The organism is Sphingobacteriaceae bacterium, from assembly GCA_002319075.1.
Taxonomy (GTDB): domain Bacteria; phylum Bacteroidota; class Bacteroidia; order B-17B0; family Aurantibacillaceae; genus Aurantibacillus.
Window position 1 is genome coordinate 2,130,076 of sequence record NVQB01000001.1, and the last position, 57,671, is coordinate 2,187,746.

57 protein-coding genes and 1 pseudogene (2 of these 58 only partly in view) are annotated in these 57,671 nt (G+C 37.9%); 18 read left to right on the forward strand and 40 right to left on the reverse strand.

The genetic code is table 11. The features are described 5' to 3' along the window. The 14 genes from CNR22_09290 to CNR22_09355 form a co-directional block, all read right to left on the reverse strand. Nucleotides 1–619 carry the beginning of an NADH-quinone oxidoreductase subunit M gene (locus CNR22_09290; protein ID PBQ31954.1) on the reverse strand. It extends 842 nt beyond the left edge of the window, so only the first 619 of its 1,461 coding nucleotides appear in the window; the start codon lies at nucleotides 617–619; its stop codon lies beyond the left edge, outside the window. A gap of 15 nt (nucleotides 620–634) precedes the next feature. After that, entirely contained in the window at nucleotides 635–2,521 is a 1,887-nt protein-coding gene (locus tag CNR22_09295; GenBank protein ID PBQ31955.1) for an NADH-quinone oxidoreductase subunit L, read from the reverse strand. 35 nt (nucleotides 2,522–2,556) lie between these two features. Further along, on the reverse strand, nucleotides 2,557–2,868 hold the full coding sequence (locus CNR22_09300; GenBank protein PBQ31956.1) for an NADH-quinone oxidoreductase subunit NuoK: 312 nt from the start codon (nucleotides 2,866–2,868) through the stop codon (nucleotides 2,557–2,559). Between the two features lie 63 nt (nucleotides 2,869–2,931). Beyond that, nucleotides 2,932–3,444, reverse strand: coding sequence for an NADH-quinone oxidoreductase subunit J (locus CNR22_09305; protein ID PBQ31957.1), 513 nt, complete (start codon nucleotides 3,442–3,444; stop codon nucleotides 2,932–2,934). Between the two features lie 80 nt (nucleotides 3,445–3,524). Next, nucleotides 3,525–4,124: an NADH-quinone oxidoreductase subunit I gene (locus CNR22_09310; protein PBQ31958.1), complete on the reverse strand. Its 600-nt coding sequence runs from the start codon at nucleotides 4,122–4,124 to the stop codon at nucleotides 3,525–3,527. A gap of 10 nt (nucleotides 4,125–4,134) precedes the next feature. Further along, nucleotides 4,135–5,190: an NADH-quinone oxidoreductase subunit NuoH gene (locus CNR22_09315; protein ID PBQ31959.1), complete on the reverse strand. Its 1,056-nt coding sequence runs from the start codon at nucleotides 5,188–5,190 to the stop codon at nucleotides 4,135–4,137. A gap of 11 nt (nucleotides 5,191–5,201) precedes the next feature. Beyond that, entirely contained in the window at nucleotides 5,202–6,185 is a 984-nt protein-coding gene (locus CNR22_09320; GenBank protein ID PBQ31960.1) for a Fe-S-binding domain-containing protein, read from the reverse strand. 1 nt (nucleotide 6,186) lies between these two features. Then, nucleotides 6,187–7,164 carry a hypothetical protein gene (locus tag CNR22_09325; protein PBQ31961.1) on the reverse strand — a complete coding sequence of 326 codons (978 nt, stop codon included), beginning with the start codon at nucleotides 7,162–7,164 and terminating at the stop codon, nucleotides 6,187–6,189. After that, nucleotides 7,165–8,502 carry an NADH-quinone oxidoreductase subunit F gene (locus tag CNR22_09330; GenBank protein ID PBQ31962.1) on the reverse strand — a complete coding sequence of 446 codons (1,338 nt, stop codon included), beginning with the start codon at nucleotides 8,500–8,502 and terminating at the stop codon, nucleotides 7,165–7,167. Nucleotides 8,503–8,585: 83 nt separating this feature from the next. Continuing rightward, the gene (locus CNR22_09335; protein ID PBQ34864.1) at nucleotides 8,586–9,092 is read right to left on the reverse strand and encodes an NAD(P)H-dependent oxidoreductase subunit E; all 507 of its coding nucleotides are present in this window, start codon (nucleotides 9,090–9,092) and stop codon (nucleotides 8,586–8,588) included. A gap of 162 nt (nucleotides 9,093–9,254) precedes the next feature. Continuing rightward, entirely contained in the window at nucleotides 9,255–10,466 is a 1,212-nt protein-coding gene (locus CNR22_09340) for an NADH-quinone oxidoreductase subunit NuoD (protein PBQ31963.1), read from the reverse strand. 23 nt (nucleotides 10,467–10,489) lie between these two features. Then, nucleotides 10,490–10,990, reverse strand: coding sequence for an NADH-quinone oxidoreductase subunit C (locus CNR22_09345; GenBank protein ID PBQ31964.1), 501 nt, complete (start codon nucleotides 10,988–10,990; stop codon nucleotides 10,490–10,492). Between the two features lie 21 nt (nucleotides 10,991–11,011). Then, nucleotides 11,012–11,575, reverse strand: coding sequence for an NADH-quinone oxidoreductase subunit B (locus CNR22_09350; GenBank protein ID PBQ31965.1), 564 nt, complete (start codon nucleotides 11,573–11,575; stop codon nucleotides 11,012–11,014). Between the two features lie 78 nt (nucleotides 11,576–11,653). Beyond that, entirely contained in the window at nucleotides 11,654–12,025 is a 372-nt protein-coding gene (locus CNR22_09355) for an NADH-quinone oxidoreductase subunit A (GenBank protein ID PBQ31966.1), read from the reverse strand. A gap of 228 nt (nucleotides 12,026–12,253) precedes the next feature. On the opposite strand from CNR22_09355, the gene CNR22_09360 reads away from it, so the two are divergent. From CNR22_09360 to mdh, 3 genes are all read left to right on the forward strand, one after another. Then, nucleotides 12,254–12,439 (forward strand): twin-arginine translocase TatA/TatE family subunit, encoded by a 186-nt coding sequence (locus tag CNR22_09360; protein ID PBQ31967.1) that lies wholly within the window; start codon nucleotides 12,254–12,256, stop codon nucleotides 12,437–12,439. Nucleotides 12,440–12,534: 95 nt separating this feature from the next. Then, complete coding sequence (locus tag CNR22_09365; GenBank protein ID PBQ31968.1) at nucleotides 12,535–13,953, forward strand: Asp-tRNA(Asn)/Glu-tRNA(Gln) amidotransferase GatCAB subunit A; 1,419 nt, start codon at nucleotides 12,535–12,537, stop codon at nucleotides 13,951–13,953. 112 nt (nucleotides 13,954–14,065) lie between these two features. Beyond that, complete coding sequence (gene mdh, locus CNR22_09370) at nucleotides 14,066–15,001, forward strand: malate dehydrogenase (GenBank protein PBQ31969.1); 936 nt, start codon at nucleotides 14,066–14,068, stop codon at nucleotides 14,999–15,001. Between the two features lie 71 nt (nucleotides 15,002–15,072). Here mdh and CNR22_09375 read toward each other — a convergent pair whose 3' ends face one another. From CNR22_09375 to CNR22_09385, 3 genes are read right to left on the reverse strand one after another with little or no spacing between them, the layout of a single operon-like run. After that, the gene (locus CNR22_09375; protein ID PBQ31970.1) at nucleotides 15,073–15,888 is read right to left on the reverse strand and encodes a hypothetical protein; all 816 of its coding nucleotides are present in this window, start codon (nucleotides 15,886–15,888) and stop codon (nucleotides 15,073–15,075) included. A 14-nt stretch (nucleotides 15,889–15,902) separates the two neighbouring features. Further along, the gene (locus CNR22_09380) at nucleotides 15,903–16,700 is read right to left on the reverse strand and encodes a hypothetical protein (protein PBQ31971.1); all 798 of its coding nucleotides are present in this window, start codon (nucleotides 16,698–16,700) and stop codon (nucleotides 15,903–15,905) included. Between the two features lie 6 nt (nucleotides 16,701–16,706). Beyond that, nucleotides 16,707–18,869, reverse strand: a complete 2,163-nt coding sequence (locus tag CNR22_09385) for a hypothetical protein (protein PBQ31972.1) — start codon at nucleotides 18,867–18,869, stop codon at nucleotides 16,707–16,709. 203 nt (nucleotides 18,870–19,072) lie between these two features. Between CNR22_09385 and CNR22_09390 the strand changes: the two genes are divergently transcribed. From CNR22_09390 to CNR22_09435, 10 genes are all read left to right on the forward strand, one after another. Next, a complete protein-coding gene (locus CNR22_09390) occupies nucleotides 19,073–20,692 on the forward strand; it encodes a hypothetical protein (GenBank protein PBQ31973.1) in 1,620 nt (539 codons plus the stop codon). 135 nt (nucleotides 20,693–20,827) lie between these two features. Continuing rightward, nucleotides 20,828–21,376, forward strand: a complete 549-nt coding sequence (locus CNR22_09395; protein ID PBQ31974.1) for a hypothetical protein — start codon at nucleotides 20,828–20,830, stop codon at nucleotides 21,374–21,376. A gap of 11 nt (nucleotides 21,377–21,387) precedes the next feature. Then, a complete protein-coding gene (rpmF, locus tag CNR22_09400) occupies nucleotides 21,388–21,573 on the forward strand; it encodes a 50S ribosomal protein L32 (protein ID PBQ31975.1) in 186 nt (61 codons plus the stop codon). Between the two features lie 89 nt (nucleotides 21,574–21,662). Further along, nucleotides 21,663–22,910, forward strand: coding sequence for a hypothetical protein (locus CNR22_09405; protein ID PBQ31976.1), 1,248 nt, complete (start codon nucleotides 21,663–21,665; stop codon nucleotides 22,908–22,910). A gap of 86 nt (nucleotides 22,911–22,996) precedes the next feature. Beyond that, nucleotides 22,997–23,935, forward strand: a complete 939-nt coding sequence (gene plsX / locus CNR22_09410) for a phosphate acyltransferase PlsX (GenBank protein ID PBQ31977.1) — start codon at nucleotides 22,997–22,999, stop codon at nucleotides 23,933–23,935. Then, nucleotides 23,932–24,939: a 3-oxoacyl-ACP synthase gene (locus tag CNR22_09415; GenBank protein ID PBQ31978.1), complete on the forward strand. Its 1,008-nt coding sequence runs from the start codon at nucleotides 23,932–23,934 to the stop codon at nucleotides 24,937–24,939. Before plsX ends, CNR22_09415 begins: the two co-directional genes overlap by 4 nt. Nucleotides 24,940–25,115: 176 nt before the next feature. Beyond that, nucleotides 25,116–25,736, forward strand: coding sequence for a thioredoxin family protein (locus CNR22_09420; GenBank protein PBQ31979.1), 621 nt, complete (start codon nucleotides 25,116–25,118; stop codon nucleotides 25,734–25,736). 284 nt (nucleotides 25,737–26,020) lie between these two features. Continuing rightward, on the forward strand, nucleotides 26,021–28,045 hold the full coding sequence (locus CNR22_09425) for a urocanate hydratase (protein ID PBQ31980.1): 2,025 nt from the start codon (nucleotides 26,021–26,023) through the stop codon (nucleotides 28,043–28,045). 18 nt (nucleotides 28,046–28,063) lie between these two features. Next, entirely contained in the window at nucleotides 28,064–29,077 is a 1,014-nt protein-coding gene (locus CNR22_09430) for a hypothetical protein (protein ID PBQ31981.1), read from the forward strand. 83 nt (nucleotides 29,078–29,160) lie between these two features. Further along, nucleotides 29,161–31,302 carry a S9 family peptidase gene (locus CNR22_09435; GenBank protein PBQ31982.1) on the forward strand — a complete coding sequence of 714 codons (2,142 nt, stop codon included), beginning with the start codon at nucleotides 29,161–29,163 and terminating at the stop codon, nucleotides 31,300–31,302. Nucleotides 31,303–31,372: 70 nt separating this feature from the next. Here CNR22_09435 and CNR22_09440 read toward each other — a convergent pair whose 3' ends face one another. The 6 genes from CNR22_09440 to CNR22_09465 all read right to left on the reverse strand — a co-directional run bounded on the left by CNR22_09440 (nucleotide 31,373) and on the right by CNR22_09465 (nucleotide 37,779). Continuing rightward, nucleotides 31,373–32,272 carry a hypothetical protein gene (locus CNR22_09440; protein ID PBQ31983.1) on the reverse strand — a complete coding sequence of 300 codons (900 nt, stop codon included), beginning with the start codon at nucleotides 32,270–32,272 and terminating at the stop codon, nucleotides 31,373–31,375. Further along, nucleotides 32,266–33,186, reverse strand: coding sequence for a hypothetical protein (locus tag CNR22_09445; protein ID PBQ31984.1), 921 nt, complete (start codon nucleotides 33,184–33,186; stop codon nucleotides 32,266–32,268). Before CNR22_09445 ends, CNR22_09440 begins: the two co-directional genes overlap by 7 nt. Further along, nucleotides 33,173–34,096 (reverse strand): hypothetical protein, encoded by a 924-nt coding sequence (locus tag CNR22_09450; protein PBQ31985.1) that lies wholly within the window; start codon nucleotides 34,094–34,096, stop codon nucleotides 33,173–33,175. The genes CNR22_09445 and CNR22_09450 overlap by 14 nt, the downstream gene beginning before the upstream one ends. An 18-nt stretch (nucleotides 34,097–34,114) precedes the next feature. Beyond that, complete coding sequence (locus tag CNR22_09455; protein ID PBQ31986.1) at nucleotides 34,115–35,047, reverse strand: hypothetical protein; 933 nt, start codon at nucleotides 35,045–35,047, stop codon at nucleotides 34,115–34,117. Between the two features lie 81 nt (nucleotides 35,048–35,128). Further along, nucleotides 35,129–36,433 carry an X-Pro aminopeptidase gene (locus CNR22_09460; protein PBQ31987.1) on the reverse strand — a complete coding sequence of 435 codons (1,305 nt, stop codon included), beginning with the start codon at nucleotides 36,431–36,433 and terminating at the stop codon, nucleotides 35,129–35,131. Between the two features lie 167 nt (nucleotides 36,434–36,600). Next, the gene (locus CNR22_09465) at nucleotides 36,601–37,779 is read right to left on the reverse strand and encodes a hypothetical protein (GenBank protein ID PBQ31988.1); all 1,179 of its coding nucleotides are present in this window, start codon (nucleotides 37,777–37,779) and stop codon (nucleotides 36,601–36,603) included. Between the two features lie 85 nt (nucleotides 37,780–37,864). On the opposite strand from CNR22_09465, the pseudogene CNR22_09470 reads away from it, so the two are divergent. After that, a pseudogene (locus CNR22_09470) lies at nucleotides 37,865–38,221 on the forward strand (hypothetical protein). Between the two features lie 285 nt (nucleotides 38,222–38,506). Beyond that, nucleotides 38,507–39,694 (forward strand): hypothetical protein, encoded by a 1,188-nt coding sequence (locus CNR22_09475; GenBank protein ID PBQ31989.1) that lies wholly within the window; start codon nucleotides 38,507–38,509, stop codon nucleotides 39,692–39,694. A 2-nt stretch (nucleotides 39,695–39,696) separates the two neighbouring features. Here the strand turns inward: CNR22_09475 and CNR22_09480 are convergent, their stop codons facing one another. Then, entirely contained in the window at nucleotides 39,697–40,209 is a 513-nt protein-coding gene (locus CNR22_09480) for a hypothetical protein (GenBank protein ID PBQ31990.1), read from the reverse strand. A gap of 182 nt (nucleotides 40,210–40,391) precedes the next feature. Further along, on the reverse strand, nucleotides 40,392–41,936 hold the full coding sequence (lysS, locus tag CNR22_09485; protein PBQ31991.1) for a lysine--tRNA ligase: 1,545 nt from the start codon (nucleotides 41,934–41,936) through the stop codon (nucleotides 40,392–40,394). Between the two features lie 180 nt (nucleotides 41,937–42,116). Here lysS and CNR22_09490 point away from each other — a divergent pair, with 180 nt between their 5' ends. Further along, the gene (locus CNR22_09490) at nucleotides 42,117–42,623 is read left to right on the forward strand and encodes an RNA polymerase subunit sigma (GenBank protein PBQ31992.1); all 507 of its coding nucleotides are present in this window, start codon (nucleotides 42,117–42,119) and stop codon (nucleotides 42,621–42,623) included. Nucleotides 42,624–42,651: 28 nt separating this feature from the next. Here the strand turns inward: CNR22_09490 and CNR22_09495 are convergent, their stop codons facing one another. Beyond that, nucleotides 42,652–44,034, reverse strand: a complete 1,383-nt coding sequence (locus tag CNR22_09495) for a hypothetical protein (protein PBQ31993.1) — start codon at nucleotides 44,032–44,034, stop codon at nucleotides 42,652–42,654. Nucleotides 44,035–44,197: 163 nt separating this feature from the next. Here CNR22_09495 and CNR22_09500 point away from each other — a divergent pair, with 163 nt between their 5' ends. Next, entirely contained in the window at nucleotides 44,198–45,526 is a 1,329-nt protein-coding gene (locus CNR22_09500) for a deoxyribodipyrimidine photolyase (GenBank protein ID PBQ31994.1), read from the forward strand. Here the strand turns inward: CNR22_09500 and CNR22_09505 are convergent. From CNR22_09505 to atpB, 9 genes are all read right to left on the reverse strand, one after another. After that, nucleotides 45,523–47,727, reverse strand: coding sequence for a hypothetical protein (locus tag CNR22_09505; protein ID PBQ31995.1), 2,205 nt, complete (start codon nucleotides 47,725–47,727; stop codon nucleotides 45,523–45,525). The genes CNR22_09500 and CNR22_09505 overlap by 4 nt on opposite strands. A 135-nt stretch (nucleotides 47,728–47,862) precedes the next feature. Then, nucleotides 47,863–48,255, reverse strand: a complete 393-nt coding sequence (locus CNR22_09510; protein PBQ31996.1) for a hypothetical protein — start codon at nucleotides 48,253–48,255, stop codon at nucleotides 47,863–47,865. A gap of 275 nt (nucleotides 48,256–48,530) precedes the next feature. Next, nucleotides 48,531–49,262: an acyl-CoA desaturase gene (locus tag CNR22_09515; GenBank protein PBQ31997.1), complete on the reverse strand. Its 732-nt coding sequence runs from the start codon at nucleotides 49,260–49,262 to the stop codon at nucleotides 48,531–48,533. A gap of 145 nt (nucleotides 49,263–49,407) precedes the next feature. Beyond that, nucleotides 49,408–50,292, reverse strand: a complete 885-nt coding sequence (gene atpG / locus CNR22_09520; protein ID PBQ31998.1) for an ATP synthase F1 subunit gamma — start codon at nucleotides 50,290–50,292, stop codon at nucleotides 49,408–49,410. Between the two features lie 75 nt (nucleotides 50,293–50,367). Next, a complete protein-coding gene (locus CNR22_09525; protein ID PBQ31999.1) occupies nucleotides 50,368–51,945 on the reverse strand; it encodes a F0F1 ATP synthase subunit alpha in 1,578 nt (525 codons plus the stop codon). Nucleotides 51,946–51,965: 20 nt separating this feature from the next. Next, complete coding sequence (gene atpH, locus CNR22_09530) at nucleotides 51,966–52,499, reverse strand: ATP synthase F1 subunit delta (GenBank protein ID PBQ32000.1); 534 nt, start codon at nucleotides 52,497–52,499, stop codon at nucleotides 51,966–51,968. 1 nt (nucleotide 52,500) lies between these two features. Beyond that, entirely contained in the window at nucleotides 52,501–53,013 is a 513-nt protein-coding gene (gene atpF / locus CNR22_09535) for an ATP synthase F0 subunit B (protein ID PBQ32001.1), read from the reverse strand. A 111-nt stretch (nucleotides 53,014–53,124) separates the two neighbouring features. Continuing rightward, nucleotides 53,125–53,331, reverse strand: a complete 207-nt coding sequence (gene atpE, locus CNR22_09540; GenBank protein PBQ32002.1) for an ATP synthase F0 subunit C — start codon at nucleotides 53,329–53,331, stop codon at nucleotides 53,125–53,127. 39 nt (nucleotides 53,332–53,370) lie between these two features. After that, the gene (gene atpB, locus CNR22_09545; GenBank protein ID PBQ34865.1) at nucleotides 53,371–54,588 is read right to left on the reverse strand and encodes an ATP synthase F0 subunit A; all 1,218 of its coding nucleotides are present in this window, start codon (nucleotides 54,586–54,588) and stop codon (nucleotides 53,371–53,373) included. A gap of 145 nt (nucleotides 54,589–54,733) precedes the next feature. On the opposite strand from atpB, the gene CNR22_09550 reads away from it, so the two are divergent. Beyond that, on the forward strand, nucleotides 54,734–55,147 hold the full coding sequence (locus tag CNR22_09550) for a ubiquinol-cytochrome C reductase (protein PBQ32003.1): 414 nt from the start codon (nucleotides 54,734–54,736) through the stop codon (nucleotides 55,145–55,147). 2 nt (nucleotides 55,148–55,149) lie between these two features. Here CNR22_09550 and CNR22_09555 read toward each other — a convergent pair whose 3' ends face one another. The 5 genes in view from CNR22_09555 to CNR22_09575 are tightly spaced (at most 29 nt apart) and all read right to left on the reverse strand, a layout consistent with a single transcriptional unit that may run on beyond the window. Further along, on the reverse strand, nucleotides 55,150–55,674 hold the full coding sequence (locus tag CNR22_09555) for an ATPase (GenBank protein ID PBQ32004.1): 525 nt from the start codon (nucleotides 55,672–55,674) through the stop codon (nucleotides 55,150–55,152). Then, complete coding sequence (locus CNR22_09560) at nucleotides 55,653–56,198, reverse strand: hypothetical protein (protein PBQ32005.1); 546 nt, start codon at nucleotides 56,196–56,198, stop codon at nucleotides 55,653–55,655. Before CNR22_09560 ends, CNR22_09555 begins: the two co-directional genes overlap by 22 nt. Next, nucleotides 56,198–56,830, reverse strand: coding sequence for a hypothetical protein (locus CNR22_09565; GenBank protein ID PBQ32006.1), 633 nt, complete (start codon nucleotides 56,828–56,830; stop codon nucleotides 56,198–56,200). Before CNR22_09565 ends, CNR22_09560 begins: the two co-directional genes overlap by 1 nt. A gap of 29 nt (nucleotides 56,831–56,859) precedes the next feature. Continuing rightward, entirely contained in the window at nucleotides 56,860–57,576 is a 717-nt protein-coding gene (locus CNR22_09570) for a phosphoglycerol geranylgeranyltransferase (protein PBQ32007.1), read from the reverse strand. Continuing rightward, nucleotides 57,566–57,671 carry the 3' end of a hypothetical protein gene (locus tag CNR22_09575; protein PBQ32008.1) on the reverse strand. The gene runs 476 nt beyond the window's last position, so only the last 106 of its 582 coding nucleotides appear in the window; its start codon lies beyond the right edge, outside the window — the gene reads right to left on this strand; its stop codon occupies nucleotides 57,566–57,568. Before CNR22_09575 ends, CNR22_09570 begins: the two co-directional genes overlap by 11 nt.

Here is a 57,671-nt window from a genome sequence, read left to right on the forward strand (position 1 = left end):
GTTGGTGCGCATTTAAACTTTTTCCCGCATTGTATAGATCTTGTATGGCCCACGAATGCGCGCCGTTTATGTTGGTGTGATTATACAAATAAATAAAGCCAACCAGCATAAATAACGACCCGAATAAAGTGTAGACGAAAAATTTAAAAGTTATCGCGCCACGATTTTCTCCACCCCATGTTAAACAGATAAAATAAATTGGTATTAAAGCTAATTCCCAGAACACATAAAACAAGAATCCATCATTAGCTACAAACACCCCAATCAGTGCCATTTGCATAACTAATATCAGTCCATAAAAATTCTGAACGTTTCTGTAGGTATTGCTATAAGAAGTCAAGATAATTAATGGAACCAGAAAAGTGGTTAGAAGTACCATCAAAATACTCAGGCCGTCAATGGCTACAGAAAAATGAATTCCAAGAGACTGAACCCAAACGCAATCAAACTTTAATAAGGCTGAATCAGGATTGTGTTTAAATTGGTACAAAGCTCCGAGTGAAATTATAAATTCAACCACACTCGCGGCCATGGCCAGGTTGCGCGCTCCGTTTCCTTTTGCAAGGAACACCAGGAAGGCTGCTAATAAAGGAAAAACTATTAATAAAGCTGTCAACATAAAATCTATTTCTTATTACATTAAAAAAGTTAGCAGAATAATCAGTACCACGCCCAGAGTCATGCTCATAAGGTAAAAACCAATGTTTCCATTTTGTAAATATCTTACTGAAGAACCTATGCCTCTAACAGTACTGCCTACACCATTAACGATACCGTCAATAAACTGTGTATCCACGTGTTTGTAAAAGAATTTAGAAAGTCCATCTAAAGGTCTGCGAATTACGGCATCATAAAATTCATCTACATAATATTTATTGTAAACCACACGTTGCCAAGGTCTGAGTTGCTCTTCTTTGTCAGCAGGCTTAACATTGTATTTAATGAACATACGGAAAGTAAAATAGATGGTTGCAAGCGCCGCGCTAAGTGCAATACCCATTAAAATCCATTCTGTTTCGTGACTTAAAGTCGAATAAGTCGGACGAAGAATTACAGATTCTAAATTATGATGCATCCAGTTTGGTAAATGCCAGAACTCTGGTAAACCTAATACGCCGCCCGCTACAGAAAGAATAGCCAGGATAATTAAAGGAATAGTCATAGAAGCCGGCGATTCATGCAGGTGGTGTTCCTGGTCGTGCGTTCCTCTGAATTTTCCGAAGAAAGTAAGGAACAACATGCGGAACATATAAAATGCCGTCAGCATAGAAGCAAAAGTCCCTAATAGCCAAAGGATCGGACTGTGCTCGTAAGTGTGGGCGAGAATTTCATCTTTACTGAAGAAACCGCTAAAAGGAAACACCCCGCTAATAGCAATAGTAGCAAGCAGCATAGTGCCGAAAGTAATTTTTATCTTCCCCTTTAATCCTCCCATTTTACGAATGTCTTGCTCACCGCCCATAGCGTGAATAACTGAACCTGCTCCTAAAAACAAAAGTGCTTTAAAGAACGCGTGTGTAGTTACGTGGAATACCGCCGAACTGTATGCTCCTACTCCAAGTGCAAGAAACATCAATCCTAATTGTGATACGGTAGAGTATGCAAGGATTTTTTTAATGTCTGTTTGAAAGACCCCGATAGTAGCTGCAAATAAAGCAGTGATCACCCCAACAATAGCCACTGTTTCGCTGGCTATTGGACTCATAGAGTAAAATACATTCGAACGCACTACCATAAAAATACCGGCAGTAACCATGGTAGCAGCGTGAATTAAGGCAGATACAGGTGTTGGACCGGCCATCGCATCCGGCAACCAGGTATACAAAGGAAGCTGAGCTGATTTACCCATGGCTCCAATAAATAATAATAAAGCTATAGCAGTCACCGTCGAAGAACTTGCTGCACTTGGGTTGTCAAAAACCTCTGTGTAACTCACGCTTCCGTAGCTCACGAAGATTAAAATAATTCCCAATAAAAAACCAAGGTCACCAATACGGTTCATGATGAATGCTTTTTTTGCAGCATTGTTATAAGCCGTGTTTTTATACCAGAACCCTATGAGTAAATAAGAACACAATCCTACTCCCTCCCAACCTACAAAGGTGATCAGGTAATTGTTTCCCATTACTAATAACAACATAAAGAAAACGAAGAGGTTCAAATATGTGAAGAACCTGGCAAAACCGTCATCATCGTGCATATAACCGGTAGAATAAATATGAATTAAAAATCCAATTCCGGTAATGATCAATAAAAACACACTGGATAACGGATCGATTAAAAATTCAAAAGGAATTTTTAATGTGTCAGAATTAATCCATGAAAAAACATTTACTACTTGTTCCTTGTTTTGCGAAGCTTGTAACTCCACGAATACAAGTACTGAAACTACAAAAGACGCGAAGATTGCTAAAGACGCGATAGTACCGCTTAATCCTTTACTTATTTTCTTTCCAAAAAATCCGTTAATAAGAAATCCTATTAATGGAAATAATGGAATGAGAGCTGCTAATTTGATCATATGTTTTTATTTACAATTTTATGCGGACCTAAATCCTAGTTTTTTAAATTTCCTAAAAGATCGGTATCAATACTTTTAATGTTTCTATAAATCATGGTTAAGATGGCGAGGCCCACTGCAACCTCAGCTGCTGCAACTGCCATAATAAAGAATACAAACACTTGTCCGTTTGGATCTTTATGCAGCACACTAAAAGCAACCATCAATAAGTTAACCGCATTAAGCATTAATTCAATGCACATAAATAAAATGATCGTATTTCTGCGAGCCATTACTCCAACTGCTCCAATAATGAAGAGTACAGTGCTTAACAGCAGATAAAAATTTATTGAAATTCCGTTTATCATATTTTCTATTATCTATTATTTTTCGCTAAAGCTGTCTATTGGCTTTCAACTATAACTATTAATTTATTTAATTTCTTTCTTACCAATCATAATTGCACCCACTAAAGCTGATAATAATAGTATTGATACAATTTCAAAAGGGAATAAAAATTCATGAAATAATACGTGACCCAAATTTTTTACCAATCCGATATTTTCATGTCCATAAGAACTAAGTCCCAGCTGAGAGCTTCCTCTTAATGCTCCAACCAAAACGATCAACAACATTCCTCCAAGCACACCAGAAATTATTTTGGAAACCAGTGTCCTTCTTGGTTCCGCGTCTTCATTTAAGTTCATAAGCATGATCACAAACAAAAACAACACCATGATAGCTCCCGCGTAAACTGCAATGTGCACCACAGCAAGAAATTGCGCATTCAATAAAAGATAATGCCCTGCAATGCAGAAAAAAGTCAGCACCAAATAAAGCACCGAGTTAACCGGATTACGGCTAAATACCACCATTAAAGCAAACATGATCGCCATAAAAGAAAGTATTCCGAAAATCCATTGTGTAATTGTGTAACCTAACATATTTTTATTATTTACAATTTTTTGATTTACAAATTGTCTCCCGATAGCTATCGGGATGTAAATTTTTAAATCGGCAATTATTAGTGTTTCCCTTTATTTAATTTTTCTGTGTGAAGTTCATTATGTTTTAATCCCGGGATTTTTTTGAATGCTAAAACTTCCGGAGTCTGACGTTTTGATACATCAATACGTTGATCCATTTTCTCAACCAATTTATCTTTTCCGTAAATAAATCCATCACGTTCAAAATCCGAAGACACAATTCTATCCGTTAAGAAGATCGCTTCTTTCGGACAAGCCTCTTCACAAAGTCCGCAGAAGATGCAACGCAACATGTTTATCTCATAAGTCTTTGCGTATTTTTCTTCGCGGTACAATCCCTCTTCTCCTTTTTTGCGCTCACCACTTTCCATGGTGATTGCTTCGGCAGGACAAGCCACAGCGCACATACCACAAGAAGTACAACGCTCTGCGCCGTTTTCATCACGTTTTAAAACATGTTGTCCACGGTAAATCGGTGCGAATTCACGCTTTTGTTCCGGGTACATAATAGTCGGTCTCTTTTTAAAAAGGTGACTGAATGTAATGATCATGCCATTGATGATAGCCGGAAAATACATCTTCTCTACAAAGCTTTGTTCCTTATTAGAAACGACTACTTTTCTGTTCGTTAACTGCATTTCTAGTATTTTAAAATTTTATATTTCCTCTGAAATATTCTACAACTACGGTTAAAGCCAAGTTTAAAAGCGATAATGGTAATAAACTCTTCCAGCCTAAATTCATTAATTGATCGTAACGAAATCTCGGGATTGTCCAGCGGATCCACATAAACACTGAAATAAATATTAAAGTTTTTGTGAAATAAGCCCCAAAACCGATTAAAGAAATAATCCATGAACCTTCCTGTAATCCCAATGCATTGTATAATTCATGAGCAAAAGGGAAATTATACCCACCGAAATAAAATCCTGCCATTACTGCTGAAGACACAAACATATTGATGTACTCTGCAAATAAAAACAATCCTAGTTTGAATGCAGAATACTCTGTGTGGTAACCACCAACTAATTCGGTTTCACATTCGGCAAGGTCAAAAGGGGCGCGGTTAGTTTCAGCCAAAGCACACACAAAGAAAATTAAAAATCCAAGTGGCTGCCAAACAATGTTTGCTACACCTGCATCCTGTTTTGCAACAATCTCAGCGAAACTTAAAGTACCTCCCGAAGTAATGATTAAAGCAATAAGTGCAATACCCATAGCTAATTCATAACTGATCATCTGTGCCGAAGAACGAATAGCTCCTAACAACGAATACTTATTATTAGATGACCAGCCACCGATCATAATCCCATAAACGCCAATAGAAGTAACTCCTAATAAAAAGATTACACCCACGTTAATGTCGGAGATCTGCATGGCATAGGTCGTACCATTCATAATAGCCGGCGCACCCCATGGAATAAGCACTCCAGCCATAATAGCCGTTACTATGAATAATCCAGGAGCTAATACGAATAAAAATTTATTCGAAACGTTCGGAATGATTTCTTCTTTAAACAACATTTTTCCACCATCGGCTAAAGGTTGCAATAGGCCCCAAACACCGGCGCGGCTAGGACCCCAGCGATCCTGCAGCAAACCTGCAAACTTACGTTCCCACCAGGTAGAGTATGCCGCAATTCCTAATGAGACTGCAAAAACGGCCACACAGATCAATGATTTATATATGATAAATTCTAACATCTTATTTAGTTCTATGGTTTTTTATCTAATGGCATAAAGCCCAGCGCTTCTTGTTGTTTCATGATTTGAACCTTCAACTCGTTCAAATTCTGATAATGATTTTGAGAAATTACCGAGGCACGTGTTATAGGCGATGGTCCTTCAATTACCCAGTCACTTTTTTGCTTGTGATCATAGCGGCAAGTATTACAAATAAATTCTTCTACTTCATCCCACTGATCTTTGCGTGCTGTAACACGAACCACTTCTTCGCCTTTTAACCACACACGTGTTTTACCTGAACAGGTCGGACAGTTACGATGCGCATCTACTGGTTTTGTAAACCATACACGTTGTTTAAAACGGAATGTTTTATCGGTTAAAGCTCCAACCGGACAAACATCAATAACATTTCCAGAGAAATCGTTATCAATTATTTTTTCAATATATGTAGAGATTTCAGAGGCATCGCCACGGGCAATAACACCATGCACACGGTTATCCGTAATTTGATCGGCGGTTTTTACACAACGGTAGCATAGGATGCAACGGTTCATGTGCAATTTAATTTTATCGCCGATGTCGATCATTTCAAACTCGCGACGTTTAAATTCGTAACGCGTTTTTGCGGCCCCATGTCCGTAACCCAAATCCTGTAAGCTACACTCACCCGCCTGGTCACAAACCGGGCAATCTAAAGGATGATTGATCAATAAAAATTCAACAACACCTTTACGTGCTTCTAAGACTTCAGGATTTGTAAAATTCTCAACCACCATACCATCCATTACCTCAGTTCTGCATGAAGCAACTGGTTTAGGCATTGGTGTTGGATTGGCAGTACTTCCCTGTGTAACTTTTACAATACAAGTACGGCAATACCCGCCACTGGTTTTTAATTTGGAATAATAGCACATCGCCGGCGGTGCAACCTCAGCGCCAATCATGCGGGCAGCCTGAAGAATGGTTGTTCCCTTAGGCACATCAATTTCTTTTCCGTCTATAGTTACTTTCATATTAATTACAATTCTTTTTAATGAGCTCTCCCGCTTCTATATCCGAAGGGTTTAGTATCAATAATTTTTTCCACGATTCACAAGCTGCTTTTTTCTGATCAAGCTTAAGGTGCATTTGCGCTTTATTAAACCACGCATCCTTATGATCAGGATTATATTTCAAACATGAATCAAATTTATGAAGTGCCGCTTCATATCTTCCGCTTGACAAAGTTTTCATACCCTCATCGAAAAAACGCGAAGCCTTTTGTTTCCGGTAATAAAGTGCCATCTTTTCAACGCCATCTGAACTACAATAAGTTTGTACAAATTCTTCCGCTTCTTGCTTACGAATATCTGACTGTATCATTTTATTCCAGACCTCACAGGCTTTATCTTTTTCTCCCAATGCCATGTGCATCTTCCCTTTGTCAAACAAAGCGTATTTATTTTGCGGTTCAATACTCAGACTTTTAACAAATTGTTCCTGCGCTTCTTTAAAATTACCTTGCTTTTCAAATTTATGACCTTCATTCCAGAATTGCATTGCCTGCTCATGTTTAGCTTGTTGCTCGGGAGACAATTTGGCTTGACCAGGAATTGCGCTTAACGTTCCAAGATTTTTAAAGGAAAAGGGAACTGTCATATAGACTTTTACCTTTTTATCTTTGTCTACACCCGATGTCCACAGGGGCATAGATTTTACGACACGCAGAGCTTCTTTATCTAAAGAAGATGAACCGGAACTCTTAAGGATCAAAGGATTAACTATATTACCATTTGTATCTACAAGGAATTTTACAAAAGCCTTTCCGCTTTCGCCACGTTCCCTGGCTTCTGCAGGAAATCTGGTGTTTTTATTTATATACTCCATCATAGAATTCACTCCTCCGGGGAACTCCGGCATCTTATCTGCCAACACCAATGCAGAATCGTTCTGTGCTGATGTAAATCCAACAGATAAAATACTGATAAATGCTATAAGGATGCTTTTTCTCAATTAAGCGACAATTTGATTTAATCTGTTATAATGCGAAATATCAACGAATTTTTTATTTCTCGCAATTTCTAAAAACTCATGCTTGAAATGACGAATTGCAGCTGCCACGGGCCATGCAGCAGCTTCGCCTAAAGGACAAATCGTTTTTCCTTCAATTTTACTTTGAATGTCCCACAACAATTCTACATCACTTTCATTCGCAGTTCCATTTAAAAATTTCTTCAGGATCTTTTCCATCCAACCTGTTCCTTCGCGACAAGGAGAACATTGTCCGCAAGATTCGTGATGGTAAAAACGGGCAAACGTAAATAAATTTTTTACGATACTAGTGTCTTCATCCATTACGATAAATCCACCTGAACCTAACATCGTGCCTGTTGCAAAACCACCGTCACCAAGACTTTCATAAGTCATTAAACGCGGTTCGCCTTTTGCTGTTTTTAAAATCAATTCTGTTGGAAGAATAGGTACAGAAGAGCCTCCTGCAACTACGGCCTTCATCTTTTTACCGTTGCGAATCCCGCCACAATATTCTTCGCTGTAAATAAATTCTTCAACGGGTACACCTAATTCAATTTCATAAACACCCGGCTTGTTAATATGTCCTGATGCAGAAATTAATTTAGTTCCTGTAGATTTTCCGATACCAATTTTTGCATATTCTTCGCCACCCATCATCACGATTGGACAAACAGCTGCAATTGTTTCTACGTTATTTACAACCGTAGGGCAGCCCCATAACCCGGCAACAGCAGGAAACGGAGGCTTAATGCGTGGATTTCCACGTTTGCCTTCCAGCGATTCTAATAAAGCTGTTTCTTCTCCACAGATATAAGCACCACCACCTACTTGTACATGGCAATCGTGAGAGAAATCTGTACCTAAAATATTTTTTCCTAATAAGCCAGCAGCATAAGCTTCCGCAATAGCAACTTCTAAAATACGCGCAACATAAAAATATTCTCCGCGGATATAGATATAAGATGTTTTTGCCCCGAGTGCATAAGAAGAAGTAATCATGCCTTCAATTAAAGCATGAGGAATTTTCTCCATCAAATACCGGTCCTTAAAGGTTCCAGGTTCCGATTCATCTGCATTACAAACCAAATAACGAGGCACACCTTCAGGTTTTGCTAAAAAGCTCCATTTAAGTCCCGTCGGGAAACCAGCGCCCCCACGTCCACGCAGACCTGATTTTTTTACCTCATCCGTTACCTGATCAGGGGTCATGTTTTTCAGTGCTTTCTCTACTGAAGCATAACCTCCATTTGAACGATAGACCTCCAGAGTGTGAATTCCCGGCACTTTATCGTTGTGTATTAATAATTTTTTACCCATTACTCTAATTTTTATGTCACTCTGAACGCAGTCGAAATTGTCATTCTGATCTTTCCCGACAGCTATCGGGAGAAGAATGATTTTTATAAAGTGTTTTTATAATCCTTATCTGTGTAACTTTTTAGCTTTCCTTCTGCTTTATAATCAGCCAGAATTTTATCTACCTTTTCGTAAGTTAGATTTTCGTGGAAGCTTGCCCCACACTGCATCATCGGTGCGGTTCCGCAAGACCCTAAACATTCTGCCACTTTTAAAGAGAACATTCCGTCTGCACTTGTTTCGCCCACTTTAATGTTCAGTTTTTTCTCGATGTATTTTACAATATCTTCTGCGCCATTTAACCAGCAAGAACTCGTCTGGCACACTTCAAGAACACATTTACCCATAGGTTTTAAATTGTACATCGTGTAAAAAGATGCCACTTCAAAAACTTCAATGGGTTTTACTCTTAAAATATCTGCAACATAATCCATTACCTCTGGACTTAACCAACCGCCAAATTCGGCTTGTGCAACGTGTAATACAGGCAACATAGCCGACTTGCGTTTTTCAGGAGGATAATGTGAAATAATCGTTTCAACAGTAGCCATCGCTTCTTCACTGAATTTTATTTCAGCGCGCTTTGTCGTGTTAAACTCTTGTGTTCCGTGAACCTGTGAACTCATATTCTAATAATTATAAATTTTGAATTTTAAATGTTGAATTTCGTTCCAATTCATTTAGCATTTAAAATTTATCATTCAACATTTCTTTTAAGCGTCTAATTCTCCCGCAATTACATTCATACTGCTCATAGTAAGAATAGCATCTGACAATAAACCACCTTTTATCATTTCAGGATAAGCCTGGTAATAAATAAAACAAGGTCTGCGGAAATGCAGGCGAAATGGTGTTCTACCGCCATCACTGATCAAATAAAATCCTAACTCTCCATTTCCTCCTTCTACACAGTGATAAACTTCGCCTTTAGGAATTTCTGTTTCACCCATCACAATTTTAAAGTGATAGATCAAAGCTTCCATGTTATTGTATACTTCTTGTTTTGGTGGCAAAAAGAAATCAGGCACATCGGCATGCGAAGGACCAGCCGGCAAATTTTTAATAGCTTGTTTGATGATCTCTAAAGATTGCCACATTTCTTCGTTACGAACCGTGAAACGATCGTAAGTATCACCGCTCGTTCCAACCGGAATTTTAAAATCAAAATCCTGGTATGAGCAATAAGGTGTAGCAACGCGTACGTCATAATCAACGCCAGCAGCACGAAGGTTCGGACCTGTAAAGCTATATTCTAACGCGCGTTCTGCAGTAATCGGACCACAGTTAATTGTTCTGTCCATGAAAATCTTATTGCGCATTAAAAGTTTGTTGAACTCGGTTAAGGCAGCAGGAAAATCTTTTACAAATGCATTAATGCGATCCCAGGTGATTTTACTCCACTCATTATCAAAACCACCAATACGGCAAATGTTGGTTGTTAAACGAGCTCCACAGATACTTTCGAAAATATCGTAAATATGTTCGCGCCATTGAAATAAATAGAGGAAGCCGGTTGTTGCGCCCGTATCTTGGCCAATAATGGTGTTACAGATAATATGATCGGCAATACGTGAAAGCTCCATGATAATTACACGTAAATAATCTACGCGTTTCGGAATTTCTATCTGCAGCAATTTCTCGACAGTAGTATGCCATCCAATATTATTGATGGGAGATGAACAATAGTTCATACGATCAGTAAGGGGTGTTATCTGCGCGTATGGTCTGCGTTCAGCTAACTTCTCAAAAGCTCTGTGAATATAACCGCAGGTAGGAACAGCATCGTGAATAATTTCACCGTCCATTTTTAATACATTCTGAAAAATACCATGCGTTGCAGGATGGGTAGGCCCAAGGTTCAGCGTGGTGTACTCTTTTTCAATTGTATCAGGAGGGGGTGTAATCGTATTTTCTTTTTTACTCATTGTCTTGTGGTTCTTGAGTTAAATTAACGTCCAAACATTTTATCCTCTTTGTCTTCGCGGGTTTGATCTTCCAAAGGATACTCTTTCCGCATTGGGAAAATATCCATTTCATCCACGTTTAAAATGCGAACTAAATTCGGATGGCCTGTAAAACGTACTCCGAAAAAATCATACGTCTCGCGTTCCATCCAGTTAGCACCAGCCCAAAGGTCAGTAGCTGTAAGAATTTCAGGTTTACTAATATCAAAAAATGTTTTGATGCGTATGCGCATATTTTTTGGCATGTTGTGCAGGTGATAAATAACCCCGAGTTGTTTTTCGTCGGCGGTTTGCATGCCTGTAAGGTCTGTTAAGAAGTGAAAATTTAATTCAGGATCTTCTTTTAAAAATTTAAGAATCTCATGTGCCTTTGTATGATCAACTGTAAATACAGGAAAGTTGTATAACAACTCTGCTTCCAGGTGTAAGCCCGGGAACTGTGTCATCAGCTTCTCATTTACTTTGTCCAGTGTTTCTTTACTCATATTTGTTTTTTCTTCTGAGTTTTATTCGATTCCAAAACTGTTCATTAAATCCTTGTATTGCGGGGAGTGGCGTCTGCGACCGGATTCATTCTTCGCTAATTCCTGGATTTTCAAAATACCATCAATGATTTGCTCAGGACGAGGAGGACAGCCAGGAACATAAACATCTACCGGAATAATTCTATCAATACCCTGCAAAACACTGTAAGTGTCAAAAATCCCGCCACTACTGGCGCAAGCACCAACACTCAGTACCCAGCGTGGCTCTGCCATTTGCTCGTAAACCTGTCTTAAAGTAGGCCCCATTTTTTTTGCGATAGTTCCCATTACCATTAAAAGATCGGCCTGGCGAGGCGAAAAACTTAAACGTTCCATCCCAAAACGGGCCAGATCGTAATGAGACCCCATGGTTGCCATAAATTCGATCCCACAACATGAAGTTGCAAAGGGAAGTGGCCATAGAGAATTAGCGCGTGCCATCCCAATAACCTCATCTACTTTAGTAGCGAAAAAACCAGGACCTTCAATGCCTTCCGGCGTTTTAGCAATCTCCAGTTTTGTTTTTTTTATAATTTCCTGTGACATTCTTTTAAGTTTTTAGTTGTTAGTGCTTAGTTTTTAATGATTGAATATTAAAAACTCAAAACTAAACACTTATAATTCTTAATCTTCCCACTGCAAAGCTTTCTTTGAAAGCATGTAATAAAATCCTACCAGCAATAAGGCAATAAAGCTGAAAACTTCTATTACTCCAAGTAATCCTAATTCTTTAAAATTGGCCGCCCATGGATACATAAAAATAACCTCTATATCGAACAATACGAAAAGGATAGCAACCAGGAAATACTTGATGGAGAAAGGCACGCGGGCGTTACCTTGCGTTTCGATTCCACACTCAAACGACTCTAATTTTACTTTTGTTTTGCGCTTTGGGCCTAGTGCGTGCGTTGCAATTAACGACACAACAGCAAATCCCACAGCAATTGTAAACATAATAAAAATGGGTAGGTAGTCTAGTGGTGAATCAGTACTCATAAAATTTGAAATTTTAGATTGTAAGATTAACCATTTTTAAATAAACCATCAAACATTCTACCCAAAAAATTGCTTAATTATATTCATTCTATTTAAGGTTAAAGCCTTGTGATGCCTGTGTTTAAAATGATTTGGGCTACGCTAACGAAGAGCGGAACGCAAAAAACTACAAATTTTGCTATCCACTAATATTTAAGTACTTTTGAAGAAGAATTTAAATCTATCAGAATGTTTATATTAGGGATCTTAGGCGGTTTAGGCGCTACAGAAGTGATTGTAATCTTAGTAATTGTTTTATTAATGTTTGGAGGTAAAAAAATTCCGGAATTAATGAAAGGTTTGGGTCGCGGGATCAAAGATTTTAAAGATGCCAGCAAAGGCGACTCTGAAAGCAGCGAAATAGAAAAAAAGTAATTCCCGATCCGCTGCGGTGGACTGTCGGGATATATGTAAATTTGAGGCGTTATTCTTTTGGATAACGCTTTTATTGTTTTTAAAAACCAATTTTTGTGTATTCATTTTCAAGTATAAGTCAATTACAATCCGACCTAAAAGCAGGTAAGGTTAGCTGCAAAAGCCTTGTAGAACAAGCGATTTCAGAAATAGCTAAAAAAAAACAGTTAAATGCTTTTTTAGAGGTTTTTGAAAAATCAGCTCTTGAACAAGCAACTGTAATTGAAGAAAAAATTAAAGCCGGCACGGCAGGTAAACTCGCAGGTGTTATTGTAGGGTTAAAAGACAACATCTGCTATAAGGGACATAAAGTATCTGCTTCTTCGAAGATTCTTGAAAATTTTGAATCACTTTTTTCAGCCACTGTGGTAGAAAAATTATTAGCGGAAGACGCTATTATAATTGGCCGCTTAAATTGTGATGAGTTTGCCATGGGCAGTAGCAACGAAAACTCTGCGTTTGGAAAAGTGCTTAACCCATTAAACGAAAAATTTGTACCGGGTGGCTCATCCGGTGGCTCCGCTACTGCGGTTGCGGCAAACCTTTGTCATTTTGCTTTGGGATCTGATACAGGTGGATCTATTCGTCAGCCGGCCTCTTTTACAGGTACAGTAGGTTTTAAACCTACTTATGGAAGGGTATCCCGTTATGGTTTAATTGCCTATGCATCTTCTTTTGATCAAATTGGACCTATTACAAAAAATGTGGAAGACGCGGCCCTGATCATGGAATTGATCAGCGGAAAAGATAGTCATGATAATACGACCTCTGCTGAAAAGGTAGGAGCTTATAGTGAAGAATTAAAGTCTGACAAAAAATATAAGATTGCCTATTTAAAAGAATGCATGGATTCTGAAGGTCTTGATACTGAAGTAAAAAAAGCCATCTTTAAACATATTGAAATACTCAGGGCAGCGGGACATACTGTAGAAGCTATCGACTTTCCTTATCTCGATTACCTGGTTCCTACTTATTATGTTTTAACTACAGCTGAAGCCTCTTCTAATCTGTCTCGTTTTTCAGGAATTCATTATGGTCACCGTACCACCAATGCCACCGATCTTGAGAGTACTTATAAAAAATCGCGCAGCGAAGGTTTTGGAAAAGAAGTAAAGAGGCGTATAATGCTTGGTACTTTTGTGCTAAGCGCCGGTTACTACGATGCTTATTACAGCAAGGGCCAGAAGGTGAGAAGAATGATAAAAGATAAAACACAGGAAATTCTGAAAGACTTTGATTTTATTCTCACGCCATCAACGCCTGGAACAGCCTTTGAATTTGGAAAAAACAGTGCAGATCCCATTAAAATGTATCTTGAAGACATTTTTACTGTGCAGGCCAATATTGCCGGAGTTCCCGCCATATCAGTGCCATGCGGCATACATAGCAACGGTTTACCAATGGGCTTACAATTGATGGCCAACTATTTTGAGGAAGCCAAACTCCTGAATTTAGCTTCTAAAATTAAGCCTTAAGAGCCTGCAAATTTTAGCATTTTAGTGTTAAAATTATGAACACAGGACAGAGCGTGTTTTTAATTATTCTAAATTTACCGAATCTAATTTTCAACCATTTAAAAAAAATATAATGAAAGTATCAGTTATTGGAGCAGGAAACGTAGGAGCTACATGTGCAGAATACATTGCCCTGAATCGCATTGCCAGCGAAGTAGTTATTTTAGACATTAAAGAAAATTTCGCAGAAGGTAAAGCATTGGATCTTATGCAAACCGCTACCTTAAACGGATTCAATACCCGTATTACAGGAAGCACAAACGATTACAGCAAAACAGCAAACTCTAAAGTTGTGGTTGTAACCAGCGGTATTCCTCGTAAACCAGGTATGACCCGTGAAGAATTAATTGGCATAAATGCTGGTATCGTTAAAACTGTAACTGAAAATGTTCTGAAACATTCTCCTGATGCTATTATTATCATTGTAAGTAATCCTATGGATACAATGACCTACTTAGCTTTAAAAGAAAGTAAATTACCAAAAAACAGAATTATCGGAATGGGTGGAATTTTAGACAGCGCCCGTTTTAAAACCTATTTATCTTTAGCATTAGACGCTCCTGCAAGCGACATTAACGGAGTGGTTATCGGTGGTCACGGCGATACCACTATGATTCCTTTAACACGTTTAGCTTCATACACTGGAGTTCCTGTTTCTCAATTTTTAGATGCTGAAAGTTTGAAAAAAGTTGCAGCTGACACAATGGTAGGTGGAGCAACTTTAACAGGTATGCTTGGAACCAGCGCCTGGTATGCTCCGGGAGCTGCAGTTGCTGCTTTGGTAAACAGTATTATTAACGATCAGAAAAAATTATTCCCTTGCTGCGTTGCATTAGATGGTGAGTACGGACAAAAAGACATTTGCCTTGGCGTGCCCGTTATCATTGGCAAAAACGGTTGGGAAAAAATCGTTGACTACAAATTAACTGCCGACGAACAAGCGGCATTCAACAAAAGCGCTGACGCTGTAAGAAGCATGAACAGTGTTTTAGCTGAAATGAAAGCTTAATCAAAATAACATTACAAAAACCCGTTCATTTACCGGACGGGTTTTTTTATGCTGTAAACATTCCTTAACTATTAAAAAAGATAAGCAACTTTTACAAAAGCATTGAAGCGGTTTATTCCTCTCACACGCATACCTGAATTTCTTTGAATGTACTCGTCTGGCTCAGGTTTGTATATATCAAAAGCGTCAACAACTCCTGCTGCCATTGCAGCCACATTCATCGTCCATCCGTAGTCAATTATCAAGTGCTTACCCACTATCCGGCAGTTTCCCATACCAAATAACATATCCGGAAACAGATAGCGTTGCTTTATATCTCCAAAATCATTAAAGGTGATGTCTTCATAAGTGTAGGGATATGAACTGGTTTGTATTCTATCCTCTACTCTCATTTCATTAGGATTGTAGCTGGCCGTTCTCACATTTAAAGTGGCCCCCAATAAAATATATTTACCCCAGGGCGCAACATACTTTCTTCGGAAAAGCTTGGTATAGAGCGCGAAATTTCTGGCTTTAATTTTAATCTGTCCTTGAGGATCTGCCAGGTAGGGCGAAGTTCCATAACCCGCTATTTGGTACGTCGAGAAAGAGATATAGCCAGCGTTGTAATATTCCGATTTCATGTCTACCTGTCCGGTATTATTATAAGTAGATTTATATAGTTTAAAGGAAGCGCCAAGTGAAAAACGTTTTCCAAGAACCTGTTCGATGAAAAATTCATGCTGGGTGTTAACAATACTGGTGCCATAGTCTGCCAGAGCTGCAGTGATTGCAGGATTTATATTAAAGCCATAACCTATGGTAGTTTTCTTTCCCATATAGCCCGGAGCCTGTCCATGAGAGACTAAAGAACTTGCTACGATTAAAAAAAATAAAAATCTTCTCATGTTTCAACACTTCGCTAGAAGAGATATCCTATTTTGAGATAAAAATTAAATCTGTTTACAGCTGCCGATCTGTTTTTAGCTGTTCTTTCAATATAGTTGTCAGGAGTTATTTCATTAAGATCCAATGCATCTATAAACATCTGCGTCATAGCCAGGCAACCAATGGTATACCCATAATCGAGCGTTATAGTATTCGCAATAACACGGCTGTTCCCGTTCCCAAAAAAGATATCTACCGATTTATAGGTTTGTCGTGTAGGGCCGAAGTCATTATAAAAATAATCCTGGTAAACATACTCTCCTGTCACAAAAGACTCAACACGCGTTTCACCAGCAACACCCATTTCATCGGGATTGTAAGAAACGATACTTTGATTCAACGAAATTCCTAAGGTAAAATATTTGCCCCAGGGTGCCAGGTAACGGTCTTTAAAAAATTTACCATACAGTTTATAATTCCGCCCTTTCAGCAGATAACTCCCGCTTGGATGAGAATTTATGCTCAGACTGTAAACCGATTGGTAGGCCTGATCTAACATAACACCTGCCTTATTGTTGTATTTATAGCGAAAAAACTGCGCAGACAAGCCTAGCGAGAATTTTTTATCCAGGGCACATTCTATAAATAGTTCGTGCAAAGTGTTGAAAGCATTGTCGCTAAAACCTCTTCCAATACTGTTAAACGCTGGGTTTGCATAAATGCCATAACCGGCAGAAAACCTTTTACCCATGTACCCCGGAGCCTGAGAACTCACCTTTAAAACTGAGCAACAAATTAAAAGCACCCAGCCAGCTTTTTTTATTCCTGACATCATAGCTTATTTTTTAATGGGGTGTTTTAATTCGTATAACATCTGGTAAGTTTTAGCATTTACCAAATCTTTTCGGTCTTTGGTTTTAAAGTATTCGTATTTGCGGTAGATAAGCTCGTTTTTACGAATATCAAAAAGAAATCCGTAAAAATAAGTTCTCTTACTTCCGCTTATTGTAGTAACTGTGGCGATGCCGGTTTTTAAGACATAGGGCGTGCCGTATTTTTTAATGACATCTTCAATATCGTCGGTATTAAGAATTTTCAATTTTTCTTTATCCGTATCAAACTTCTCGTCAAACCAATCGTTTAGAACCGAATAATCGTTTATTTTATCTACTTCATTTGATTGTAATAAGTTCGGATCAATTGTAATTATTTCAAACTCTAGTTTTTGTGCGCATTCACTTAACGTTTTACTATAGCTTTCCTGCTTCTGATCAGAAGATATGTACTGTATCTCTTCCCGCTTTGTTTCATCCACTTTAATAAAAAAGGGCTCCAGTAATACCACTTTTTGAACTTTGATCGTTCCCTGCATGTTTTTTTTCCTGGAATAGGATGAGCTTGAACTATAGGAGTTGTAATTGCTTAAGCCCGAAGCTGATTCATCCAGGCCAGAACCAGGGAATTTTTCTGCGAATTCACGGTCATTCACAAAAAGATCAACAAAAACTTCTTTGTAATAAATCGTATCGTCGCTCCTGCTATTTCTTTCTTTTTGCATGTTAGCAATCAATTCGGTTTTTGAACTGGTTTCTTTTGGAGCTTCTTCTGCAACGGCTGCCGTATCTTTTTTAATTACAGGTTCTTTTTTTGGAAGTTTTGCAAATTCACTTATTCCCCATTTTGTTCTTTTCATCAGGCTAAACAAACTATCTGAAACAGCAGACAAAGATTTATTTTCAGGAAATTTTTTGTGTGCCCTGTAAACATAGTTGAGCGACAAAATAGTCCATTCGTTCTCAGGCATTTTTGAAATGAGATGGTACAACTGCTGCGGGTAACTTTCTACTTCTCCGTATGCGGTGAAGCCATTTTCAAGATTAGATTCGTTGCTGTAAGTGATTTCACCTTTGTCATAAAGCGCTATAGCATACAAACATTTTGATATTACTTCGGCAAGATATTCGTTAGCGGGATATTTTAAAGACATAATATACGCTGCATACAAAGCATTCGGATAGTCTCTGCTTTTTAGATAAAGTCTGCATAACTCCATACGCGAAAGATCACGCATGTATTCAAATTTATCCTGACCCAGAACAGAATTAACACGGTTAGTATTATCGCGGTTGCTCACAATATCACCGATTGCTTGTTTACGCTTTTTGGTATTGGGGTGTGTTTGTTTTGTGTCGTCTTCGTTCGAATTATCCTTGATGGCTGAAACCTGAGGAAGAAAATAACTTTTTGGCAAAACGTAGTTTGGACTTTCGAAATATGATTTTTTAAATTCAACCAACTCAAAAGGCAAGTGCGCGTATTGAAGCATATCAAAAGCCTTTTCTGCCTGCTTAAGATTGTAAATAGAACGTTCGTAAAGTTTAAATCCTTCAATATCTGCCTCACTTTCATTCTCTTTTGAATACTGACATTTTTCTATCAGCCTGTCTTCATTGTGACCGTTATAATTCTTCTGGTCAATCTCAGCATTTTTTACATAACTATTAATGTGATGTTGTTTTGTGTAATGGGAAATTTCGTGACAGATAATAAAAGCAAGTTGCGCTTCTGTTTCCGCCTGTGCGATTAAACCGATATCAATAAAGATATAACCTTTGTCAAAACTATAAGCATTAACAATCGAAGACTTTAATGTAAAAACATTTAACTGTTTCCTAAGCGTTGGGTTATCTTTAAGAATAACGTCCGTTATTTTATTCAGGTAAACAGTTATCTCATCATTAATAAGAGTGTTGCCACTTCTAACAATGCGTTCAATCTGATAATTGGAAGCGGTAAGGAATGTGGACTTCAGACCTTTGTCAGTTTCCTTTTTATTTTTTAATTCGGTAATATCTTGTTTAATGACGTTCCTGATATTCTGTGTAAATACAGCAGGTAATTCGCCTTTAGATTTAAGAGGTTCATAATCTTTTTTAAGGTTTTGTTGCGCTGTGCAAATGACCGAAAAAAGGAGCAACAAGTGTGTGAGATGTTTCATCATTTAAGTGTGGAAGGTAAATATATTAATTTTAATTAATCTCCCGCGTGCACAGCGAATTCGTATAGAACTTTCGTTTTAACAGGAATACAGTCTTTGAAAAGAGAAGATGACAGATCATGGGTTTTGAAAAACTTAAATATAATTAATTCCTTAATCCCAAAAGCGCAGAACCCATATATTATAAGCGTTTTAACGTTTAGATTTTGCTTACTTTTGCCGAAGTGCCTGTAAAAAAAATATTCTTCTTTTTTCTCCTGGCTTGCGCTGCTAAAGCTCAATATCAGCCTATGGCTAAAAATGCCTTTATGAACCAGGGTATGCAGGAAGCATTTGATTACTGGAGCATTTCTAAACCTAACACTACCTTTCACTCTGCTTTTAAGCCCTACCTGAGCAGCACTTTCGCCGATGCCACCGATTCTGTGGTGCCGTTTCAATTTTATTCTTTTAAGAATTTCTTTCTTAGTAAAACGCTTAATGAAAAACCGCAAAATGTAAACTGGCTCAATTTACAGGTCCACCCGATTCTTGATTTTCAGGCAGGTGCCGATTTTCTTACAAAAAAAGCTGTAATATCAAGTCTTGGAGGCATTCACATAAAAACCAACATCAATAATGATTTTACTTTTGCAGGTACTATTTACGGTGGCAAAAGTTCTTTCCCCTTTTTTATCGACACTGGTTTGGCCGCTCAAAAAATTATTCCGGAGTCTGGTCAAGCCTATGGCTCCAATGCTAGTGGCTACTCCTTTTTTGATTACACAGGCTATATTTCATACTCGCCAAAAAACAACAAGGTTTTTAACTTTCAGGCAGGGCGCGACAAACACTTTATAGGCGATGGCTACAGAAGCGTACTCTTAAGCGATTACGCGCCAGCCTATCCCTTTTTTAGAATCAATACGAATATCTGGCGACTACAATACAACGTATGGTACACCATTATGAATGATGTAAGTACCGCTAATGGAAGACAAAAAAGTTTCAACAATAAGTATGGCACCTTTCATTATCTCAGTTATAATGTGGTAAAAGGATTTAATATCGGACTTTTCGAAAACATTGTCTGGCGGGGCACAGACACAAGCCAGGCCAGAACCTTTGAAGTAAACTATTTAAATCCCATTATTTTTTTCCGGCCACAGGAGTATTCGGTAGGCTCGCCGGATAACTCTTTTATTGGTTTAAACTTGAATGTAACTCTTCTTAAGACTATAAAACTCTACGGACAATTAGGTCTGGATGAATTTTTATTAAAAGAAATAAGAGCGCGTAATGGCTGGTGGGCTAACAAACAAGCCTGGCAGCTCGGTGCAAAATACATAAATGCATTTGGTGTGGAAGGATTAAAATTGCAGGTAGAATACAACCAGGTAAGGCCTTACACATACACTCATGGATTAGTAACGCAAAATTATTCGCATTATGGCAAGGCCCTGGCGCACCCTCTGGGTGCCAATTTTAAAGAAGTTTTGGGATTTATAACTTACAGAAAAAAAAGGTCAGAATTTAGCTGGCAGGGAATGTACGCGAGCATAGGTAAGGATAGTGCAGGAACGCATTCAAACGTTGGGCAAAACATCTTTTTATCTTACAATACGCGAACATCGGATTACGGAAACTTTACAACGCAAGGCGTTAAAACTACACTAATGCAAAGCCAGTTAAAATATACCTGGTACATTATCCCCAATCTTAATATGCGTCTGGAATTGGCTTACATTCAACGTTCAGAAAAAAATAACAGAGGTTACCTCCTTCAAAATCCTTTTATTTATATAGGTTTTAAAACCAGTTTCTGGAACGTTTACCGCGACTTTTAAACAAATTTTACATTTGAAAGCCAATTCCGGACTTTTTTCGGGTAAATTCCTTGAAATAGCGGGTACTAAACTGTTAATAAATTTTGTACATCAAACAAAAAACCTATATTTGCAGTCCTTTTTAAAAAAGAGGTTATGGGGAAAAGTCAATACATAATACAATTTGGCGGATTACCTGTTGGTTTACACGATTTTGAATTTGATGTAGACGATTCGTTCTTTAATACAGTTGAAAATAGTGAGGTTCAGAAGGCTGATATCCAGGTAGACGCTACACTGACCAAGCAAAACAATTTATTGCAGATGCACTTTAATATCTACGGAACCGTAGGTTTGGATTGTGACCGTTGTCTGAAGTATTTTGATTTTCCTATAGAAGCCGAAGGAGATCTTGTGATCAAGCACGGTAACCCTTCAGAAAGCACCGATGAAATATTGGTAATTCCCGAAGGACAGGAACAATTTGACGTTTCTCACTATTTATATGAATATATTATTTTAGCCATACCAGCGCGCCGTGTTCCCTGCGAACTTGATGATCCCGATCGTGAAAGTTTTAAATGTGATTACGAAACGCTGGATAAACTAAATAATCTGACAACGGATACTTCGGAAGAAAGTCCCGCGCCGGAAAACAACCCCTTGTGGGAAAAACTAAATAAAATAAAATTTAATAAAAATTAAACTAAGAAATCATGCCAAATCCTAAACGCAAAATGTCGCGCTCTCGTAGAGATTCACGTCGCGCAACATACAAAGCACCATCAATGACTATTTCAAAAGATTCAACTACAGGCGAAGCGCATTTGATGCACCGTGCACACTGGTTCGAAGGAAAACTTTACTACAAAGGAAATGTAGTAATGGAGAAAAAAGCATAAGCAAAGTTTCTTTTATTTTTAATATTATTAAGAAAGCAGGTAGATTATGCCTGCTTTTTTGCTATACTTGAGGCCTTAACCCGGTATTCTTGAAAAAAGCTCTTAATGCATTGATTGTTTTAGGTGTAGAAGACACTCAATCTTCCTATGAAAAGAGGCGTATTAAAACCACCAATCTTATTAACCTTCTTGTTGTTTTCCTGATTCTTGTTGGATACAGCAACTACTTTATCATTCACAGCGACTTCGCATTTGTTCCGGTAACTTGTTTCTTGTGCCTTTCTTTAGTTTCCATTTTTTTAAACAAGGTCCGACACACAACAGCATCCTTCCTGCTATTCACCATCAATATAAATCTTTCTATTTTTTTTATAAACGAATACTATCCCTTCGAAACCGGGTCTTACCTGTTTTATTTTCCCCTTATAGTAAGTATAGTACTCCTTAATAATCCAAGTTTCAAGAACAAATATTCGGTCATTCACTTTTCTATTTGCGCGGGCTTTTTTATTGGCGGGCTTTTGCTAGACTTCCCTGCGCTCCGTTTAACTACCCTCACACCTGCTCAAATAAGACTTTTGTGGTATTTCGACTTAGTAATGGCAACCATGCTTACCGCCGTTCTAACGTTTTTACTCACCCGCATTATCTATAAACAAAACCAGGAAATTATTATTCAGAATGATGATCTTAAAAAAGCAAAAGAGATCGTTAATGTTTCGCTCAAAGAAAAAGAGGTGCTGCTGGCAGAGTTACATCACCGTGTAAAAAATAATCTGGCGATTATTTCCGGACTATTGAATTTGCAGAAAGATGCCATTGAAAACGAAGAGGCCAAACAGGTTTTAAGCGATAGTAAAACCCGTATAATGAGTATGGCCCTGGTGCACAAAATGCTCTACGAAAATGTTGAACTCAAAAATATTAACCTTGGCAAATATGCTTCTGAGCTCCTGAATGAATTATTATACTCGTATAACCTTATAAAAGTAGTGAAAGTGAACGAAGACTTCGATGCCGTAAATATACCGGTCAGTAAATCTATTCCGCTTGGTTTGATACTTAATGAGGTTATAACCAATTGCATTAAATATGTGTATAAACCTTGCGAGGAATTAAACGGTGTATTCAACATTAGTATAAAATTAAAGGAAGGTCAGGTTGTTTTAATCATGAAAGACAACGGTTTAGGTTTTCCTAAAGACTTTAATGTAGATTCTGAAAATCAGTCCCTTGGCATTTATCTTATCAAAACATTAGCCGAACAGATTGATGGGAAAGTACGGTTCTCAAATGAGGCCGGAGCAAAAATTGAGTTAAATTTTTCCCACAATTAAATTTTATAAATGCAAGCCTATTTAAGGTGTTTTTAAGCATATAAAATTGTATTATTGTGCTTTAGTTAAAGTTTTATGTATAAAATATGAAGATTGGCTTTGATATTTTAGGCGGGGACTTCGCTCCAAAAAATTGTCTTGAAGGACTAGTGATGGCTTCGAAAGAGTTACCAGCCGACGTTAAATTGGTTTTGATTGGTGATAGCAATGCCGCTAAAGAGTACTTTACAAAAAATGGAGTAAACCCAGATCAATTTGACTACGTACATACTACCGAAACTATTGAAATGGGAGAACACCCCACAAAAGCTTTTTCTCAAAAACCCAATAGCAGCATCTCTTTGGGATATAAACTATTAAAAGAAAAAAATATCGACGCTTTTGCGAGTTCTGGCAATACAGGCGCAATGCTTGTAGGAGCCATGTTTACAGTTAAAGCGATTCCTGGCGTAATTCGTCCCTGCATTACCTCTATACTTCCTAAAGAAAATGGAGGATTTGGTATTGTGCTTGATGTAGGAACAAACGCAGATTGCAAACCCGATGTATTATATCAATTCGGAATTTTAGGATCTATTTGTGCGCAGGAAGTTTATAAAATAAAAAATCCAAAAGTTGGCTTGCTCAATATTGGCGAAGAACCTGAAAAGGGAAACCTTGTAACCCAGGCTACTCATGCCTTAATGAAGGATTCTAAAGATTTTAATTTTGTAGGAAACATCGAAGGTCGCGAAGTGTTTTCAGATAAAGCAGATGTAGTAGTTTGCGAAGGTTTTGTAGGAAACATCCTTCTTAAAACGGCGGAAGCTTTTTACGACGTAATAAAAACACGTAACCGCAGCGACGAGTATTTCGATAAATTTAATTACGAACTCTACGGAGGAACACCAGTTCTGGGAATCAATGCCAATGTATTAATTGGCCATGGTATCTCCAGCTCCCTGGCTTTTAAAAACATGTTGTTGCTGGCTAAAGATGTAGTGGATGCCAAGCTGAACGACAAAATAGAACAAATTTTTCAATGATGATGAAAGCTGCAATCACAGCCGTGGCAGGGTATTTGCCGGAAAACATTCTTACTAATAAAGATCTCGAAAAAATGATTGATACCACGGATGAGTGGATCACTACCCGCACCGGGATCAAAGAAAGACACATAGAGAACGATCCGAATAAAGCTACCTCCGATATGGGCGTAGAAGCTGTAAAACTTCTCTGCAAAAAAAGCGGGCTTAAAGTAGAAGAGATCGACCTTTTAATTTGTGCAACAGTAACGCCTGACATGACTTTTCCCGCAACCTCCAACCTTATTTGCGCTAAACTCGGGGCTAATAAAGCATGGGGCTTCGATCTTGGCGCCGCCTGTTCAGGATTTATTTATGCTCTTACTACGGGTGCTCAATTTATAGAAACAGGTCGTTACAAAAAAGTTGTGGTTGTTGGTGCCGACATGATGAGCCGCATTATCGATTACACCGATAGAACCACATGCGTTATTTTTGGCGATGGTGCCGGAGCCGTTTTATTAGAGCCTACTACAGAAGATGTTGGGATCAAAGATTTTATTTTACACTCCGATGGAAACGGAGCAACACATTTACATATGAAAGCTGGAGGTTCTTTAAGACCACCAAGCCACGAAACCGTGGATGCACGGATGCACTTTGTTCACCAGGAAGGACAGGCTGTTTTTAAACATGCCGTTTACAACATGGCTGAAGTAAGCGCAAAAATTATGGAGAAAAATAATCTAACTGCAGAGGATGTTACCTGGTTAGCAGCGCACCAGGCTAACAAACGCATTATTGATGCTACATCTTCCCGCATGGGTATTGGATCTGAAAAGGTGATGATGAACATCGAACGCTACGGAAATACCACTGCAGGAACTATTCCCCTATTACTTTGGGATTACGAAAAGCAATTGAAAAAAGGAGATAATATTATACTCTCCGCTTTTGGTGGCGGCTTTACCTGGGGGGCAGTGTTCCTGAAATGGGCATACGACGGAAGTAAAACCGGAAAATAATTTTTCTTACATACTAACCTTTTAAAAGCTCCGCGATACGGAGCTTTTTTATTTTAGATACCCCCAATTTCGCCGAACAAGCTATTTTTGACCCTCAAATTCAGCTATTTAACACTGTTATAGAGGCATTTTAACTTATTTATAGTTTACATTTGTATGTAACTAAATCATAGGCTATGAAGCATAAAAAATCTCTAATTGTTATACTACTGGCTCTGTGTACCGGCCTTTTCTCATTCAGTAATTTTCTTCCTCCACTTGAAGAGCTCGCCTTAAATGCTGCTATTCCACTGCCTGATTATAAAATGAAGGATGTTTCGGGTAAAGACATTAGTTTGAATGAAGCAAAAACTCAAAAGGGCTTGCTTGTTATTTTTTCATGTAACACTTGTCCTTACGTTAAACTTAGCGCCAGCCGCATCAAAGATTATTCTGATTATTGCCAGTCTAACGGAATTGGTTGTGCCATAATCAACAGCAATGAAGCTCAACGTAGCGAAGATGATAGTTATGCTGAAATGGTAAAGTATTATGGCTCACAACACTTAAAGTGTATATACGCGGTTGACGAAAAAAGTCAACTGGCCAACGCTTTCGGAGCTGGGCGCACCCCCCAGTGTTTTTTATTTAATGCAAAAGGACTTATTTACAAAGGTGCTATTGACGATAATGTAAAAGATCCGTCGGCGGTTAAAGATCCGTACCTAAAAAATGCCCTTACTGCTTTGAGCAAAAACGAAATTCCAAAAACGCAGGAAACCAAATCTATCGGTTGCACCATTAAACGTATTGAATAAGTATTTCTCGACTAGGCTCAAAAGGATAATAAAAACTAGCAGGTCCGGCTTTTGCCGGACCTTTTTTATTTAAAGCTGTTGAATTGCTATCTTTACACGCCATGTTTAAGAAAGACCTCGATCCTGAAGATTTTTATTACAGTCCCGAAGGCTACATTGTTTTTACCGAAAAGTACCATTTAAAGCGCGGTCATTGTTGCAAAAGCGGCTGTAGACATTGTCCTTACGGTTATAATAAAAAAACAGGTAATTTTGATAAAGACACTAAAAAGTAAAATTTATATATGTCATCAGCTACGACACAACTCACTTTCAAAGAATTAATACTTCAGGGAATTCCTTCTGAATTGCCTGCTCATAAAACGCCTGAGCAAAACATAAATCATGCTCCCAAGCGTAAAGACATTCTGAATGCCGATGAAAAAAAATTAGCCATCAGAAATGCTCTGCGTTATTTTGATAAAAAACACCACGCGGTTTTAGCAAAAGAATTTGCTGAAGAACTTAAAACTTATGGGCGAATTTACATGTACCGTTTTCGCCCGGATTATAAAATATACGCCCGCCCTATTTTCGATTACCCACATCAATCCAAACAAGCGGCTGCTATTATGCACATGCTTAGCAATAACCTCGACTATGCCGTTGCGCAACATCCTCAGGAACTAATTACTTATGGCGGAAATGGCGCTGTGTTCCAAAACTGGGCACAATACCTTTTAACCATGCAGTATTTAGCAACTATGACCGATGAGCAAACACTCGTGCTCTATAGCGGACATCCAATGGGGCTTTTTCCGGCACCGAAGGATTCTCCACGTGTAGTAGTTACCAATGGGATGATGATTCCGAACTATAGCAAGCCCGATGATTGGGAAAAATTTAACGCACTTGGTGTAACACAATACGGACAAATGACTGCGGGAAGCTTTATGTACATTGGTCCCCAAGGCATCGTACACGGCACTACCATAACCGTTATGAACGCTGCCCGTAAAAAATTTAAAACAGAAGAGGAGCGTCGCGGCAAACTATTTGTCACCTGCGGACTCGGTGGCATGAGTGGCGCGCAACCAAAGGCTGCGAAAATTGCCGGACTTGTTTCTATTACTGCTGAAATAAATCCAAAAGCTGTTAAGACCCGCCATTCACAAGGTTGGGTGGATGAAGTTTTTACCGACCTCGACAAATTAATGGCCCGTACCAAAAAAGCACAACAAAACAAGGAAGCTGTTAGTTTAGCTTATGAAGGTAATGTGGTTGATCTCTGGGAGCGCCTGGAGAAAGACTCCATAAGCGTTGATATTGGAAGCGATCAAACTTCATTGCACAATCCCTGGGCGGGCGGATATTATCCTGCAGGGTTAAGTCTCGAAGAGAGTAATAAACTGATGGCCGAAAAGCCTGAGCACTTTAAAAAAGAAGTTCAGAAAACGCTTGTTCGTCATATAAATGCCGTAAATGCTTTGGCTAAAAAAGGCATGTACTTTTTCGATTATGGAAATGCATTTTTGTTAGAAGTTTCCCGCGCAGGCGGTGATGTATTTGCAAACAAAGAAAATGGTGAGTTCAAATACAAATCGTATGTTCAGGATATCTTAGGGCCCATGTGTTTCGATTATGGCTTTGGTCCTTTCCGTTGGGTGTGCGCATCTGCAAAACCCGAAGATCTTGCTGTAACTGATAAATTAGCAGAAGAAGTTCTCGAGGAGATCTATAAAACTGCGCCTAACGAAATTAAACAACAGTTACATGATAATATTGTGTGGATCAAAGAGGCGCAACAAAATAATTTGGTAGTGGGTTCACAAGCACGTATTCTTTATGCTGACAGTGAAGGACGTATTAAAATTGCGCAGGCGATAAACAAAGCGATCAAAGAAGGGAAAATTTCTGCACCAGTTGTTTTAGGACGCGATCACCATGATGTAAGCGGAACCGACAGCCCTTACCGCGAGACTTCTAACATTTATGATGGAAGTAAATTTACAGCGGACATGGCCGTACAAAACTTTGTTGGAGATTCGTTCAGAGGTGCCACATGGATCAGTCTCCACAATGGTGGTGGTGTTGGTTGGGGTGAAGTTATTAATGGTGGTTTTGGCCTTGTGTTAGATGGAAGTGCAGAAGCAGAGCGTAAATTAGAACAAATGCTTTTCTGGGATGTGAATAATGGGATTGCCCGTAGAAGTTGGGCCCGCAACGATGAAGCGCTATTTGCTATAAAACGCGAAATGGCCCGCCGTCCTGATTTAAAAGTGACGCTTCCCAATTTGGTGGACGATAAAACACTGGAAGGTTTGATTTAATTTGTAGTGATTTGCTCGATGAAAAAAATCTATTTTTGCTTCCTGGTAATTACTTTTTTCACGCGAGCTTTTTCGCAGGGCAGGAACATAAATAAACTTACGCTCGAAACAACCTATTCACAAGTCGAGATTCACAAATCGCTGAGAGACCTTATAACACAAGCTGAGAAATCGTCTTATTTTGATGATGCGTTTTTTAATGGTCTGCTTAAAAAAATAATGCTGGACAAACAATTCAGCGCGAAAGAAAAAGTGCAGCTCTTTTATTTGATGCAGAAACAATTGGGTTTTGCTTTTGTGGGTGTCAATTATCTTCCTCCAAAACAAACCTATTTTAATTTTTTTTCGGGCGAAGTTCTTACCTGGCAAAAAACCCGCTTAAGTTTGCGTGAATTAAAATACGATCCCGCAGAACTTCTTGCTTTGCTAGATTCAAACTGGAAAAGCGATCCAATTGTGGCCTCCAATGCTTTGCTACTTTCTACTCTTTTAAATTCAGAAGCCACTGCCAAAGCTTTGCAACAGTATAGTAATTATGAAGTTATATTACAGGCAAAAAATCCCGATATCCTGAATCACTATTTATGTTTGAGTGCCGCAGTAAAACAAGACACCATCGTTACTGCCAATCTTGCTAAAAATGCTCTGCGTTTTACATCCGAAAATTATATTGAAGATGCACTTTGCGCTCTGTATTCAAAAAACAACTCTGTTATCACTATTAAAACTTACATTTTGCAAGAGGCAAATTCTCAAAATGATCTGAGCATTCAAACCGCTCTGGCGGCTCTCTATAGCAAAGTGCCGCCGGCAACCTTCGGAAAAAGCGTTCAAAGTTTTATAGAAGAAAGCAAAGACAAATGGAAGAAAGAACTTCTAAAAAACATTCTCGCTAATAAAATTCCATTCAATTACAGTCTCGCTAACAAAGAACAAATTGTCACCAAAACCTGGGAGGGTGTTACGCTAAGTCTATACAATGATGGAGCGCTCATTAGCAATGGGACTTTATTGGAGTTTGATGAGAATTGACCCCCCCCATTTCTTTAATATCCCCCCAAAAGAGTTCCTGAAAAGCCAGCTTTTTTTGATATTTTTAAGGCTCATTATTAGTTATGAAAAAATTTATTTATACCTCCGCGCTTGTCGTAGTATCGGCGCTTACTGCTTTTGCACAAGACAAAACTTTAACCATTCAGGAAGCTGTTTTAAAAGGACGCACAAGTCTTGCGCCAAAACGTTTATCTAATCTTGGATTTATTTCCGATTCTAAAAAGATTGCCTACATCGATAAAAACGAACTAATAATTCTAAACGGCCAGGATGGAAAAATAATTTCATCCATGTCGACAGTAGCCTTTAATAAGGCTTTGGCTGCGGGTGGCATGGACACTGTTTCGGGCTACGAAGGTTTAAAATGGAAAAACGAAAACGAATTTTATTTCAAACATAAAAAAGGAGAATCACTTTATACTATCGATAAAAAATCCATTTCAAAATCGGAACGCAAACAGTCAGATGCTGCTTTGGAAAATCTGGATGAGTATAAAGAAGGAGAAATTTTTGCACACGTAGCAAATAATAACGTTTACGTTTACGTCAATGGCGAGTCTACACAAGTTACCAAAGATGGCTCTTACGAAATAGTAAACGGAAAAAGTGTGCACCGCGATGAGTTCGGCATACACAAGGGTACCTACTGGAGTCCGAACGGAAATTTTTTAGCTTATTACAGAATGGATCAAAGCGATGTAACGGATTATCCTGTAATCGACTGGACAAGTTATCCGGCCAAAAACGTAAATATCAAATATCCAATGGCTGGTAACAAAAGTCATTATGTAACATTGTTTGTTTACGATTTAAAGTCTAAAAAAAGCACCTTGATTAAAACAGAAGGTCCAAAAGAACAGTACCTGACGAATGTTTCCTGGAGCCCCGATGAAAAGAAAATTTACATCGCTGTTCTAAACCGCGAACAAAATCACTACAAGCTAAACGAATACGATGCCGCTACGGGAGCTTTCATCAAAACATTATTCGAAGAAAAAGACGAAAAATATACCGAGCCTTCCAATCCAATGCTCTTTGTAAAAAACAATCCAAAACAATTTATCTGGCAAAGCCGCAAAGATGGGTTCAATCATTTTTACTTATATAACGTGGATGGAAGTCTTGTAAAGCAACTCACCAAAGGCAACTGGGAAGTAAAAACTGAAAATGGTTTCGATGAAAAAGGAGAAAATTTATTTTTTCATGCTAACGAACAAAGTCCGGTGAACCAGGATTTTTATTCTGTGAATTTAAAATCCGGAAAAATGACTCGCTTAACCAAAGATAACGGTTTTCACACTGTTGCTTTAAGCAAAAAAGGAGATTTTTTTATCGACAACTTTACGTCCTGCTACACACCACGTGAATACAGGATCATTCAGCCAAACGGAAAATCCTCTACGATCTACAAAGCTGAAAATCCTTTAAAGGATTATAAAACGGGCAAATGGAATTTGTTCACGATTAAAAATAGCGAAGGAACTGACTTGTATTGCCGCATGTTTAAACCGGTAGATTTTGACAGTACTAAAAAATATCCGGTGCTTGTATATCTCTATAACGGTCCGCATTCGCAAATGGTCACTAACACCTGGATGGCCGGCGGAGAAGTATGGTACCAATACATGGCAGAAAAAGGATTTATCGTTTTTACTTTAGATGGCAGAGGAACTTCCTACCGCGGGAAAGCATTTGAGCAGGCTATTCACAGACAAGTAGGAACTAAAGAAATGGAAGACCAGTTAAAAGGTGTGGAATATTTAAAATCATTGCCGTATGTTGACGCTAACCGTTTAGGCGTGCATGGCTGGAGCTACGGAGGTTTTATGACTACTTCCTTAATGACAAGTCACGCAGGAGTGTTTAAAGTAGCTGCTGCTGGCGGTCCGGTAATAGACTGGAGCTACTATGAAATTATGTACGGAGAACGTTATATGGATTCTCCGCAGGAAAATAAAGAAGGGTATGATAAGAATAATCTATTAAATCATGTAGATAAATTAAAAGGAAAACTCTTAATGATTCACGGAGCACAAGATGATGTAGTTGTTTGGCAACATAGCATTATGTACCAAAAGAAAGCCGTAGACAAAGGCGTGCAATTGGATTATTATGTTTATCCCGGACACATGCACAATGTGCTTGGAAAAGACCGCGCGCATTTGATGGAAAAGATCTGTAATTATTTTATAGATAATCTCTAGGCCTTTCAACACACTTCGGAAAATTTTGTCAGGTTAAATCAGGACAACTTTTCCAGGGTTAAAGAGGGAATTACCAGGCTTCGAAATTCGTAACTGCATGGCGCAGGTCTTTATTCCTCATGTTAAAGCTAAGCATCAGTTGCCAATAATCTAAAGTGTTATCCGGCATTAAAGAGCTAATATAACTCTTATAACTTACCTGTGCAGTAAACAAATCTGTTCTCACACCCGCATTGTAGCCTACAACGTCGGAAGCGCGTGTCGCTCCCATAATAAAATGTTTGTAAACCAAAAAATTAGCCGAAATTAAAGCATTGGATCGGGCGGGCTCCGATGACAACTGTCCGGAAAAATTAACATGAAAGTTTTCGGTTAAGTTAAGATTGTACGACGCGTGAAAACTATGTTTAAAATAAAAAAACCTGCTTGAGTTAGCCCCGGTAGCCGGCAGGTAATCAATACTGGAAGAGTTAAACCCAGCATAAAAATTTTTATAGTTCACTAATACACCGTATCCAATCGCATAATTTTGTTCGCTTTGCCAACCTCTTTGAGGACTATACATCCAGGTATAATTTATTTCTCTGCGCAATACTCCACCCTGTAAAGAAGGGACAATTTTTAATTTTTCACCTACTTTAAAATGGCGGGAATAAATTAAAGTTGCATTTTGAATTCTTAATACATCACCCATACTCTGATAATTATACAAGAGCCCTATTCCGCTTTTCAGAGAAGGTAAATAACAATCAAAAGCATTGCTAAAATTATACATTCTATAACCACCTTTCGATGGAAGTTCAGCAAAAGCTTGATTTCTGACCCCGCCATTAGTTCCGGCGAATGAAGGGTTAACGTTTAAGAGGGCCTGATAAGGGATATTTGAAGTGGTTTGCGCTAAGCCATTTTTTACCAAAACGAGGCTGAACATTACTACAATGATCTTTTTCATAATTTTCTGATTTACCATTTTTCAAAATCCGTGATACTCTGGCGCTTTTCCTTATTTCTTAAATTAAAGCTAAGTAACACTTGCCAGGTGCCATTAAATTCATCAGGAGTCAATCTGCTAAGATCCCTTTGATAACTTCCTTGTACTATAAAATAGTCTGACCGAAATCCCACGTTCATACCGGAGTTGGATCTTTCATGTGAAACACCATATATTAAATGTTTGAAGCATAAAATATTTATAGAACCCTTTGCCAAAGTATATCCGGGCGTTTGGATGAGTTGTCCGAAAAAATTCACATGTAAATTATCTCTGAGATTAAGATTGTATGAGAGGTGCCAATTCTTAGCCACTGGTATGCGTTCCGTGCTAAAAAAGCCTGCGTCAGGTGTATTCAGGTTAAAAACACTTAATCCGGCATAGAGATTTTTATAATTCACGAGCAATCCGGCATGCAGTGCAAAATACTCCACACGGATCCACGGTGAACCATTCACTGCAAATACACTGCCCTGGTACCTGCCAAGGAATATTTCTTTCGATGTATATTCAGCCTGAACTGAGGGAATGATCTTCAAGTGCTCTTTGATGTTAAAATATTTCGCATAGGCTAGACTCCCTGATACCGTTCGGTTGGTACTGTTGTAAGTAGAATAGTTAACACCTAGCCCTATACCACTTTTTATCGAAGATAGATAGGTGTCAAAATTATTAGTAACATCCAAATATGTTAAGGCATCAGAAGCTGGAACGCGTATTGAAGACTGATTGCGAATCAACCCGTTACTTCCTGCAAAGGAGGGGTTCAAATCCAATAAAGACTGATAGTGCACGTTGGATGGCGCTTGTGCGTAGCTGAATGCAGCCATCAGACTAAAACATCCTAACACTATAGATTTTAAAAACTTCCTCATAAAATCACCATTTTTCAAAACTTACAGGAACCTCGCCTGCTTGTTTTCTGTTAAGACTTAAACCCAGAGCTACTTGCAAAGCGTTTGACGGATTTGCGGCAAGCTTGCTATAATAAATAATATATCCTGCGCTAACACTAAAATAGTTATTACGGTATCCAAGATTAAAAAATGCTGCATCATCAAAAGCGTAACCGAATCCTGTAGTAACATGTTTAAGAAACACAGCATTTGCGGTAAGTTGTAAACTATTATATCCGAGCTGAGTAGAAGCCAAACCAGAAAATTGGATAAGTGTTTTTTGATTTAAAGGAATTGCGTACGATACATTAAACGTGTAACGACGTGGAAGCTTTTCTGATCCAAGAACTCCCTGGTCTGGTTCATTGATATGGTAAACTGTTCCTCCAATGAATACATTTTTATAATTAACCAACAAAGCAGCACTCCCGTCAATATTATTTTTTTTAGATACAGGTGCGCTTCCATTGGGATTCCACAGAATGTAAGAATTTCCAAGAGTTAATCTCTCAACATCCACTTGTTTTTGAAAAGCTCTTATTTGTATAGACGGAATAATTTTCAGTCCACTTTCCTTACATGCAAAAATGGGTGCGTAAATAAGATTTAGCGCTGATGTACGAAACATTCCATGATAAAGATCGTTTACCATGCCGGAGATCGCAATGCCGCCATGAAGCCTTTTTACGTACCCGTCTAGCCCATTGTAATAGGTTACGTCGTCGGAAGAACTGCCAGGTTGCAGACTCGTGTACAAAGTTTGATTTCTCAGGGAACCATTACTTCCAGCAAAAGAGGGATTTGTGTAAAGTAAGGATTGATTCGGGTTTAAGAATATCTGATCTTGTGACAAACCGATAAATGAGCCACACAAAAAGGCTAACAAGTATATTGATTGTTTTTTCATAGCTGCAATTTTTAAAGATTAATAATTTTCGAAATTGCTGCCGGATTTAAATTGTTCTTTGCTTGGAAAACTAAATGACAGATGACCTTCCCAGGAACCCATACCCATTCCGTCTTTATAGATCGTAGCATCGTAGCCCGCTTGAACTGTAAAAAAACGAGCTCTGAAGCCCAGGTTTACAGCAGCTCCTTTATCACCGAGACAGGCCGCTCCAACAATAAAATGATTTTTAAATATAGCATTCACGCCAGACTGACCATAGAAAAAGTTATTCTGATAATTACCCCTGCAGAAGGCCTGCAAATTAACTTGTTCAGAAAGATGAAAATTATAAGAAATGTAGCTGGCAAAACGGAATGGCAACTTATTTGATCCCATCAAACCGATGTCAGGTTGGTTTAAATTAAAAACAGAAACGCCTGCATACAAATTCTTCTTATAATTAACGAGCATTCCCGCGCTTATATTCAGATAGGATTTGTTTTGAGCCGGGATGATAGCGAAATTTGTCCAGTTCTTCCCATAACGGGGATCAATCATGTCACCGAAATTTAAATTGCCTCTGTCAAGACTCTTATGACCGTAGCCCAGCTGAACAGAGGGAATGACTTTTAAATCTCCGTCCTTAAAATTCAAATACTGCGCATAGCTAATAGAAAATAATGAACTCTTTAAAGTGCCGTGGGCTGCATCGTCCGATAACAAAGAGACTGCCACGCCTGCTTTCAAAGGTTTGATATAAGCGTCGAAAGTGTTCTGATAGGTGACGAAATTAGTGGATAAATTGGGCCATTGATGCCTATAGGATAATTGGTTACGCACACCTCCATTGCATCCAGCAAAAGATGGGTTCAAAGATACGAGAGACTGATTTGTGTTTAAATAATAAGGATCCTGAGCGTTTGCAAAATACATGCAAGCCGTTGCAAGCAATAAAACCAGATTTTTCATGGCAAGGAGTTTTTTGAGTACTTTAAAATTACTCAAAAAACTTAAAGATCCTAATTCTTTAACACTACTGGGGCGGCAGTGCTAAGCCATAGCTTTTGTCTTACTCATTAATTCTTCAATCTCATCTGCTTCAACTGGAATATTTTTCATGAGATCCAGCTGGCCGTTTGTAGTAACAAGGAAATTATTTTCTATACGAATACCTAAACCTTCTTCCTGAATGTAAATGCCCGGCTCCACCGTAAACACCATGCCTGCCTGGATCGGCTCCTGGAAGAATCCAACATCGTGCACATCTAATCCTAAAAAATGACTGGTACCATGCATAAAATATTTTTTGTATGCTGGCCAATTCGCATTTTGTTCTTTTACGTCTTCTGTTTTTAATAAATTCAACTGCAACAATTCTTCCGTCATCAACTCACCTACTTCTTTGTTGTATTTATCAAAGGTTTGTCCAGGCACCAACAATTTGGTTGCTGCTTTGTGAACACGCAAAACTGCATTGTAAACTTCCTTCTGACGTTTTGTGTATTTTCCGTTTACCGGAATAGAACGGGTTAAATCACTTGCGTAATTTGCATACTCAGCAGCTACGTCCAATAATATTACGTCTCCGTCTTTACATTGTTGGTTATTTTCTACATAGTGAAGAACACATGCGTTCTTACCACTAGCTACAATGGGTCCGTACGCAAAACCCTGAGAGCGGTTACGCACAAACTCATGAATTAATTCCGCTTCAATTTCATATTCCCAAACCCCAGGCTTAATAAAACCTAATAATCTGCGAAATCCTTTTTCTGTAATGTCACAAGCTTGTTGAATCAAGTCAATTTCCTGCGTGCTTTTGATAGCACGTATGCGGTGCATGATTGGCGCGCTGCGTTCAATTTTATGCAAGGGATATTTTGCAATGATTGTTTTATTAAAGCGGTCTTGCGCTGTTTCTGCATCGATATACCGGCGTGTGTGCTCATTACTATTCAGATAAATATTTTCGGCCTGTATAAAAAAAGCTTTCATGATTTTTTCAAATTCATGATGCCAATATATATGCTCTATTCCGCTTACTTCTGTTGCCTGCGTTTTATTTAGTTTAGCACCTTCCCAGATGGCAATAAGTTCACTGGTTTCTTTTACAAATAAAATTTCTTTGTGTTTACCATCTTTTACGTCTGGAAAAATAACAAGAATCGTATCTTCCTGATCAATTCCTGTCAGATAAAATAAATCCGCATTCTGTCTGAAACCCATGCTGCCATCGGCATTTGTAGGCATAATATCGTTGCTTACAAAAACAGCCAGCGAATTTGGCTTCAAATGATTTTTGAATTTATTTCTATTTTCTCTGAATAAACTATTGTCGATGGCCTGGTATTTCATATGTTTTAATTATTGTTTTAAATGTCATATAATTTAACCAGTTTAGTCGTTTGTTTTGTGTTTTGGCAAACATGGTTATTTCATACTGAAAATTTATTGGTTTTTTGAAAATCTTATAATTTAGAAGAATACTAAATTACTTATTTAAGCCCTGAAAACAAATTGACTTAACGGAGAACAGCAATTTTATTTTGTTTGCAGTCCGTTAAAAAAGTTTCATTAACCCCATTCGGGGGATAGATTGTTTCTTCGTGAAAAAAATCGTCTGAATCTTTGTAATAAGTTATGATCCACTCTTCACCCGAAATACGAAAACTAACAAACTGCGAAACGGGAATAGTCCACGTTTTTCGGTTTTTAAAAAAGATAAATCCTCTTTTAAATACAATAGTTTTTAAATCAAATGTGATGTTGGCCGCGTTGTAATCGAACCAGGTGTAAATAATGACAGCCATCACGAAGAGAGCAAGCGTTATGGGATCCACAATTTTTCCGCCCACCATATTGTATACAAGCACAGCAACAACAAAACCCCAGAGTTTAGAACTCCAGTGTTTAAAAAAACTTGTTTTTGTTTCCAGTTTATGGAAGCCTGGTAAAAAAGCATTTTGTGCAGCAAAAAATTCTTTGCGAATGCCTATTTGTGTTTTGGTTGCTTTCAAAGATTGATTTAAAAGAATTCCGGTAGCGTAATACAGAGTTGGGTAATTTTCTTTTATTTCTTCTGGTGATTCAAAATAGTGTTCGATGCAGACACTCAAAAATTCGTTGATATTTGTTCCCCCATAACTTCTGAAAATTGTCTCCTTTTTATTGCGGATATCGTTAAAAGCATCACTGGCGCAGGCAATCCACTTATTAAAATAATTGTCTACAAAATAATCCTGCTCATGACCTTTAATACTGTTAAATCTCAGTGCATGCGAAAATTCGTGCAGGCCCAGATTCATGTTGTCATCGTTTATCTCATAACCGCGGATAAAACTTTTCCAACTCAATTTAATATAGCCTTGCAAATTTGTTTCGCCGTTGAATTTTAAATCTCCTTTAGCGTTATCAAAATTAGAAGGGTGCAATTGTATTTCTTCGAAATAATTTAGCTGCCATACTTCGAGGCCCAAAGTGAGTTGTACAGCACTCGCCGCAACCAAAGCTTTTACACGGTTATCTGGCTTAAAATCATCAGCGCCACTGATTACCTTTTCTGAAATAAACATCAGACAACGCTCTACAAACCTTTGTCGGTAAACCTTTTCCAGCGTATTGTAATACCTGAAATAGGTACTGTAAAACACATCTAATTCACTGGGATTTAGCTCTATATCGGGTGCGGATGTCAATTTTATAAATTTACTAAAAAAAGCGGCTTTTTTTAAAGCTGTTTAAATTAAAAACTTATCTTTGCTTACTTAAGAATAAAAATAAATTATGATTGATTTAACAGGAATTATCTCTATTTCAGGCCAACCGGGCTTATATAAAATTGTTGCTCAAAGCAAGAATGGTATTATCGTGGAAGGGCTTACAGACAAAAAACGTTTAAACGTTTATGCTTCTACAAAAGTTTCTACATTATCTGATATCAGCATGTTTACAACAGGTGATGATAAACCTATTGAAGAAATTATGACTTCTGTTTTTGAAAAAGAAAAAGGTGGTCCCGCTATTGATAACAAAGCCGACGATAAAGCTATCGAAAAATATTTCTCTGAGGTTCTTCCTGATTATGATAAAGATCGCGTGTATGTAAGTAATATGCGTAAACTTTTAACCTGGTATAACGGCCTTCAAAGCACAGGTAGCTTAAAAGAAAAAGAAGAAGCAAAAGAAGGGGAAGAAAAAGCACCTAAAACTGCTGCGGTAAAAGCTGAAGAAAAGGCAAAAGTGAAAAAAACAGCAACTAAAGATTCTTCTAAAGCTAAAACAAGTGTTGGTGTTAAGAAAACAACCGGCGTTCGTAAAACAGGTACAGCTTAATTTAAGCTTTCAAATACTATTAGAAAAGCCATCTTCAAAGGATGGCTTTTTTTTATACTAAAGATTTCTTTCGTTCGTTGTACAAAAAACCCAATTATGAAGTTTCTTTTTACACTTCTTCTATGTTTTCAATTTCTTTCGGCACAGGTCTGGCTTCCAATTGATGATTATCCTGGCTTAAAACGCGACGACGGAGTTGCTGTTGTAGTTGGTAACAAAGCTTATGTAGGAACGGGATTGGTGGAATGGGCACTCACTCTCGACTTTTGGGTAATGGATTTGAATACATACACATGGAGTTATGGAAAAGCAATGCCTGATAATTCTAACCGCCAGTATTCCTGTGCTTTTGCAGGTGATGGGTGTTATTACGTTTTTGGTGGAATTGCAAACGGAGGCGCTAATAAAGACATGTTTAAATATGACGTGGCCTCAAACAGCTGGAGCCTTGTGACGGCGAAACCAGGCTTGGGCATAAGCGGGGCAGCTTGTATGAATTTTGGTGACAAAGTAATTATTAGTGGGGGAAAATTTCAAAACGACAAATCCAGCGCAGAAGTATGGGAATACACAAAAAGCACAGATACATGGGTACAAAAAAATGATTATCCGTTTTCCGGAAGATGGCGTGCAAGTGCCACCGTTCTTAATAACACAGGCTACCTTATTTTTGGTAGAGATAGTGGAGGCGCTTTACGTAAAGAATTTTATAAGTACACTCCCTCAACCGATAGCTGGACAAAAATCATGGATTTCCCCGGCGCAAGGGGGAGAAATTATGCTTCTTTAAATGTAGCGCATGGAAAGCTCACTGTATTTGGTGGTATTGATTCGCTGGAAAATTTCTATAAGGATATCTGGTATTTTAATGAAACAACAACAAGCTGGTTGCAGGGGCCCGACCTTCCTGCTGCAGGCCGCAAGGGAGGAATGAGCTGGGCTTATGGCAACGATTTATTTTATACCTGCGGCATTGCCGGTGGTTTGCGTGTTACAGAAACATGGAAAACGGATGTGCCGCTTGGCATTAAAAAAGATACAGAACAATCCCTTTTTACTGTGTATCCAAATCCTACAAATGGAAAAATAACCCTCTCCCTTCCGTCGAACGCCTTTGGCAACCTGGCGTGTAGCATTTACGATATTTTTGGAAGAACTCTAGGTAAATTAGATCTGGCCTCCCAATCGGAGCTTGACCTCAGTAATTTTACAACTGGAATTTATTTTTTGAAATTCTATTCTGGAAACGAGCTGGTAGAAACAAAAAAACTGGTCAAAAATTAGACCTATTTATCTTTGTAAATTACCATGTTAATAATGCCTTTACTTGGACTTGAGTTATCACTTAAGGTTACTACAAAAGGCTTTCGTTTTCCTTCAAAACAATTATATACTACGTAGCCTTTGTCCTCAGTAGGATTCGGCAGCTTGTTCGCATAATAATCTTTAAAGTCACAAAATAAATAAGAACTTAACTCCAAATCATTGGTAGTAATCTGAACATTTATTTCTTCCAGACTATCTTTACTAAAAGCATAATCGATAGAATAATCAGTAGTGCTATCGGCCTTAAATTCATAATACAAATGGCCTTCAGATTCTTCGGTTGGAGGAACTTGTTCGATTTGTTTTATGAGCGTGGGACTTGTATTTAGTTTAACCCCTCTAAAAACACCATCCGGGGAGCGGATAATTTCATCCAGCAAAATGTGAAAACCAGGAAAAACACGAGGTTTGACAACTGGCGCCTCTTTCTTCTCCTGGTTGCATCCCACTGCAAAAAGCAGCAGAATCATCATAGAATAGGTTATTTGAGAGAATGCGCGCACTGTTTAAATTTCAAGGTAAATATAGTTATAAAATTGCCGGTGCTTTTAAATAAATAGAAAAACCCGCAAGATACTTTTTAGCCTTAGACTGTGGGTAATTTTGCGGGCTTTTTCTTTCCATTAAATGTGTTCAATACAAAACAATGAGATCATTATTTACCAGTCTCAGCAGCTTCAGCAGAGGTTACAACCTCAGGTCGCATTTGAGGAAAAAATAAAACCTCCTGTATGTTTACGTTATTTGTAAAAAGCATAGTCAGACGGTCGATTCCAATGCCGATGCCCGCTGTAGGCGGCATACCGTATTCAAGCGCCCTTAAAAAATCATGGTCGATAAACATCGCTTCATCATCACCCCGTTCCATTAATTTAACCTGCTCTTCAAAACGTGCACGCTGATCAATCGGATCATTTAACTCACTGTATGCATTTGCAATTTCTTTGCCATTTACCATTAACTCGAAACGCTCAACCAAACCTTCAATAGTTCTGTGTTTTTTTGTCAGCGGACTCATCTCTACAGGATAATCAGTAATAAAAGTTGGTTGGATATAATTTCCTTCACATTTCGCACTAAAAATTTCATCTACCAATTTCCCTTTACCCATGCTGGTTTCGGTGTGGATATTTAGTTTTTTACAAACATCGCGAAGGCCATCTTCATCCAATGCTCCGATTTCGAATCCGGTAAATTCTTTAATAGACTCGTACATGGTTACGCGTTTAAATGGCGCTTTAAAATCAATCTGCTTGTCGCCAACCGTTACCTCTGTAGTGCCATAAAGATCCATAGCAACTTTCTCAAGTAATTTTTCAGTGAAGCTCATCATCCAGTTATAGTCTTTGTAAGCTACATAAAATTCGAGAATAGTGAATTCAGGATTATGTGTACGGTCCATTCCTTCATTTCTGAAATCTTTTGCAAATTCAAATACACCCTCAAATCCACCAACGATAAGACGTTTTAGGTAAAGCTCATTGGCAATACGCAAATAAAGTGGCATATTTAAAGCGTTGTGATGTGTAATAAACGGGCGAGCCGTTGCACCACCGGGAATACTCTGCAGGATAGGAGTTTCAACTTCCAGCATGCCCGCATTGTTTAAACTTTGACGGATAGAATTTACAAGCTGTGTGCGTTTTTTAAAAGTATCGCGCACTTGTGGATTGATAATTAAATCCACGTAACGCTGACGGAATCTGAATTCAGGGTCACTTACCTCATCAAAAGAGTTCCCACTATCGTCTGTTTTTACAACAGGTAATGGCTTCAACGATTTACTTAATAATTTTAAAGAAGTTACGTGAATAGAAATTTCTCCCGTTTTAGTAGTAAATACGTACCCCTGTACCCCAATAATGTCACCAAAATCAATAAGTTTTTTCCAAACAATATCGTATAAGGATTTATCTTCTCCAGGACAAATATCATCTTTACGCACATACAACTGAACACGGCCGGTTGCATCCTGGATCACAGCAAAGCTTGCCTTGCCCATATCACGCACACTCATTAAACGGCCCGCAATAGAAATATCTTTGTAATTTAATTTATCGCGTTCGTAATTTTCCTTTATATCTAAAGCATTTGCATTTACTTTAAATTCTTCTGCAGGATACGCATCGATACCCATAGCGGTTAATTCGCTTAATTTTTGTCTTCTTAATACCTCTTGTTCGCTTAATTGAATGGACATTCTATCTAAAATTTTGTTTGCGAAAATACGTTTTTATCCGCGATAAACTGTTATAACAGGCTAAAATAGCTTCTTTTATACATAACAAGCAACTGATTATCAAGTTATTATACATTTTGTTTAATGTTATTAGCAAATGATTAAACAAAACTATATTTTTGTAGCGCAATATATTTCTAAATGACAGCGGTTGAATTTAATACAAGAATAGTTCAGGAAAAAAGTTCGCTTAAAAACTTTGCTCTTAGTCTTACCCATAACATTGATGATGCCTTAGATCTTCTGCAGGACACCTATGTGAAAGCAATAACTTACAGAAGTAAATTTGAAGAAAGCACCAATTTGAAAGCCTGGTTGTTTACAATTATGAAAAACACTTTCATAAATGCTTACCGTCGCAACACAAAAACAAAACAACTCATAAGCAAGGGCGACGATATAGCTATGAACCGCGCCTTTAAACAGAATAGTTACGATCATTGCGAAAGCCGCATTCACGCAAAAGATATTATCCGTCAAATCGAAAACCTGGATGATGATTATAAGGTTCCTTTTGCAAGATACTATACGGGTTATAAATACGAAGAGATTGCAAAAGAAATGTCCTTACCTCTGGGTACAATCAAGAGCCGGATTTTTATTGCAAGGAAAATTCTTATGACTGCAATTAGCCAGAGAAACTCCTGACAATTTTATTACCAAAAAAATTCAACCTTTAAGAATGCAGGCCTTCGGTCTCATTTTTTCTGTACTTCACGGCCACCATCGTTATAGCGCATAAACTGATGCTGATACAGTTCCAGTAAAAATATCTGAATTCTGTATCAGCTGGGTAAACCAACCAATGAATCATCAAATAAAAAAAGCTTGACCAGGCAAGGGAACTCAACAAAAGTTTGTAACGTGTAAATGCTTTACTAAGAGCCAGAACAACAATAATCAGAATGTTGAGCAAGAACCAAAACCATGGTTTCATATAAAACATCTTTTCTTGCGTTTTAACGTACCCAAAAACTATTTTACTTAACTTGTTTGGTGTGAAGCTAATGCCATAATTATTCTTGTAGGTTTCAGTATAAAACACGGTTAGTCCATTACCACTGTCTTTAAATTTGAGAAAAAATAAAAATCCATTTGTTTTATTTTTCAGATAAATAAAAGGATGTTTTAAAATTGTTTTAACCCAATACTGTTTTAGATCGGATAATTGCTGTGGATTTAAATCCGGCATGATGTGCTTGTTATCGTTATTCCACCAAATGTGATCAAAAGTTACGCAAGTGTATTTGCTAAAAAGATAAGAGGTATCGAAGCCGGGAGAGCTGCTGATATAATCAGGAAAGCAAAGCTCTTTTGATTTTACTGATATACCCGTTAGATCATGTGCGATCAGTTTATATTCTATATGGTCTTTCCGTACTTTAAGAATGTTTTTTTCAATAAAACTATTCGCCATCAAAACCATGAAAGTAAGGATCAAGGAAACTACTGAAGTGACAACGAAACTACGTAGTTTTTCATTTCGCACTGTCATAGTCCACCATAAAAATAACAGGGGAATAATTCCCGGCATGCCGCTTATTCTAACCCAACAGCCATAGCTGATTAAAAGAAGGCAAAATAGAGATTCTGCTATGAAGAGCTTCCTCCCGTCTACAAATGCTCTAAACAAAATTGACGCTGCAAGAAACCATGAAAAACTCATGTGTACATCTTTCCAAATAATTCCTGGAAAATTTTGAATAAAGGGCGCGGCCGCAAATACCAGCACAAGTGGTGCAAAAATTGTAAAGTGCTTCAGGAAGGTTACGAAAATCAGGTAAAATCCTATCCAAAAAAGACCTAATTGAAAAAAAAGCATTGGCTGGGGACCCTGATAAAAATTTAATAATAAGTGCCATAAGCCTGCCATTGCCGGAGGATGCCAGTCACCATAGTGATTAGACAAAGCTTGTCCATATTGATCGAAAGAGTCGGGTGAACATATTCCAGGATAGAAAGTAACAGCATTTATACAAAATCCAATCAATGAAAACAAACTGGCGAAAAAAATTCTGAAAAAGGCGTCAGTCGCAAATCTATTTATTATTGTTTTCATTTAACTTTAAAACAAATTACCGGAATTTTTGTTATAGTATGTATCAACCTATCCGGTAAATATAAATACAATTATTTTAATATTGATTTAAGGCAAGGTTCTTAGACTTTTTAAATTCACTTTAAAACCAGATCTACCATACATTGCAACTCATTAAGATCAAATGAACAAAGAAATCACTCTATTTTGGTTCCGGCGCGACCTCCGTTTACATGATAATGCTGCTCTATATTACGCTTTGCGAGAAAATGAAACCGTACTTCCGGTTTTTATTTTTGATAAAACTATTCTAAACCAATTAGAAGATAAAAATGACAGGCGTGTGGATTTTATCCATCAGGCACTTGAAAAAATACAGGAAGAATTGGTTTCGATTGGTTCTTCATTGCAGGTTTTTTATGATACACCCGAAAAAGTTTTTAAGTCTTTGATGGAGAATTTCAAAATTAAAAATGTTTACACAAATCATGATTACGAACCCTCAGCAAAAGAACGTGATAAGGAAATAAAAGAGCTTCTCGAAAAACAGAAGGTAGAATTTAAAACTTATAAAGATCAATGTGTTTTTGAAAAACAGGAAGTTGTAAAAGACGACGGAAAACCTTACACGGTTTTCACGCCCTACAGTAATAAGTGGAAGAAAGCATTAAGAGCGTTTTATTTTAAATCGTACCCCAACAAAAAGTATTTCGGAAATTTTATAAAGTCCGCTGCCCATCCAATTCCGAGCTTAAAGAGCATGGGCTTCAGAAAAACAGACATGCTTCTTCCTGAAAAAATTAAGATCAGCGACCTTCTTATTCAAAAATACAAACAACAAAGAGATTACCCTGCACTTGATGCTACCACCAGGCTTAGTATTCATTTAAGGTTTGGCACTATCAGTATTCGTAAGTTAGTTGCAAAATCAATCCCGTTAAGCGAGACCTGGCTGAATGAACTCATCTGGAGAGATTTTTATATGATGATCCTTGATCACTTTCCCCATGTTGCTAAAAATGCCTTTAAAAAAGATTATGATGCGATTCCATGGAGGAATAACGAAAAAGAATTTGAAACATGGTGTAATGGCAAAACGGGTTTCCCTATTGTTGATGCAGGAATGCGCGAGTTGAATGAAACCGGCTTTATGCATAACCGTGTGCGCATGATTGTAAGTAGTTTTTTAATTAAAGATCTTTTGATTGACTGGCGCTGGGGGGAGGCATACTTTGCCGTAAAGCTCAACGATTTTGATTTAAGTGCGAACAACGGAGGCTGGCAATGGGCAGCAAGCAGCGGTTGTGATGCGGCTCCTTATTTTAGAATTTTTAATCCGACTGAGCAGCAAAAAAGATTTGACCCTGATTTTAAATACATCAAAAAATGGATTCCCGAATTTGGAACGGACAAATATCCCGCGCCTTTAGTCGACCATAAAGAAGCGCGATTGCGAGCCTTATCGGTTTATAAAAAAGCGCTGGACGAAAGTAAGCAGATGGAGCTGTTTTAAGCTATTCTAATCCCTACTAAAACCACATCATCCACTTGCTCAAGACTTCCTTTCCAGTTTTCAAAAACCTTGTTCATTGATTTAGCTTGTTCAGGCATAGACAAGGCTGAGTGCTGAAGTAAGTTTTGATGAAGTTGTGCGTATTTAAATTTTTTGCTTTTTGGGCCTCCAAACTGATCAGCGTAACCATCGCTATACAAATAAATTAAATCTCCCTTTTGCGATTCAATAGTGCGTAGGGTGAAAGAATCTGTTAACTCGCCTTTTCCCACAGGCATTTTATCTGCAAGATATTGTATCAACTGTCCATCACGAATTACAAGAACTTTGTTTTGTGCCGCCGCATAAGTAATTTGTTTTGATTTTTTATCGAAGCGCATCAAAATACAATCCATCCCGTCTTTAGCTCCCTGGTGCGATACGTTGTCAATTAACTTCTGACGCACATGATTTAAAACTTCATTGGGTGCTTTAATGTTTTTTTCATTAATGGCTTCGTTTAAAAACGAAATATTTAATAAACTCATAAATGCTCCGGGAACCCCATGTCCTGTGCTATCGCAAACAGCGAGGTAAAAACAATCTTCCTTTTCTGATGCCCAGTAGAAATCACCGCTTACAATATCTTTGGGTTTAAAAAGAATAAAATTTTCCGGAAGATTTTTTGTGATCAGCGAATGGTTCGCGAGCAATGTTTTTTGAATGCGCTCTGCGTAATGAATGGAGTCGAGAATTTCCTTTTGTTTTTCTTCAATAAGTAATTTTTGTTTCTCGATTTCCTGTTTCTGTTTGTTTAATAATTCATTGTCTTTCTTTTTTATACGATAAGCTCTGATTCTGAATAATAGCAGTACCAACACTAGAAATCCTATCATGATTGAACCTATTAGAAAAAATGATTGCTGTTTGTTCTTAGCCGTCATGGTTTCTGTTTCCTGCTGTGAAAGTCTGAGCTGTGTTTCTTTTTTATCTAATTCATTTAAGGAGTTAAGGGTCGCCATTTTTGTATTGAATGCGTCCGTATCTAAAGAATCGTCTATATTTTTGGAAAGCTGGTAATATCTTAATGCCGATTTATAGTCTCCCATATTTTGATATATGTTGGATTTTGTGTCATAGCTATTTGCCAGCACGTGTTTATCATCCAGCCTGTTTACAAATTGTGAGGCCTTATCGCAATAATAGAGTGCCTTTTCATAATCATGAAGTTTGTTGTAGATGTCGCTTTTTAAAAGCAAGCGGTCACAATAAGACAACAAATCATTTATAGAATCAGTCTTGGATAGAGAAAAACTTATTTCTTTAAGAGCTTCAGGTAACTTTGCTCGTGCTATGTAATAAGCGGCGCGGGACTGATAAAGGGCTGCGTAATAATCATCCTCTTTTAAATAATCTGCAATTTCTTGCATTTCTTTTAAAATCTCCTCCGTTCGTTTGAGGTCGTTCACCCGCCTTAAAGTAATGCTCAAATTATTAACTACAATACTCAGCGCCCTCATGCTATTTGTTTTCTTGAATACCAGGTAAGCGTCGTTGTAAGATTTATTAGCCTGAACATAAAGGCCTTGTTGTTGGTATATTGTGCCCAGATTTACATTAAACTGTGCTTCCTGAAATTCATCCTTTAAGGTTTTATTTAATGCTATCCCATTTCTAAAAGTTTCAATAGCGAGATCTGTGAGCCCCAAACCTTTATACGCAGAACCTATATTGTTTAATATGATGAGCTGGTTTTCAGTTTGCTTGAATAAAGTAGCATTGTCAAAAGATTTTTTATAGTAAAGAAGGGCATTTGTATTATCTCCCTTTTCAAAATATACAGAACCCAGGTTAGAATAGGCTCCTGTTAGCTTATCAAGCCGTCCTTGTTCTTTTCGTAAGCTAATAACCTCATCATAAAGCTTAATTGCTTTTTCAGGTTCGTTGGTGTAACGGTATAAAATTCCCTTTGCATTTTTGGCATCAATTACTCCGTTTAGGTATTCTATTTTTTTTGAAAGCTCAAGCGCCAACTGAACATATTTTCCGGAAGAGTCTACAGAATAGTCCAGGTACTGCCAACCCAACTCATTTAAATCAATAACACGAATGGTGTCGTGAACCGATTCTTTAAGTCGTAGTTTTAGACTGTCGATCTCATGCGTTTGTGAAAAATTCAGAAGTCGTGAAAAAAGACTTACAAAGAAAAGTAGTTTGCGCATACTTAAAAATAAGAATTCTAAGACTTGCGCTTTATTAAAAATTTGAAATAGTTACAAAGACTATTTTATAAATTATTAACCCGCGCCTTGTTTTACTGGCTGCAGTTTAATTGAAAGGATCAAAAAAGGAATTTCTTAAAACCAGGGCTTCTTAACTTCAATTCTTGAGATGTCGCTCAGTTTTACAAGACAATAGTTTGGTCCGTAAATACTGGGTGTTGTGCGCTCTCCAACGAGAAATTGATCGTTATAGATATACAGTGTTTTCGCATAGAACTTTATCGTTTTATTCCTATTGGTTACCACGGTGATTTTTGAATCGTAATTAAAACGTTTCGTTCTTATTTGTCCCACTGCATCTGCGCATTTTAAAGTGTCGATGGCGTTTACATAATGTTTATCGTGCATGGCTGCCAATTTATTAAGACCTTTTTTTTGAGCGTGTGAGTTCTCTTTAGGTTTTAATTTTGACTCCAGGTCACTTTTGTTTATGGTGTAAACAGAACAACTGGCAAGCCCTAAGGCCATAACGGAAATTAGTAGAGGCAGTTTTATCAAACTCCAACACTTGTGTCTATACTCGTGCATAAACAAATTTAATATTTAACAAATATTCACAGCAAATCGAAATGGGGAATTTAAAGAAGTTTTTTTGTTAAATATTTTGCAGGTGCTGTTAAGCTAAAAGCCCTACCCTGTAAGGGGTAGGGGCTTTTAAAGAAGTGACAAAAGTTTATCGTTTAAAAGGAAACGCTAATCGTTAACTCGGTTCCATTCGTCTAGTACTGGGGAAAATAAAGCGGTTATTTGCTTCTTACCAGCTTTATAATTCCCACTTTGTTAAAAAGAAGGATGATTGGATAGGTTGGATCAAATTCATACCATTTAGCCGCAAAATTAGGGCGGGCACCTGCCTGGTGATGATTGTTCTGAAATAACTCGCCCATTAATAAGATATCCCAAAGCAAAGTATTTTTAGATTGATCAGGGCTCTCAAAATTACGATACCCGTATTTGTGTCCAGCCCAGTTAACCACAGCGCCTTGAATGGGGCCCATTAAGAAGTTAATTGGAAGGAACAAGAACATCCACCACTGCGTGGCAAAAACTGCGTAGAAAGCGATGTATAACCCTGCAAAAGTCAAACGGCTCGCCCAGCTGTCTGCTATACGATCAATAACAGGATAAACAGGGTAATTCCTATCAAACTTAGGATCGATGGTAACACGGTTATTTAATACATCGTTGTATATTTTTTTTGTGTGCATCATCATCGTGAACACTTCTTTAAAAAAGTGCGGCGTGTGCGGATCTTGCTCGGTATCGCTATATGCGTGGTGCATGCGGTGCAAAATTGCATAAGCTCTTGCATTCAAGTAAGAAGAGCCTTGTGTTACCCAGGCAAAAATGTAAAAGAATTTTTCCCAGAAAGGGTTCATCGTAAACATTTTGTGTGCGGCGTAACGGTGCAGAAAAAAAGTTTGTCCGAAAAGAGAAAGGTACCAGTGCAGTATTAAAAACAGGAGGATTGCCATTGAATTTTTGTGTTGTAAATGTTGTGCAAAATACGGTAAACTAAGTTGTTTTTAATAGCACTTACCTACCAATTAGTGTTATATATGTTAAACGGCGTTTATCAAAAAGTAAAAAGACCCTTTTTGCAAAGAGTCTTTTTTAAGATTAACCTTTTAAAGCTTCGGCTCCACCAACGATCTCGAGGATCTCTTTGGTAATAGATGCCTGACGGGCTTTATTGTACATGATTTTAAGATCACGCTGCATAGCCTTGGCATTATCGGTTGCTTTGTGCATAGCTGTCATACGCGCGCCATGTTCACTTGCAAATGAATCTAAAAGCGCTTTGTAGAATTGTGTTTTTACAGAGCGCGGGATCAATTCGTTTACAATATATTCCTGGCTTGGTTCGTAAATATAATCCACGTTAACTTTAGCTGTTGCTGAAGTTGTGTCGTTTGAAACCACCGGTAACAATTGTTCTTCCGTAGGAATTTGAACCGCCGCGTTCCTGAATTGATTGTAAACGATAACTACTTTGTCAAATTCTTTATTTAAGAAAGCAGCTGTTATTTTCTCCATTACCGGCGCAGCGCTGTCGTAACTAAGCTTATCGAACAACGTGCTGGTGTGGTGAGGAAGGTCTTGTCCGCTGATAAAATATTTTGTTTTCCTGAAGGCATCGTGTACTTTTTTACCAACAGGGACAACCGTTACATCTTTTCCTGCGTATTCATTTTGAATTAACAGGTTTACTTTTTTAATGATGTTAGAGTTAAATGCGCCTGCTAATCCACGGTTCGAAGAAACCGCGATGATCAGCACGCTTTTCACAGCCGTATTCCTTGCGTACACATTTTCAGATGCATCAACACTTGCGCTTACATTTTCTAAAATCTCTTTTAGTTTGTTCGCGTAAGGACGCATTTGAGTGATGGCATCCTGGGCACGTTTTAACTTAGCAGCACTTACCATTTTCATGGCACTTGTAATCTGCATGGTTGAACCAACGGATACTATCTTATTTCTTACTTCCTTTAAACTTGGCATTCTATTTTAATTTGATTGATTGGTTTATTTAAAGCTGATTCCGGTTTTACCGAAATCAGGCTTCAAATTTTCAAATTAGTTATACTTAGCTAACAAATCTTTTGCAACAGTTTCTAATGTATTTGTGATAGCATCAGTGTACTGACCAGCTTTTAATTCGTCAAGTGTTTGTTTGTGTTTGCGTTCTAAAGTATCAAGGAATTCTCTTTCGAATTCACTTACTTTATTTACCGGAACACTTCTTAAAAAGCTTTTAGTTCCTAAATAAATGATTGCAATTTGTTGCTCCACACGGAACGGAGAGAATTGCCCTTGCTTAAGGATCTCGGTGTTACGTGAACCTTTATCTAATACTGATTTTGTAGCAGCATCCAGGTCAGAACCAAATTTCGAGAACGCTTCTAATTCACGGTATTGTGCCTGGTCTAATTTTAAAGTACCTGCCACTTTTTTCATGGATTTAATTTGAGCGTTACCACCCACACGCGATACCGAGATACCTACGTTAATTGCAGGACGGATACCGGAGTTAAATAAGTTAGTTTCCAGGAAGATCTGACCATCTGTAATCGAAATTACGTTGGTTGGAATGTAAGCAGAAACGTCACCCGCTTGTGTTTCAATGATTGGAAGAGCTGTTAATGAACCACCACCTTTAACTAAATGTTTGATAGACTCAGGTAAATCGTTCATGCTTTTTGCGATATCATCGTTGGCGTTGATTTTAGCAGCACGCTCTAATAAACGAGAGTGAAGGTAAAACACGTCACCAGGATATGCTTCACGTCCTGGAGGACGACGAAGTAATAATGAAACCTCACGGTAAGCCACCGCTTGTTTAGATAAATCGTCAAACACGATCAATGCCGGACGACCAGTATCACGGAAAAATTCCCCGATAGCAGCACCTGCGAATGGCGCGTAAAACTGAAGTGGAGCAGGATCTGCAGCACTTGCAGTAACAATAACTGTATAAGGCATTGCACCGTTTTCTTCCAATACACGTACCACGTTAGCTACTGTAGACGCTTTTTGTCCGATAGCTACATAAATACAATATACCGGTTTACCCGCTGCATAAAACTCTTTTTGGTTAATGATAGTATCGATACAAACCGCTGTTTTACCAATCTGACGGTCACCAATAACTAACTCACGTTGACCACGTCCGATAGGAATCATCGCATCAATCGCTTTGATACCTGTTTGAAGAGGCTCAGTAACCGGTTGACGGTAGATTACACCTGGAGCTTTACGCTCTAAAGGCATTTCGTAAGTTGTACCAGCTATAGGACCTTTACCATCAATTGGCTGACCTAAAGTATCAACAACACGTCCTAACATTCCTTCTCCTACTTTAATAGAAGCAATACGGTTAGTACGTTTACAAGAACTTCCTTCACGGATTCCATCGCTGGAACCTAATAATACAGCACCTACGTTATCTTCTTCAAGATTCAGTACTATGGCCTGAACACCCGTTTCAAATTCAATCAACTCACCTGATTGAACTTTAGATAACCCATAAATACGGGCGATACCATCACCTATCTCTAATACGGTTCCTACTTCTTCTAGTTCAGCTTCACTTTTAAAGCCGCTTAATTGTTGTCTTAAAATTGCAGATACTTCTGCTGGTTTTATTTCAGCCATGTTGTATGGTTTGTATTAATTTAATTCGTGTTTAATAATTCTTTCTTAAGGTTTGACAACTGTCGTGCAACCGTTTTGTCAATTTGTTTGTCACCAATACGGATGATAAAACCACCTATTGTATTAGCGTCTATTTTTTCTACAATCTCTACTTCACCTTTTAACTGAGACTTTATAAGATCTGCTACTTTTTGTTTAGTAGTTGCATCAAGACCTTTTGCAGAGGTAACTACCGCAGTAAAAATATTTTTATCTGAGCGGTATTGGTCTTCAAAAGCTTTCGTGATTTCGTGAATGATAGATTCGCGGTGTTTACTGGTAACAAGGTTTAAAAAAGATAAAGTAAGATCTGAAATTTTACCTTTAAAAAGGCTGCTCATCACCACCAATTTTTTATCCGTTTTAATTACCGGGCTGTTTAAGAACAATTCAAACTCACGGTTCTCTGCGCACACTTGTTCTATGGTTTTCATATCAGCTCTTACAGCATCTAATTGCTTAGATTCAACCGCAAGTTCCATCAATGATTTAGCGTATCTGTTTGCAACGATCATCTTAATTCAGGTTAACGTCGTTCATTAAATTAGAAACTAGAGCTTTTTGCTTGTCGTCGTTTGATAATTCTGATTTTAATATTTTTTCAGCAACCTCGATAGAAAGGATAGCTACTTGTTTTTTCAAATCAGCAATAGCGGCGTTTTTCTCAGCAGCAATTTGTTCGCGTGCTGATGACATGATGCGATCGCCTTCTGTTTGAGCTTTTAATTTAGCTTCAGCAACGATACTGTCTTTCGTTTCGCGAGCTTCTTTTAACATAGCGTCACGTTCAGTGCGTGCTTGTGTTAAGATAATTTCATTAGCTGCTTTTAATTCACGCATATCGTTTAACGCGCTTTCTGCACTTTTTAATGCAGTTTCAATGCTTTGCTCACGTGTTTTGATAGCGGAAAGAATTGGTTTCCATGCAAATTTCCCTAAAAGAAATAATAAAAGGATAAATGTAATGGTTGTCCAGAAAATCAGACCTACAGCTGGTTCAATTAAACTTGCTAAGATGAAAAGATTCATAGTTTTAAATTTTATTTTTTTATACTGTTTCCCGAAAGCGGGATAATTTTGTTTGGTTTAATAAACCAAAGCTTTTACCAACCGTAAAAGCTTTGGTTTTGTTTCTTGAAATTACTTCGACATTAAAGCAACTACCACACCGAATAAAGCAACACCTTCAACAAGGGCTGCAGCGATGATCATAGCTGTTTGAATTTTCGAAGTAGCTTCTGGTTGACGTGCAATAGCGTCCATTGCGTGTCCACCAATTTGTCCGATACCGATGCCAGCGCCAATTACGGCTAAACCTGCACCTACTGCTGCGATACTTCCTACCATTTTGTTTTTGTTTTTATTTGTTATTAAATTATTCTCTTCTTAGTGTTTAGCGTGAGCTAATTTTTCGTCGTCTTCGTTATGCATGCCATCTTCATTGTGATCTGCAACGGCAGAACCAATAAATAAAGCGGTTAACATAGTGAAGATGTAAGCTTGCAAAAAGGCTACAAGACACTCTAAAACATCAATAAATAATGCGAAGGCAACAGATACCGGTGCAATGTAAATAGTTTTGAAAACGAAGATTAACCCCACTAAAGAGATAACGATAATGTGACCTGCTGTAATGTTAGCGAATAAACGTATCATTAAAGCAAAAGGTTTTGTAAGGATCCCCACAATCTCAATTGGAATTAAAATTGGCCAGATGGCTTTTGGAGCGTGAGGCAAAAAAATGTGTGACCAGTAGTTTTTATTTCCGTTGATGTTGGTTATAATTAAAGTACAAACAGATAATACTAAAGTAAAGGCAATGTTTCCGGTTAAGTTAGCCCCGATTGGAATTAAACCGAATACGTTGTTAACTAAGATCATGAAGAAAACCGTTAACAAATAAGGAACGTATTTATCAGAAGTATGTCCGATGTTTCCTTTAGCTATATCATCACGCACAAATACCACAAGCGGCTCAAAGAATGATTGTTTGCCTTTTGGAGCGGAGGTTATTCCGTGCGTTTTGTAAGCGCGGGCAATAGACGTAAAAATTAATAAAAGAACAATAACAGAAATAAACATCTGCGTTACATTTTTAGTGATAGAGAAGTCAAGCACTGCTGCATTGGCTACTTCCACTTCGTTTTTTTCGTTGTGGTTAAAGTCTAAAAATTGTCCGTGCTCGTTTGCAACATCTGAAGCGAAGTAAATTTTATCTTCAAAGTTCACAAAACGTTCTCCGTTTTTTTCTACAACCACTGTGCCATGAGTATCATGGTGAAATTCAGAAGACATAAAACATGTAATTCCGTTGTTTCCTTTTAAAATTACAGGTAAAGGCATAGATACAGCATCGTGACCTTCGCCCCAAAAATGCCAGGAGTGGGAATCCAGAATATGCTCAAAAGCTACAGCTGTAATGTCTACTGCACCTTTTGTTTCGTCATGGTGCGTCGTTGCATCATGAGCATCCGTTACAGCATGATGAGCAAGTGTGTCTTCCTGCCCTGTAGCGTTCATTTTTCCTGAAACCGCTAGTAACAGCGAAAATGCTACTAAAAAAACTCTTGAAAACTTTCTGTATATGTTGATTTTACTGGTCATTGCAAAAAATGGCATTAAAAGCGTCTAAATTCGGGTGCAAATGTAGGCAATTTTTAGTAAAAACCAATACCTGTTTGCGGCTATTTTTGGGAGCTGATAGGAAAATCTTACTTTTAACATTTTAAACGATTCATTTTCTATTCGTATGAACTATTGGCTGATAAAATCCGAGCCTTCCACCTACAGTTGGGAGCAATTTAAAAAAGACAAAAAAACCGACTGGACGGGTGTTCGCAACTATGCCGCCCGAAATAATCTCAGAGATATGAAAAAAGGAGATCTGGCCTTTTTTTACCATAGTAACGAAGGGGTTGAAATTGTAGGGATAGCTAAAGTGGTGAAGGAAAGCTACCAGGATCCTACAACCAAAGAACCGGCATGGCTTGCCGTTGATTTTTCACCCTACAAAGAACTGAAAAAGTCTGTGACCCTGGAAATCCTTAAGAAAGATCCATTTTTTTCTAACATGGACCTGATAAGACTTTCGAGGCTTAGTGTTGGAAAAGTTAGCGAAACTGAGTTTTTTAAGATTTGTGAGATGGGAGAGGTGAAACTATAAATTTATAGCACTTCCATTATTTTAACAGCATTTTTAAGCCTTTCCTGACGCTTTCCGGAAATTATCGTGTACGGAATTAGCGACTTTTGTACCTCAGCAAGGTTCATTTCAAATAGCTTTTCCCGGCTGTGTTTGTTTTGTCTTAAGGGATCGGCTTCCCAGGGAATCTGATTGTCAGTTATTAAATAATAATCGTAATGAGTGTCTTTAAGATGTTGATCTATATAGTCGGGTGTTTGCTCAAACTCAAGCTCCGCCCAGATCTTAAGGGTAATTAAGGTTGTATCACAAAATAAAAATCTCCTTGCCTGGTTAGTTAGTTGCTGCTCGAGTGCAATTTGTTTTTTTGCAATAACAACAAGGTCGTCTAAAGTGTAGTTGTAAATATCAGAATCGTTAAAATATTCTCTGGCATATTCAGGAACCCATACTGTTTTGTAATGCCTGGCCAGTTCTTCACACAGCCATGATTTGCCGGTACTTTCAGCGCCAACTACCGCGATCTTTAGGATGCCTCTTTTCTCCATTTAAGCCAGCCGTAAAAAGCAATTAAAGTAAATATCAGGTATAATATAGCGAACAGCCACATTTCTTTCAATCCATATAACAAGATATAGGCGGCATCTATAAAAACCCAAATCAACCAATTTTCTACATATTTTTTAGTCATCATGTAAGTGGTTGTTAAACTGCAGGCAGTTAAGATAGCGTCTAATAAAGGACGATCTCCTTTAAAATAAAGCAGCAAGTAATAATACAGTACAGCCTGTATAACTGTTATAGCAAGGTAAGACGGAATTGTTCGCAAACTTATTTTCTCTACCTTAAATCCTTCAGCATTTTTCTTATTCCAATACATCCAGCCATATACTCCAGCAAAAAAGTAAAAAATTTGTAATGCCATGTCGCCAAAAAGTCGTTGCTGGTAAAACTCTGCGATAGAGGTAAGAGTAGCTATTAAGGCAAAAGGCCAGCACCAAATGGTTTGCTTAATGGTTAACCAAACGCCCAGAGTTCCGGTAACGAGCGCTATAATGCTAAGTAAAGACATTATTCCAGTTCGAGATTATTGTTTTTAAACTCGCCGAGTATTTCTAAAAAATTTTCGTAGGGCATATCCGCGTTCCATAAATAGGAGTTGAAAGCGATGCCATGAAATCCATACTTTGCAGTTTTAGATATGGTTGCCGGAGTGGTTCCGCCCCGCACAACTAATTTCTTTCCGCCATTTTTATTGGCAGCAACTACACCTTCTTCATAAAATCCACTGTATAATTCTCCTGTCATGTTATTGAACATTGTTCCTATTAAAAAGTAGTCGAAGTTTTGTTCTTCTTTTGCATATACCTGCTGCAGCCTCGAATAGGAGCGGCTTTTGCAGGTTTGACCAAATTTTAATCTCAGGCGCGCTCTCGTCCACCAATACTTCCAGCTTGTAGACAAATGGTTTTTGCTAAGGTGTATCCCTTTTAAATTAAATTTTATAGCAAGATTATGGTGTGAGTGAATCACAATCCTGTTGTGAAAATGAGCTGGAATCTCTTTTATATATTCTGCCATTTGATTGGTAGAATGTTTCGGTTTTCGGAGATGTAAAGTCTTCAAGCCGCTTTCGAACATTTTTGTAATCAAAGTAGGCTCGTCAGGAACATCTTTTGATGGTGTAATAACCACTAATTTCATACTTGTGTGTGTGTTTTCAGAAGTCTATTTTAAAAACAGGAGCTTATCTCCGTTAATAAATGTACATTTTTTTCTAATGCGTTACCTATTACGATCATATTTGCTCCTGCCTTTATGCTCCCGTTTATTTTTTTTACGGAATCAATTCCTCCTCCAACAATAAGCGGAATACTCACTTCCCGTCTTATTTTTTTTAAGAGCGGGGAGGCGATGTTTATTTTCGCTCCGCTTCCTGCCTCCAGATAAATTGCTTTAAATCCAAGCTGTTCGGCTGCAAGAGCTGTGCTTATTATGTACTGACTATTTGCAGGATCTAAGGGTATTGTTTTTGTAACTTCCTGTGTAACGGATGTACGTCCACCATCTATAAGCAAATAAGCTGTAGATAAATAATCCAGCTTCATTTTTTTAATCAGCGGTGCTGCGCGAATGTGTTTTTCAATAAGGTAATCGGGATTTCTTCCCGACAGCAAACTCAACAACAGAAGACCGTCTGCCTCTTTTGACAATTGCGATTCATCTCCGGGAAAAAGTATAACAGGGATTTTTGAGAGTTTTTTAATTGCTTTTATGGTTTTATGAATATCGCCTTTCTCCAGCCTGCTTCCACCTACTAAAAAACACGCTACTTTATTTTTATGCGCTATTTTAATAAGCTCCTCATTATATTTATCAGGATCTACAAGCACTGCCAATAAGGGCTTTGCTGATGTGTTCAGTTTTTTTATAATGTTTTTAAAGCTCATGCAACACGTAAACCATTTTATAATCAGCAATATCTTCGCTAATTAACCTGTAAGTCTTTTTAAAATTTTCCATTACTATGCTTCCTGTAATTTCA

What these genes read in the sequence shown, in the direction of transcription:
- CNR22_09490 (PBQ31992.1), top strand. Translation starts at nt 42,117, where the DNA reads ATGACAGCGGTTGAATTTAATACAAGAATAGTTCAGGAAAAAAGTTCG.
- CNR22_09295 (PBQ31955.1), bottom strand. Translation starts at nt 2,521, where the DNA reads ATGATCAAATTAGCAGCTCTCATTCCATTATTTCCATTAATAGGATTT.
- CNR22_09450 (PBQ31985.1), bottom strand. Translation starts at nt 34,096, where the DNA reads ATGAAAAAACAATCAATATACTTGTTAGCCTTTTTGTGTGGCTCATTT.
- CNR22_09320 (PBQ31960.1), bottom strand. Translation starts at nt 6,185, where the DNA reads ATGAAAGTAACTATAGACGGAAAAGAAATTGATGTGCCTAAGGGAACA.
- CNR22_09500 (PBQ31994.1), top strand. Translation starts at nt 44,198, where the DNA reads ATGAACAAAGAAATCACTCTATTTTGGTTCCGGCGCGACCTCCGTTTA.
- CNR22_09415 (PBQ31978.1), top strand. Translation starts at nt 23,932, where the DNA reads ATGATGATGAAAGCTGCAATCACAGCCGTGGCAGGGTATTTGCCGGAA.
- atpG (PBQ31998.1), bottom strand. Translation starts at nt 50,292, where the DNA reads ATGCCAAGTTTAAAGGAAGTAAGAAATAAGATAGTATCCGTTGGTTCA.
- CNR22_09570 (PBQ32007.1), bottom strand. Translation starts at nt 57,576, where the DNA reads ATGAGCTTTAAAAACATTATAAAAAAACTGAACACATCAGCAAAGCCC.
- atpF (PBQ32001.1), bottom strand. Translation starts at nt 53,013, where the DNA reads ATGAATCTTTTCATCTTAGCAAGTTTAATTGAACCAGCTGTAGGTCTG.
- CNR22_09300 (PBQ31956.1), bottom strand. Translation starts at nt 2,868, where the DNA reads ATGATAAACGGAATTTCAATAAATTTTTATCTGCTGTTAAGCACTGTA.
- CNR22_09440 (PBQ31983.1), bottom strand. Translation starts at nt 32,272, where the DNA reads ATGGTAAATCAGAAAATTATGAAAAAGATCATTGTAGTAATGTTCAGC.
- CNR22_09455 (PBQ31986.1), bottom strand. Translation starts at nt 35,047, where the DNA reads ATGAAAAATCTGGTTTTATTGCTTGCAACGGCTTGCATGTATTTTGCA.
- CNR22_09555 (PBQ32004.1), bottom strand. Translation starts at nt 55,674, where the DNA reads ATGGAGAAAAGAGGCATCCTAAAGATCGCGGTAGTTGGCGCTGAAAGT.
- CNR22_09385 (PBQ31972.1), bottom strand. Translation starts at nt 18,869, where the DNA reads ATGATGAAACATCTCACACACTTGTTGCTCCTTTTTTCGGTCATTTGC.
- CNR22_09315 (PBQ31959.1), bottom strand. Translation starts at nt 5,190, where the DNA reads ATGTTAGAATTTATCATATATAAATCATTGATCTGTGTGGCCGTTTTT.
- lysS (PBQ31991.1), bottom strand. Translation starts at nt 41,936, where the DNA reads ATGTCCATTCAATTAAGCGAACAAGAGGTATTAAGAAGACAAAAATTA.
- CNR22_09525 (PBQ31999.1), bottom strand. Translation starts at nt 51,945, where the DNA reads ATGGCTGAAATAAAACCAGCAGAAGTATCTGCAATTTTAAGACAACAA.
- CNR22_09310 (PBQ31958.1), bottom strand. Translation starts at nt 4,124, where the DNA reads ATGCAGTTAACGAACAGAAAAGTAGTCGTTTCTAATAAGGAACAAAGC.
- CNR22_09480 (PBQ31990.1), bottom strand. Translation starts at nt 40,209, where the DNA reads ATGATGATTCTGCTGCTTTTTGCAGTGGGATGCAACCAGGAGAAGAAA.
- mdh (PBQ31969.1), top strand. Translation starts at nt 14,066, where the DNA reads ATGAAAGTATCAGTTATTGGAGCAGGAAACGTAGGAGCTACATGTGCA.
- CNR22_09335 (PBQ34864.1), bottom strand. Translation starts at nt 9,092, where the DNA reads ATGGCTACTGTTGAAACGATTATTTCACATTATCCTCCTGAAAAACGC.
- atpB (PBQ34865.1), bottom strand. Translation starts at nt 54,588, where the DNA reads ATGACCAGTAAAATCAACATATACAGAAAGTTTTCAAGAGTTTTTTTA.
- CNR22_09425 (PBQ31980.1), top strand. Translation starts at nt 26,021, where the DNA reads ATGTCATCAGCTACGACACAACTCACTTTCAAAGAATTAATACTTCAG.
- atpH (PBQ32000.1), bottom strand. Translation starts at nt 52,499, where the DNA reads ATGATCGTTGCAAACAGATACGCTAAATCATTGATGGAACTTGCGGTT.
- CNR22_09330 (PBQ31962.1), bottom strand. Translation starts at nt 8,502, where the DNA reads ATGGGTAAAAAATTATTAATACACAACGATAAAGTGCCGGGAATTCAC.
- CNR22_09565 (PBQ32006.1), bottom strand. Translation starts at nt 56,830, where the DNA reads ATGAAATTAGTGGTTATTACACCATCAAAAGATGTTCCTGACGAGCCT.
- CNR22_09345 (PBQ31964.1), bottom strand. Translation starts at nt 10,990, where the DNA reads ATGAGTAAAGAAACACTGGACAAAGTAAATGAGAAGCTGATGACACAG.
- CNR22_09550 (PBQ32003.1), top strand. Translation starts at nt 54,734, where the DNA reads ATGAACTATTGGCTGATAAAATCCGAGCCTTCCACCTACAGTTGGGAG.
- CNR22_09435 (PBQ31982.1), top strand. Translation starts at nt 29,161, where the DNA reads ATGAAAAAATTTATTTATACCTCCGCGCTTGTCGTAGTATCGGCGCTT.
- CNR22_09360 (PBQ31967.1), top strand. Translation starts at nt 12,254, where the DNA reads ATGTTTATATTAGGGATCTTAGGCGGTTTAGGCGCTACAGAAGTGATT.
- CNR22_09430 (PBQ31981.1), top strand. Translation starts at nt 28,064, where the DNA reads ATGAAAAAAATCTATTTTTGCTTCCTGGTAATTACTTTTTTCACGCGA.
- CNR22_09350 (PBQ31965.1), bottom strand. Translation starts at nt 11,575, where the DNA reads ATGTCACAGGAAATTATAAAAAAAACAAAACTGGAGATTGCTAAAACG.
- CNR22_09560 (PBQ32005.1), bottom strand. Translation starts at nt 56,198, where the DNA reads ATGTCTTTACTTAGCATTATAGCGCTCGTTACCGGAACTCTGGGCGTT.
- CNR22_09420 (PBQ31979.1), top strand. Translation starts at nt 25,116, where the DNA reads ATGAAGCATAAAAAATCTCTAATTGTTATACTACTGGCTCTGTGTACC.
- CNR22_09515 (PBQ31997.1), bottom strand. Translation starts at nt 49,262, where the DNA reads ATGGCAATCCTCCTGTTTTTAATACTGCACTGGTACCTTTCTCTTTTC.
- CNR22_09340 (PBQ31963.1), bottom strand. Translation starts at nt 10,466, where the DNA reads ATGAGTAAAAAAGAAAATACGATTACACCCCCTCCTGATACAATTGAA.
- CNR22_09305 (PBQ31957.1), bottom strand. Translation starts at nt 3,444, where the DNA reads ATGTTAGGTTACACAATTACACAATGGATTTTCGGAATACTTTCTTTT.
- CNR22_09395 (PBQ31974.1), top strand. Translation starts at nt 20,828, where the DNA reads ATGGGGAAAAGTCAATACATAATACAATTTGGCGGATTACCTGTTGGT.
- CNR22_09510 (PBQ31996.1), bottom strand. Translation starts at nt 48,255, where the DNA reads ATGGCCTTAGGGCTTGCCAGTTGTTCTGTTTACACCATAAACAAAAGT.
- plsX (PBQ31977.1), top strand. Translation starts at nt 22,997, where the DNA reads ATGAAGATTGGCTTTGATATTTTAGGCGGGGACTTCGCTCCAAAAAAT.
- CNR22_09355 (PBQ31966.1), bottom strand. Translation starts at nt 12,025, where the DNA reads ATGAGTACTGATTCACCACTAGACTACCTACCCATTTTTATTATGTTT.
- rpmF (PBQ31975.1), top strand. Translation starts at nt 21,388, where the DNA reads ATGCCAAATCCTAAACGCAAAATGTCGCGCTCTCGTAGAGATTCACGT.
- CNR22_09380 (PBQ31971.1), bottom strand. Translation starts at nt 16,700, where the DNA reads ATGTCAGGAATAAAAAAAGCTGGCTGGGTGCTTTTAATTTGTTGCTCA.
- CNR22_09375 (PBQ31970.1), bottom strand. Translation starts at nt 15,888, where the DNA reads ATGAGAAGATTTTTATTTTTTTTAATCGTAGCAAGTTCTTTAGTCTCT.
- CNR22_09505 (PBQ31995.1), bottom strand. Translation starts at nt 47,727, where the DNA reads ATGCGCAAACTACTTTTCTTTGTAAGTCTTTTTTCACGACTTCTGAAT.
- CNR22_09460 (PBQ31987.1), bottom strand. Translation starts at nt 36,433, where the DNA reads ATGAAATACCAGGCCATCGACAATAGTTTATTCAGAGAAAATAGAAAT.
- CNR22_09495 (PBQ31993.1), bottom strand. Translation starts at nt 44,034, where the DNA reads ATGAAAACAATAATAAATAGATTTGCGACTGACGCCTTTTTCAGAATT.
- atpE (PBQ32002.1), bottom strand. Translation starts at nt 53,331, where the DNA reads ATGGTAGGAAGTATCGCAGCAGTAGGTGCAGGTTTAGCCGTAATTGGC.
- CNR22_09475 (PBQ31989.1), top strand. Translation starts at nt 38,507, where the DNA reads ATGAAGTTTCTTTTTACACTTCTTCTATGTTTTCAATTTCTTTCGGCA.